At 44.8% G+C, this 57671-nt stretch carries 38 protein-coding genes and 1 tRNA gene (1 of these 39 running past the window's edge); 14 read left to right on the forward strand and 25 right to left on the reverse strand.

The genetic code is table 11. From position 1 onward, the window contains the following. Nucleotides 1–128: 128 nt before the first annotated feature. The 3 genes from yedF to fdhD form a co-directional block, all read right to left on the reverse strand. Complete coding sequence (gene yedF / locus ACVBIK_RS12970; protein ID WP_447160815.1) at nt 129–365, reverse strand: sulfurtransferase-like selenium metabolism protein YedF; 237 nt, start codon at nt 363–365, stop codon at nt 129–131. A 148-nt stretch (nt 366–513) separates the two neighbouring features. Next, nucleotides 514–1779: a selenium metabolism membrane protein YedE/FdhT gene (gene yedE, locus ACVBIK_RS12975; protein WP_447169847.1), complete on the reverse strand. Its 1266-nt coding sequence runs from the start codon at nt 1777–1779 to the stop codon at nt 514–516. Nucleotides 1780–2007: 228 nt separating this feature from the next. Then, entirely contained in the window at nt 2008–2871 is an 864-nt protein-coding gene (gene fdhD / locus ACVBIK_RS12980; RefSeq protein ID WP_447163865.1) for a formate dehydrogenase accessory sulfurtransferase FdhD, read from the reverse strand. A gap of 286 nt (nt 2872–3157) precedes the next feature. Here fdhD and ACVBIK_RS12985 point away from each other — a divergent pair. Then, a tRNA-Sec gene (locus tag ACVBIK_RS12985) sits at nt 3158–3252 on the forward strand. Here the strand turns inward: ACVBIK_RS12985 and selB are convergent. From selB to zntR, 10 genes are all read right to left on the reverse strand, one after another. Continuing rightward, nucleotides 3230–5146 (reverse strand): selenocysteine-specific translation elongation factor, encoded by a 1917-nt coding sequence (selB, locus tag ACVBIK_RS12990; RefSeq protein ID WP_447169848.1) that lies wholly within the window; start codon nt 5144–5146, stop codon nt 3230–3232. The genes ACVBIK_RS12985 and selB overlap by 23 nt on opposite strands. Next, entirely contained in the window at nt 5143–6669 is a 1527-nt protein-coding gene (gene selA / locus ACVBIK_RS12995; RefSeq protein ID WP_447169849.1) for an L-seryl-tRNA(Sec) selenium transferase, read from the reverse strand. The genes selB and selA overlap by 4 nt, the downstream gene beginning before the upstream one ends. A 99-nt stretch (nt 6670–6768) precedes the next feature. Continuing rightward, a complete protein-coding gene (gene fdhE / locus ACVBIK_RS13000) occupies nt 6769–7782 on the reverse strand; it encodes a formate dehydrogenase accessory protein FdhE (RefSeq protein ID WP_447169850.1) in 1014 nt (337 codons plus the stop codon). Between the two features lie 2 nt (nt 7783–7784). Beyond that, nucleotides 7785–8429 carry a formate dehydrogenase subunit gamma gene (locus ACVBIK_RS13005; RefSeq protein WP_447160809.1) on the reverse strand — a complete coding sequence of 215 codons (645 nt, stop codon included), beginning with the start codon at nt 8427–8429 and terminating at the stop codon, nt 7785–7787. Between the two features lie 5 nt (nt 8430–8434). Continuing rightward, entirely contained in the window at nt 8435–9337 is a 903-nt protein-coding gene (gene fdxH, locus ACVBIK_RS13010; protein WP_447169851.1) for a formate dehydrogenase subunit beta, read from the reverse strand. A 2-nt stretch (nt 9338–9339) separates the two neighbouring features. Further along, nucleotides 9340–12357, reverse strand: coding sequence for a formate dehydrogenase-N subunit alpha (gene fdnG, locus ACVBIK_RS13015; RefSeq protein WP_447169852.1), 3018 nt, complete (start codon nt 12355–12357; stop codon nt 9340–9342). A 754-nt stretch (nt 12358–13111) separates the two neighbouring features. Next, nucleotides 13112–13486: a thiol-disulfide oxidoreductase DCC family protein gene (locus tag ACVBIK_RS13020; protein ID WP_447160806.1), complete on the reverse strand. Its 375-nt coding sequence runs from the start codon at nt 13484–13486 to the stop codon at nt 13112–13114. Between the two features lie 90 nt (nt 13487–13576). Beyond that, entirely contained in the window at nt 13577–14233 is a 657-nt protein-coding gene (locus ACVBIK_RS13025) for a thiol:disulfide interchange protein DsbA/DsbL (protein ID WP_447160805.1), read from the reverse strand. Nucleotides 14234–14388: 155 nt separating this feature from the next. Beyond that, nucleotides 14389–15693 (reverse strand): SO_0444 family Cu/Zn efflux transporter, encoded by a 1305-nt coding sequence (locus ACVBIK_RS13030; protein WP_447169853.1) that lies wholly within the window; start codon nt 15691–15693, stop codon nt 14389–14391. Nucleotides 15694–15722: 29 nt separating this feature from the next. After that, nucleotides 15723–16199, reverse strand: coding sequence for a Zn(2+)-responsive transcriptional regulator (zntR, locus tag ACVBIK_RS13035; RefSeq protein ID WP_447160803.1), 477 nt, complete (start codon nt 16197–16199; stop codon nt 15723–15725). A gap of 347 nt (nt 16200–16546) precedes the next feature. Between zntR and purH the strand changes: the two genes are divergently transcribed. From purH to ACVBIK_RS13055, 4 genes are all read left to right on the forward strand, one after another. Then, entirely contained in the window at nt 16547–18136 is a 1590-nt protein-coding gene (gene purH, locus ACVBIK_RS13040) for a bifunctional phosphoribosylaminoimidazolecarboxamide formyltransferase/IMP cyclohydrolase (protein ID WP_447169854.1), read from the forward strand. A gap of 169 nt (nt 18137–18305) precedes the next feature. Then, on the forward strand, nt 18306–19607 hold the full coding sequence (purD, locus tag ACVBIK_RS13045; RefSeq protein WP_447169855.1) for a phosphoribosylamine--glycine ligase: 1302 nt from the start codon (nt 18306–18308) through the stop codon (nt 19605–19607). A 575-nt stretch (nt 19608–20182) separates the two neighbouring features. Next, nucleotides 20183–23182 carry a hypothetical protein gene (locus ACVBIK_RS13050; protein ID WP_447169856.1) on the forward strand — a complete coding sequence of 1000 codons (3000 nt, stop codon included), beginning with the start codon at nt 20183–20185 and terminating at the stop codon, nt 23180–23182. Between the two features lie 337 nt (nt 23183–23519). Next, complete coding sequence (locus tag ACVBIK_RS13055; protein ID WP_447160799.1) at nt 23520–23738, forward strand: hypothetical protein; 219 nt, start codon at nt 23520–23522, stop codon at nt 23736–23738. Nucleotides 23739–23761: 23 nt separating this feature from the next. Here ACVBIK_RS13055 and ACVBIK_RS13060 read toward each other — a convergent pair whose 3' ends face one another. Both ACVBIK_RS13060 and ACVBIK_RS13065 read right to left on the reverse strand, forming a co-directional pair. Beyond that, complete coding sequence (locus ACVBIK_RS13060; protein WP_447169857.1) at nt 23762–24565, reverse strand: SDR family oxidoreductase; 804 nt, start codon at nt 24563–24565, stop codon at nt 23762–23764. Between the two features lie 109 nt (nt 24566–24674). Beyond that, nucleotides 24675–27212 carry a putative bifunctional diguanylate cyclase/phosphodiesterase gene (locus tag ACVBIK_RS13065; RefSeq protein WP_447169858.1) on the reverse strand — a complete coding sequence of 846 codons (2538 nt, stop codon included), beginning with the start codon at nt 27210–27212 and terminating at the stop codon, nt 24675–24677. Between the two features lie 332 nt (nt 27213–27544). On the opposite strand from ACVBIK_RS13065, the gene ACVBIK_RS13070 reads away from it, so the two are divergent. From ACVBIK_RS13070 to ACVBIK_RS13085, 4 genes are all read left to right on the forward strand, one after another. Further along, on the forward strand, nt 27545–28246 hold the full coding sequence (locus ACVBIK_RS13070) for a spondin domain-containing protein (protein ID WP_447163852.1): 702 nt from the start codon (nt 27545–27547) through the stop codon (nt 28244–28246). A gap of 11 nt (nt 28247–28257) precedes the next feature. Then, a complete protein-coding gene (locus ACVBIK_RS13075) occupies nt 28258–28989 on the forward strand; it encodes a spondin domain-containing protein (RefSeq protein WP_447160795.1) in 732 nt (243 codons plus the stop codon). An 89-nt stretch (nt 28990–29078) separates the two neighbouring features. Next, entirely contained in the window at nt 29079–29816 is a 738-nt protein-coding gene (locus ACVBIK_RS13080; RefSeq protein WP_447169859.1) for a response regulator transcription factor, read from the forward strand. 41 nt (nt 29817–29857) lie between these two features. Further along, nucleotides 29858–31402: a sensor histidine kinase gene (locus ACVBIK_RS13085; RefSeq protein ID WP_447169860.1), complete on the forward strand. Its 1545-nt coding sequence runs from the start codon at nt 29858–29860 to the stop codon at nt 31400–31402. A gap of 57 nt (nt 31403–31459) precedes the next feature. Here the strand turns inward: ACVBIK_RS13085 and hemE are convergent, their stop codons facing one another. Beyond that, nucleotides 31460–32524: a uroporphyrinogen decarboxylase gene (gene hemE, locus ACVBIK_RS13090; protein WP_447160792.1), complete on the reverse strand. Its 1065-nt coding sequence runs from the start codon at nt 32522–32524 to the stop codon at nt 31460–31462. 520 nt (nt 32525–33044) lie between these two features. On the opposite strand from hemE, the gene rsd reads away from it, so the two are divergent. Further along, the gene (gene rsd / locus ACVBIK_RS13095; RefSeq protein ID WP_447169861.1) at nt 33045–33512 is read left to right on the forward strand and encodes a sigma D regulator; all 468 of its coding nucleotides are present in this window, start codon (nt 33045–33047) and stop codon (nt 33510–33512) included. Between the two features lie 141 nt (nt 33513–33653). Here the strand turns inward: rsd and acnB are convergent, their stop codons facing one another. Next, the gene (acnB, locus tag ACVBIK_RS13100) at nt 33654–36251 is read right to left on the reverse strand and encodes a bifunctional aconitate hydratase 2/2-methylisocitrate dehydratase (protein WP_447160790.1); all 2598 of its coding nucleotides are present in this window, start codon (nt 36249–36251) and stop codon (nt 33654–33656) included. A 403-nt stretch (nt 36252–36654) separates the two neighbouring features. On the opposite strand from acnB, the gene hxpB reads away from it, so the two are divergent. After that, complete coding sequence (gene hxpB / locus ACVBIK_RS13105; protein WP_447169862.1) at nt 36655–37317, forward strand: hexitol phosphatase HxpB; 663 nt, start codon at nt 36655–36657, stop codon at nt 37315–37317. Between the two features lie 200 nt (nt 37318–37517). On the opposite strand, the gene ACVBIK_RS13110 is transcribed toward hxpB, so the two are convergent. The 8 genes from ACVBIK_RS13110 to ampD form a co-directional block, all read right to left on the reverse strand. Continuing rightward, nucleotides 37518–39734 carry a patatin-like phospholipase family protein gene (locus ACVBIK_RS13110; protein ID WP_447169863.1) on the reverse strand — a complete coding sequence of 739 codons (2217 nt, stop codon included), beginning with the start codon at nt 39732–39734 and terminating at the stop codon, nt 37518–37520. A gap of 93 nt (nt 39735–39827) precedes the next feature. Next, complete coding sequence (locus ACVBIK_RS13115) at nt 39828–44291, reverse strand: EAL domain-containing protein (RefSeq protein ID WP_447169864.1); 4464 nt, start codon at nt 44289–44291, stop codon at nt 39828–39830. A gap of 199 nt (nt 44292–44490) precedes the next feature. Beyond that, complete coding sequence (gene lpdA, locus ACVBIK_RS13120) at nt 44491–45918, reverse strand: dihydrolipoyl dehydrogenase (RefSeq protein WP_447160786.1); 1428 nt, start codon at nt 45916–45918, stop codon at nt 44491–44493. A gap of 231 nt (nt 45919–46149) precedes the next feature. After that, nucleotides 46150–48030, reverse strand: coding sequence for a pyruvate dehydrogenase complex dihydrolipoyllysine-residue acetyltransferase (gene aceF / locus ACVBIK_RS13125; RefSeq protein WP_447169865.1), 1881 nt, complete (start codon nt 48028–48030; stop codon nt 46150–46152). Between the two features lie 13 nt (nt 48031–48043). Then, nucleotides 48044–50704, reverse strand: a complete 2661-nt coding sequence (aceE, locus tag ACVBIK_RS13130; protein ID WP_447169866.1) for a pyruvate dehydrogenase (acetyl-transferring), homodimeric type — start codon at nt 50702–50704, stop codon at nt 48044–48046. Nucleotides 50705–50814: 110 nt separating this feature from the next. Then, a complete protein-coding gene (pdhR, locus tag ACVBIK_RS13135; protein ID WP_447160783.1) occupies nt 50815–51567 on the reverse strand; it encodes a pyruvate dehydrogenase complex transcriptional repressor PdhR in 753 nt (250 codons plus the stop codon). A gap of 362 nt (nt 51568–51929) precedes the next feature. Further along, on the reverse strand, nt 51930–52781 hold the full coding sequence (gene ampE, locus ACVBIK_RS13140; protein WP_447169867.1) for a beta-lactamase regulator AmpE: 852 nt from the start codon (nt 52779–52781) through the stop codon (nt 51930–51932). A gap of 96 nt (nt 52782–52877) precedes the next feature. After that, entirely contained in the window at nt 52878–53420 is a 543-nt protein-coding gene (gene ampD / locus ACVBIK_RS13145) for a 1,6-anhydro-N-acetylmuramyl-L-alanine amidase AmpD (RefSeq protein WP_447160781.1), read from the reverse strand. Nucleotides 53421–53684: 264 nt separating this feature from the next. Here ampD and nadC point away from each other — a divergent pair, with 264 nt between their 5' ends. The 3 genes from nadC to pilB form a co-directional block, all read left to right on the forward strand. Then, nucleotides 53685–54569, forward strand: coding sequence for a carboxylating nicotinate-nucleotide diphosphorylase (nadC, locus tag ACVBIK_RS13150; RefSeq protein ID WP_447163843.1), 885 nt, complete (start codon nt 53685–53687; stop codon nt 54567–54569). A gap of 1360 nt (nt 54570–55929) precedes the next feature. Next, nucleotides 55930–56358: a prepilin-type N-terminal cleavage/methylation domain-containing protein gene (locus ACVBIK_RS13155; protein WP_447169868.1), complete on the forward strand. Its 429-nt coding sequence runs from the start codon at nt 55930–55932 to the stop codon at nt 56356–56358. A gap of 69 nt (nt 56359–56427) precedes the next feature. Next, nucleotides 56428–57671, forward strand: the 5' portion of a protein-coding gene (gene pilB / locus ACVBIK_RS13160) for a type IV-A pilus assembly ATPase PilB (RefSeq protein ID WP_447169869.1). 466 nt of this gene lie beyond the right edge of the window; 1244 of the gene's 1710 nt are visible here — the first part of the coding sequence; its start codon is at nt 56428–56430; its stop codon lies beyond the right edge, outside the window.

Here is a 57671-nt window from a genome sequence, read left to right on the forward strand (position 1 = left end):
TGTTTAAAAACACTCGGATTTTGCCATCTTATAAAGATCGGTCAACCGATCAATAAACTGCTAAATGATCGGCATTAACTCTATGAGTGCCTTTTTTATTGCCAGAATCAACGCTGACTGCTTACTTCTTACTTCTTAAGCAAAAAGCGTAACATCACGCCTTGCTGGCTGATATCTAACACTTCATAGCCGTGGTTCTTGGCGTCGTTAGGAATATTGTTGATTGACTGCGAGCAGTCGGTAATCACTTCTAACACTTCACCCGACTTGAGTGACGCCATAGCTTCAAGAGTAGCAACGGCAGGGTAAGGACAAGGCTCACCATAAATTTCTAAATTGTAATCAGGTACGATAGATGCTGGCATAATATGCTCCTCAGCAAAGGGGCGGCTCAAGTCAGCTTGCGCCGCATATAAAGTAAATCAATTCATTCCTTGAGAGTTGATAGCTAATAGTTACTCGCTCTCAATAACGACAGGTAACTGCTGCCCTACCAACTCCTATCAAGGCTTGTTAGCTTTGAATCGTTGGTGCTACTGGCACTGCTGCTAATGGCGCAGAGGCTAGCTCTGCAAGCTTTGCTGCAACGGCTTGTTGCTGACGCTTTTGCTTTTTAAAGAAGTGTTGTTCCCACATTAAAATCAGCACAAACGACAAGCCCAAAAGCAAGTAAGTCACACCTAAGCCACCTAATGGACCAAATACATCGAGCAGGTTCACTTTATCCCAACTCGTTGCTAACGGAGCCGCTAAGCTATCCCAGTAATAAGCCAGAATCGTTGCGCCAATAATATTACCAATACCGACCCACCAAAAGTGCACTTGGCCTTCAAGTGCTCGGTACATCCAACCGGTTTCACAACCGCCCGCGATCACAATACCAATACCAAACAGCAAGCCACCAATGACCGCATTCGGGCCGGCCCATAATGTTTTAGGTGTCATGCCTAGCTGCACGTAGCTATAGATGCCAATAACACTCACCGCCATGCCTAAAATAATCGCCTTAGCCATATGAGTACGACCGGTGATCCACATGTCTCTAAATGCTGAGGTAAAGCAGATCTGCGCACGCTCAATCAATAGACCAAACATCATGCCCATAAACATGGCAATACCAAGCTTAGTCGAGCTTTGCATCACATAAAGCGACAAGCCAATCATGGCCGCAAATACCAGCCAACCTAGGCGAAAACGGTTTTGTACTTGATTCGGATTTGGCTTAGCAATTTTCTTCAGGCCACCCGCTTTTAGCGTGGCAGTAGAGCGGAAAAACGGTAACAAGGTGATCTTAGCGCCGATATAAGTACCTGCAGCGGCAGCAAAAGCAAAGATCCAGGCATGCAAGGTAAACTGCGGAATACCGGTAAAGAAAGCCGCCAAGTTACAGCCCATCGCCAAACGCGCACCAAAGCCTGCGATCATGCCGCCCACTAATGCCTGCGCAATACGCTTTTTAGAGCTAGGCATACGCAGCTTTAGGTTATTTGCCCACAGCACCGCAGCCATACAACCGCCAAACATACCAATAATCATCACACCGCCAACGCGATCAAGTGGTGTGCCTTGTAAGCCGATGATTTGAAAGTATTGCCATGACTCTGGCTCAGCACCAAACCACTGCAATATATGCCCACCCCAGCGAGTAAACTCACCGGTAACCGCCCAAAGTGAGCCTGTTAGGCCAAAAAAGTAAGTCGACAATATACCCGCTGCAATAACGGCGGCAAAAGGCGACCAGAATTTAATAAAAAACTGATTTTTAAACGTTAACCACATATTTAAAATTTACCAACTAACATGAAGATGAAATAAAACACTTAATTTAAGCACTTGATCCAAAAGCTTAAATTAAGCACTTAAAATCAGCCTTAAATCCTTTGCATAACTAATAAAACCAAGTTATTAATTAAACAACTAAATTTAAGGCTAAAATTTGAAACACGCACTGAACACTGAACACTGAACACTGAACACTAAACACTAAACGCTGAGTAAAAAGCTTAACTAGATCACAGCTAAGTTATTATTTTCAACATTACTTAGTGTTTTATCACATAAATACAACCTTTCAGGGTGGGTATATATTGTCACTCTATTTTCACGACAAAACCCAACCAAAGTAATATTCGATCTGTTTGCGATATCAATCGCTAACGAAGTTGCTGAAGAAATTGCAAATATAATACTAATATTTGCAATAGCTGCTTTTTGCACCATTTCAAAACTGGCTCGACTGGTTAATAACAACGCCGAATGACGAGTCAGAGGATCACAGCTGATATGACCGATTAATTTATCTAGCGCGACATGACGCCCCACATCTTCGAAGCAGCACATAATATCACCTTCTGCCGACAAGGTGGCAGCAGCATGTGTGGCACCGGTCAAATTAAATGCATTTTGATGCTTATGCAGATTAGATAATGCCAATTTTAAGCTGTTTAGGTTGAATTTTTCAGTGCCTGTGACTTTTACGGTCGGTTTCACCGTTTGTTCTATCTGCTCGACACCGCAAAGGCCGCACCCTGTGCGGCCGGCAAGACTGCGGCGATGCTGTTTTAACTGCATAAAGCAGCGCTGAGAAACCTCAATATGCACCAACACCCCAGTGGCAATGGCTTCAATCTCAATCGAACGGATATCACGTACGCTTTCAATAATTGATTCTGACAAGCTAAAGCCAATGGCGAACTCTTTTAATGCCGTTGGACAGGCCATCATTACGACATGAGAAATACCATTATAAATCAGCGCGACTCTGACCTCTTTCGCTACCGTTTCGATTAATGACTGCTCTCTATCATTACGAAAACATGTTACTGCTGTCTGCTCGGTAATATTATTTAAGCCACACACAAGTTCCGTCATATATCTGTTCCATTTCTTCTGCTAAATAATGTCCCATCTAGCGATCTGAATATCGATAAATGGATAGAGGTAAATAGGACTCACACTTAGTCAATATATAAGTCGATTAATATCGTTTAAAATTTAAAGCCCCACCGTCACAGCACTCTATGTGCCTGGTAAATAATGTCCCACTCATCATGTTAAATATCGATAAATGCAATGTAGACTCACAATTAATAAAGTTAGCCTGCCACTGATATTGTCTAGCTAAAAACAATTACTTATTATTCTCCGCAAGTGATACGGAAGAACGTCGTTTCCGGTGAAACGTCTGGATTTCAAATCCAGGTGGGGCTGCCAGCAGTCCCGGGTAGGTTCAACTCCTATGTTCTTCCGCCAAATCACTTGCGATAAAAATACTGCTATCGCGTATCACTCTCGAATTATCTTTCTTCTTGCGCCACGTTAATCCACTACGGTCATAAAACTCTAAAAGCTGAATACTGGCTTTGCGGCCTAATTTGATAATCGAATTGAAATCGGCAGTTTTTAGCTCACCAGCCATATCGATCTGTTTGCGGATCACATCGGCATAGAAATACAGACTTTCGGTGAGCATAAAGCGGTCTTTAATAATCGCCGACAGATACCCTAACTGGATGAGCTTACGGCACAGCGTGCGAACGACAGTCAGCTCAAGATTTAACGCTTGAGCTAAGTCTGATGACCATAACGGGCTGTTGGCACTAAGCAGTTGCTGCTTTATCTGCGACCACAGCTGCTGATCAGCATCCGACAGTGCTAGGTTATGCCGTGGCAGATGCAATAAGCCGCGGGTACTTTGCAGCTGCTTTTGTTCTCTGAGGCTATCGGTTAGTTTCAACAATACAGGCAGTGGATATTGGTTATGAGTCATGCGCTGTAGGCGATTAATACTCAAACCTAATAGCTCAGGCGATTGCTGATGATAATTAGCGATAAGTGCCAGTAGTTGCGCTTCAATCTGCTGAAGCAATCCGCTCGATAACAGATAACCACCGAGACTAATCACCTGCTCATCAGCCAAACAAGGTGTTTGTTCAGTCAACTGATTCGCCCACATAAAAGCGGACTTTGCTACGCAGTGGTGGTTTATTTGCACCTGCAAACTCGCCGTTAGCGAGCCGCACAGCTTAAGGCTTTCTAAATAAGCTAAACGCTCAACGCTACGCTTGGCACGGGTTGGCGGGTTAATATCTAACACCCGCAGCGCACCTAAGGTGGTTTTAGCGGCGCTGTCGCGCACTATAATGCGATCTTGCTCGACACAACCTAGTGGCTGCTCACATTGCAGCTCAACCAAGGCACTGCCGTCTGCCAGGTTTTGCAGTAAGCCTAAGCGCGCGGTAGTGTGGCGATTACCAAGATGCACTTGCACGCTTTGCCAGTGCTTAAATGGCAAGCAAGACTCAAATACGCCACAAATCACTTTTGGCGCTTCATTAGCAGCAACACTAGGTGCTAACGCGGTAAGCCAGTCGCCGCGCTCTGCGCCGCGGTGTTGATCTACGCCGGTAAGGTTCAGTGCTACTCGCTGACAATGCTGCGCGCTATCGCTCACCAGCCCTTGGCTATGTAAGGTTCTCACTTTTACCGGCTTTCGCTGGCCAGATAAATACAGGCTTTGCCCCTGGCTAACTTGGCCACTAATCACAGTACCGGTGACCACAAGACCTGCACCTTTTACGCTAAAGGCTCTGTCGATTGCCATACGAAAACAGGCTTGCTCTCGAGTCTGTTTTAGCTTTGCCATTTGTATTTCAGCAAGCTGGGTAATCGCATCGCTTAAATCACTAATACCAAAGCCAGTTTGCGCCGATACTACATAGATATCACTTTGTCTTTGATGTGTTGCCAGTAGCTCACTGACCTCAAGCTTGACCATCTCGGCCCGCTCACTATCAACTTTATCCTGCTTGGTGAGTACCACGATTAAGTGTTCAAGATTAAGCAGTTGTAAAATGGCTAAATGCTCGTGAGTTTGTGGCATCACCCCATCATCACAAGCGATGATCAGCAGCGCATGCTTAGCGCAGCTCACTCCGGCGAGCATGGTATTGATAAACTTGCTGTGGCCCGGCACATCAACAAACGCCAGGCGCTCACCACCTGCGAGATCCATAAAGGCATAACCCAGTTCGATAGTCATGCCGCGCTGTTTTTCTTCTGGTAAGCGGTCGGCATCAGTGCCAGTTAGCGCTTGAATGAGGCTAGTTTTGCCGTGATCCACATGACCTGCAGTAACAATAATCATGACGCTGTCTCCACGCTAGCTGCAGACGTTTGACTAGGCTCTTGCGCTGCGGCGAGCTCTCGCTCACCGACGATCTTTTGCTCAAAGCTGAGTAGGCTTGTTGTCAGGACGTCAATAAGCTGGCTGTCACTATCAGTGCCACGCAAATCTAGCCACAATTGATTGGCCGTAATACGACCGATAATAGGGGTACTTGTGGCTTTAAATAGCTTATCCAGTTGCAACACACTTAGTGTGCTGTATTTTTTTGCTGTCGCAGGATTAACAGAGAAACACAGTGCGATGGACTCCAGTAGAACGTCTGGCTGCGAACCGCTGCCCACTTGGGTTTGGCAAGATTTGATTGTCACATCAAACAAGCTGATATTGACGTTACCAGCTAACTGCTGCTGAAGCTTTTGTGCAAGCCGTTCAAGTTCAACCAAAGGACGAGACAGTTTTCTAAAGATAGGTAACTGGGTATCTAGCGCTTCGGGATTGCGGTACTGCATCAAGGTCGCCTCGAGTGCAGCCAAGGTCATTTTATCGCAGCGCAGTGCACGCTTTAATGGATGCGCTTGCAGCTTAGCGATTAGCTCTACGTCGCCAACGACTAAGCCAGCTTGCGGGCCACCCAGCAGCTTATCGCCAGAAAAACTCACTAGATTGACGCCATCTTTTAGCATCTGCTGCGGCATTGGCTCTTTTGATAAACCAAAGCGCGATAGATCTGTCAGTGCGCCGCCGCCAAGATCGGAAATTAATGCGATGCCGCGTTCTTTACACAGTGCAGCTAATTCAGCTTCTTCGGTAACTTTAGTAAAACCACTAATATGATAATTACTGGTGTGCACCTTCATAATTGCCGCGGTGTTTTCAGTAATCGCGGCGGCGTAATCTTTAAGATGAGTGCGGTTCGTGCAGCCCACTTCCACCAGCTTACAACCCGCCTGGGCCATAATATCGGGAATACGAAACGCGCCGCCAATCTCCACCAGCTCACCGCGCGATACAATCACCTCTTTACCGGCGGCGGTCGCGGCCAACATCAATAAAACCGCGGCAGCGTTGTTATTAACGATACAGCAACTGTCTGCGCCCGTTAGCTCATGGATAAGTGCTGATATTGCGCTGTCACGATGGCCGCGCTTACCTTGGCCCATATCAAATTCAAGTGGCACCGGGCTGCGCATCACTTGGGTGACCGCGTTAATCGCTGCTTCACACATCTGCGAGCGGCCAAGGTTAGTGTGCAATATGGTGCCAGTTAGGTTAATCACAGGGGTCATGCTTTGGCGCTGCGCGCGAGTAATACGACAAACGAGCTCTTCGGCAATCAGGCTTACGTCCAAACACCAGCTTGGCAAGCTTTGCTGCAGTGCAATTTGCTGCCGCGCATCTTTAAGCATTTGTGCCAGCAAGGACTTAATCCAGGGTTTGCCCTGCTGCTCGATAAAACCTATCACTTGAGGTATCAGTAGCAAGCTGTCCATTGCGGGCAAACAACGGTAGAGGGCTTTGGTTGAGTTGATAGCTTGAGTCATAGGTCTTCGTCTGATTGTCTGTTTATAGAAATGAGTTAATTGAACTAGCCAAATAAAAGAGCCGCACCGAAATGCGGCTCTTGATTGGCTTATGTGGTACTAGTGGATGTCGCCAACCTTTTGCTGTTGATGTGGCTGAGGCTCTTCATCAAGCAGAGGCTTTTCACTTGGCTGAAGCTCTTTATCAAGCTGAGGCTCTTGCTCATGAGCCAGCAGTAACGGATTTACCGTGGTTACACTGTATCCTTGCTCAACCAAGTGGCTATCCATCACTAAGGTCGCCAAGTCGTCGGCTGCTACTTCTAATCTTGGGTTGATGTCAGTAAAGAACATCTTGGTATAACCCTTACAGGTGTCGCAGCTTTCTACCCGAATAGCGGCATTAGTTTCGGTTTCAGCCCACAAGAACACGCCCTTGCTTTCGCCGCATGATGTGCACTCGGCGCGCACTTCATGCCACTGTGTTTCACACAAGCTGCAATGTAAGTAGCGTAGGCCAACACGTGGTTCTTCCTTGATCACGCTACCCACAGGGTGGCTGCCACAGACTGGGCATAAACGCTTATGCGCCTCTGCCTCATCAGCCAAAGCCTGTGCAACATCCACCGCCCAATGTGACCAGTACACTGATAGCGCTGCCCAGATAAACAGGCTGTACTGCGCAGGGACTTGTGCAAAGTGTCCGCCAAGCATCGACTCGGCGTAACCTTGCAATACCTCCCCTTCAGCCTTAGCGAGTTCCTTTAGCACCCCATGTAACTCAGTACTGACTTTGGGCATTAGCTCACTAATTAGCTCCAGCAATACCGACTGCCAATAATTTCCCCACTCAAAGTGCTGCTGCGCCATAGGTTGGCTTTGGCTGAGATCTAGCGTTGGCTTAGGACCAAAGCAGCTACTTGCCGCATCACCGTAAAGTGCCGCTACCTTTTGCTGTGCCTCAACTAACTGCTCGAGTAAGCCAAAGTATTCTGTTAATCCAGATCCTTCGGCAAGCTCTGCAAGTCGCTTGGCTCTAAATTGATAAACGGCCTGTGGATCTGCTGCGATCACGGTTTTAATGTCCAATGACTGTCCAGGGATCTTGTCAGCGTCGAGTATTGCTGTGCTCATAATTAGTGTTTTTCCTGCTTATTAGTCTTTAATTCAGGATCGTTTAGCATGTTAGGGTGATGCTTCTTGCACCAAGCCCGCGACACATAGCCGTACAACATGCCAGCAACTGATCCTTCCACCCACGTCGCCATCCAAAAATGCACAATCACAAAGATCAACATGATCAGTGCAGATACTGCATGAATCAAAATGGCCCACTCAATGGCGCTTGATTCAAAATAAGGGGCAAAGTAAGGCTGCCACATCATGATGCCGGTAATCGTCAATGCGATTGAGGTCACCACAAAGGTACGAAACAGCACTTTTTGACCCGGGTTGTAATGGCCGATAGCGGGGATCTTGTCCTCGTTTTCGAACATCACATCCTTAATGGCTAACATCCATTTCAGGTCATTCTTTTCCCACTTGTTATGATGGTAATAGCGAACTAGCATCACCATTAACGGCAGACACATCATCAAGCCGGCAATGGGGTGAACAAAGCGCGCCATTTGCGGCGAGCCAGCAATCGACCCCAACCATTGAAATGATGGGAAGAAGAAAGCAAAGCCGGTTAGGAATGTCACCAAACCTGTTGCAACCACAAACCAGTGACAGATGCGGTCGAACAACTTATGACGCAAAATCATATTCTGCTTATGCATGAGCGTTACTCCTTATCTGACTTATCTGAGTGAGTGTGGTCAAACTGTGCGGGCTCGTCCTCTTCAACGAGGTTACGGCCCACAGTGATACGGTGAAGGCAGGCCACTGCCACGGTCGCGATGATACCCGCCGCACCCAATGGCTTAACCACGTCTTGCCATAACTTAACTGGCACACTCGTTTTAGGATCGGCTGGTAGGCCATAATTCTGCGGTTGATTGATATCATGCAGAATCATCATCATGCCTGTACCGCCCACACCTTCTGGGTTATATAAGCCGGCATTAACGAAACCACGCTTATGCAGCTCTTTGATTCTAAGATCTGCAATAAACAACATGTCTTCACGCGTACCGAACTTCAAAGCGCCAGTGATACAAGACTTCACACACGCGGGCTCTTGGCCCACTTGTAGACGGTCTGAACACATGGTGCACTTGTAGGCTTTTTGATCCACAGGGTCGAGTCTTGGTACATCGAACGGACAAGCCACTACGCAGTAACCACAACCGATACACTTATCAGAATCAAAATCGACAATGCCGTTAGCATGCTGAACAATGGCACCTTTAGTTGAACAAGCCGTTAAACATGCGGGGTCATCACAGTGCATACAGGCGCTATGAGTGAAGTTCCAACGTAGCTTATTGTCCTGTTCAATTTCGTTATACTTCATCAGTGTCCAACACTCTGAAGACAAGTCCATTGGGTTCTGGTAAGAACCTTGGAAGCTACCCACAGGTGCTCTAAGGTCGTTCCATTCAGAACACGAAACCTGACACGCTTTACAACCGTTACACTTAGTGGCGTCAAATAACTTTGCCACTTTGCTTAACTTACGTCGTACCTGCGCTGCAGGGGTGAGCTCTGATGTACCAGAGCTTAAAATAATATCTTGAGCAGACATGATTAAACTCCCTCAGCCTTAGCGATATCCACAAGGAATGCTTTAAATTCAGGCACCTGTGTATTCGCATCGCCCACTTCAGTGGTCAGTACATTACAGCTATAACTTCGGCGCGTAAGACCGTTATGACCGCCATGACGCGGTAAGCCAACCGTATGTACCATCTGGCCGTGAACCTTAAGTGGTTGTAGACGCTTAGTGACTAACGCTTTAGTTAACAAACTGCCACGCTTAGAGCTCACCTTGACCCAATCACCATTAGCAATGCCTTTCTTCTCTGCAAGAATTTCATCGAGTTCAACGAAAGTTTCAGGCATAGAGATAGCCGCTAAACGACAGTGGATCGTCCAAAAGTTAAAGTGTTCTGTTAATGAGTACGTGGTGCACACATAAGGGAACTCCGTATGCGAACCTAAAGTCTCGGCCACGCCCGGCAGCATCCGCACCGCAGGGTTGCTGATCACATTCGGGTGCAATGGGTTAGTACCGATAGGCGACTCCATTGGCTCGTAATGCTCAGGGAATGGTCCTTCGGCTAATAATTTTAACGCGAAGAAACGCCCCACCCCTTCTGGCTGCATAATAAATGGATGCGCCGACTCTTTTGGCGGTAACTTCATGTTGAAGTCGCCTTGGTCGATGCCATGCCACTTACCATTTGTCCATTCAACAATGACGCGCTTTGGATCCCAAGGCTTACCATCAACGTCACACGATGCGCGGTTATAAAGCACACGACGGTTTGACGGCCACGAGAACGCCCAGCCCGGCGTAATCCCTTTACCAGAGGTATCTGAGTTGTCACGGCGCGCCATCATGTTGCCGGCTTCAGTCCAGCAACCTGAGTAGATCCAGCAGCCACAAGCCGTACTACCGTCATCTTTTAACTGGCTAAAGCTATCAAGCTGCTTACCGGTTTTAAGGTCGATACCATTTAGCTCTTTGGCCACTTCTTCGCCATGTGGGAAGTGTGGATTATGGTAACCCCAGTTAACGGCTTCAATCGGCTCAGGCAGTACACCGCCTTCGTCTTTATAAAGCTCACGTAGCTTCATTAAAATGCCCGATAAAATCTCAGCATCTGGCTTAGATTCACCTGGTGGATTAGCGCCCTTCCAGTGCCACTGCATCCAGCGACCTGAGTTAACGATACAACCTTCTTCTTCAGCAAATAGTGTTGTCGGTAGACGGAACACTTCAGTTTGAATGTCGCTTGGCTGCACGTCGTTGAACTCACCTGCTTTTTGCCAGAATACCGAAGTCTCAGTCGCTAACGGATCCATCACCACCATGTACTTAAGCTTGCATAATGCCGCTAAGGTCTTGTTACGGTTCGGCATAGAGTTAATCGCGTTAACCCCTTGAATGAAGTAACCGTTAACTTGGCCGTGGTACATCATGTCGATGTGTTTAGTAAAGTCGTACTGAATATCCCACTTAGGTAACCAGTCATAGCCAAAGCTATTGGCCGCCGTGGCGTTCTCACCCCAGAAACTCTTCATTTGCGAGATAAAGAACTTAGGATAGTTAGACCAGTAGTTAGTTTGGCCAGGACGCAACGCCTTAGGCGTATAGTTATCTAGGTATGTCGCTAAATCTGTATCGTTATCATTTGGCAGTTTCAAGTAACCAGGCAGGTTCTGGCATAGCAGCCCCATGTCGGTTGCGCCCTGCACGTTTGAGTGACCACGCAGTGCGTTAACACCACCACCCAATACGCCGATATTACCCAGTAGCAACTGCACTAATGCCATAGAACGGATGTTCTGCGCGCCTTTAGTGTGATGGGTCCAGCCCAACGCATACATAAAGGTCGCCGCCTTGTCATGAACGTGCGTGCTACCAATTAAGGCACACACTTTTTCATAATCTTCAACTGGCGTGCCGGTAATATTGCTTACGGTTTCAAAGTCGTAACGGTCAATGTGATGCTTTAATAAGTTCCACACGCAACGTGGGTGCTCATATGTTTCATCGACTTTGGCATAACCATCTTCATCTAATTCGTAGTACCAAGAATCCTTGTCGTAAGTGCGACTCTTGTCATCAAAACCACTAAATAGGCCTTCATTGAATTCGAAATCTTCGCGAATAATGTAGCTAGCGTTGGTGTACGCTTTGACATACTCGTAGTTAACTTGTTTAGTCTCAATGAGGTATCGACTTAGACCTAAAAGGAATGCGATATCAGTACCACTACGAAGTGGTGCATAGCAGTCAGCTAATGCTGCACTGCGATTAAAACGTGGATCCACAACCACCAATTTGGCGTTATTGTGTTCCATAGCTTCTGTAACCCAACCGAAACCGACAGGATGTGCTTCAGCGGCATTACCGCCCATGATCACCACGACATTAGCGTTCTTAATATCGATCCAGTGGTTGGTCATGGCACCGCGCCCAAATGTTGGAGCAAGACTTGCTACCGTTGGGGAGTGTCAGTTACGCGCAATAGTATCGATGGCCACTAGGCCAAGAGAACGAGCAAACTTGTGAGTAATAAAACCACCTTCATTTGGCTGTGCAGATGAAGTCATCATGCCGGTACTCAACCAACGGTTTACTGTGGTGCCATCGCTATTTTTTTCAATAAAGTTTTCATCGCGGTCGTCTTTCATCAAGCGCGCGATACGGCTAAATGCCTCATTCCAACTAATGCGTTTCCACTCGTTAGAGCCTGGCTCACGCACTTCAGGAAAATGGTTACGGTTAGGGCTATTTACATAGTCGACTAGACCGGCACCTTTAGGACACAATGCGCCGCGGTTAACCGGATGGTCAGCGTCGCCTTCAATGTGGAAAATCGCTTTTTCAGCGTTTTTACCGTTGCTACCATGGCTGTACATCAACAAGCCACAACCCACTGAGCAATAACAACAGTTATTGCGGGTTTCTTTTGCTTTCATCAACTTATACTCACGAGGCGCAGCCATCGCAGTGCCGGGCATTAATCCCAGCGCTGATATTGCCGATGTGGTCGCTCCGCAGGCACACAGTTTAAAAAACTGTCGTCTGTCCATATCACCCTCACACAATTAGTATTTTCTACTCAGGCCAATAATCTCATCTGGCGCTGTAGTTTGTTTTTTGTCATTTATCTGTCCTGCTAAGCTGCGCTTGCTTTAGCTAGCGGTAACCTAAACAGAGACTCTTTAATGCAAATTGATTATCCCCAAAGTCAGCTATACGGACAATTAATAACATACGACAAAGATCACAATAAAAAGCCAACAGAATAAAACTGATAAAAATAGAAAGAAAAAAGAATTAAATTCCGCCCAAACAAAAACAAGCAGGCAAATGCGGAGCAAAACACCAAACAGTTAGCAATATGAAGAAAGGGACAGCTTGACGCACCAAGCAGGGACACTATGTCTCACCCGTAAGTAATGGTAATGATTAAATTAGGTACTTGAAAAATACATGCTTTCACACGCAATCAACCCTACAGCAAGCTTAGCGTCAAGAAATGAGGCTTTTTGGAAACATAAAGTTTAAAAATTGTTTATTTGGCCATTAATGACCACACGGGAGAACGAGACAATATGGCGCAAGAGTCATGCCCCTTTCATGAATACAGGCAAGCAAATATCTTAAAAATAGGCTGATTTGCCGTTGCAGTGTTTGAGACCCTAGATAAATAATATGAGCGAAGCACGCCTAATCGCACTTAAATTGAGTGGGTTGGCGCCCTTGCCATCGCGGTCATCGCTCAAAATGGAAGCGATTTAGCCTTGCTGTCCGCCATTGTCAGGTAATAACCAAGAGGTGAAATTAACGCAAGTTACAGGAGTTTTTTTTACCAAAGAGTCGATATCGATATTTAGCCAGCAGATTGTAACTGCCTTCGCGAATGGGTTTAGGAAAAAAGCGAAGATACCTCAGTAATACAGCCATGCCAGTGAGCGAGTTAGCGATTTCAATCACCGCGTCACTGCGTAAATAATAGCGCCCCTGCTTAATAAGAATCACGCTGTCTAGTGCAAGGTGACTAAGTTGATACTGAGCTAACAGTGCTTGACCTTGTATTGATTGTAAAGCCACAAAATTAAAGTGTTCCTCAGGATCATGGCGCCGAACAAACTGTACTGCGCCATCACATAAATTACAGACCCCATCAAAGATAATTGTCGCCTTTACTTCAGCCATAATGTGCCTAGCCACTAAAATAAGCTGTGGCTAGGCACAACGCAGCACTGACTAAGCATCTCTCCACCCCTCCATCATAGTGATACCTTATTAACGATTAGCTAAGCTTGCCTTTTCGAGTCCAACTAAATAACTGGCTATATCCATCACCTGCTCGGCCGAATTTGCCGACTCATTGAGAATGATATAACGGCCATTAACCAAGATAGTGGGTGTGCCTTGAATTTCTGCCGATGACATCAGCTGCATAGCATGCTTAAGCTTTGACACGATATCAGCCGAATAGAGCTTGCCGATAAACTCTTGCTCCGATAATCCATAACCATTTAAAAAATCAGCTAACTTAGCTTGCTGCTCAGCAAGGCTTTTCACTTCACGCAGTCCAATGATTTGATTAAACAGTGCAGCATGCACCTGCTGCTTATTTTGCATCTGCTCGGCAATAAAGAAGACTTTTGCATGTAGCTTCATCGCTTCATTCCACACCGCTGGCGATTGCACTAAAGTGACACCATCGGCCATACTTTCTTCCCAATCATGCAGGGGTTTTTCGAACAATTCACAGTGAGGGCAGCCATACCAAAAAAATTCGGTTACCGAGATATTATCGCTGCTTGCAGGAATAGGGGTCGCCAATTCGCGGTAGTGCACACCTTCAACATAGTGACCGTCACTATCTAGGCTTGATGGCTCTGAGCAAGCAACAAGGGTCATACTGAGCAGCAGTATGGTGAGGATTTTGTTCATGGCAGTTCCTTTTATTCATGTGGCTCATTGTCTCGAAAACTGTAACCAAACTTTAGCTTATTACAACAGCTTAGTACGACCTAAAAACAAAAAGGCACTCTAATGAGTGCCTTTACCTTATCAAACAATTCCCTGCAAAGATTGTTTATAGCAATTTATGAGCAGCAGTCTCGACGCCACCAGTTTTTAGGTAGCTTATCTAAAAATACCTTAGCCATCAGTATCGCGAGTACCACACCCGAGGTATAGACGATACCAGCCGGCAATAGCTCATGCTGCTCACCAATTTGTGGCATTACCACAAAACCGAACGTCTCAACTAAATAGTTAACTAAAATACCCGATACTAAGGCGACGCCTAGGACTCCGCCCAAATAGCCATAAAGCGCACGCTTTCCTAACTCTTTTGTGACCACGCCTAAAGTAGCAATATTGGTTGCAGGGCCTGCCAACATAAACACCAACACAGCACCAGGTGAAACCCCCGCTAAGAGCAGTCCTGCCGCGATAGGGGTTGAGGCCGTGGCGCAGATATACATAGGCACAGAAATAAGCACCATCACTAGCATGGCAAGAATGCCGTCGCCCCACTTTGCCATAAAGTCAGCAGGCACGTAGGTTTGCACCAGTGCCGCAAAGAACAAACCAATCAACAACCAAACCGTGGTGTCTCGAACTAGATCTGTCGCGGCGTAATGCAGACCTTTACCAATACGGCCAATAACAGAGGTGCCCTTTAATTCTGTCGCCACATCTCTGGTCGATTCACAGCAGCTCTCGACTTCAGCACTAGCCTGTTCATGGCTAGAAGTGTCCGTTTTTTTACTGCTACAACATGATGATGTAGCTTCCACTACTGGGGCTTTTTTACTTGAGCAGCACGAGCCTTTCTCAGCTTTCGCTTCAATTTTTGGCTCAGCTTTTTTGCTACTACAGCATGAAGCTACTGGCGCAACTTGCTCCTCAGCTTTTTTACTGCTGCAGCATGAGCTTACTTGCTCTGCTTTGGCACCAGTTTGTTTAGCTTCGCCACTAATATTAGCATTAGCAACAGGTTTACCATCATCGTCATCACGGCCCACCAATAAGCCTGCAACGATAGCACTAATCACCGCCGCAATAGGTCTGACTATCGCCATAAATGGACCCAGTAATACATAAGACACGGTGACTGAATCCACGCCAGTTTCAGGCGTTGATACTAAGAATGAAGTGGTTGCGGCTTTCGATGCACCGCTACGACGTAGACCAACGGCTGCGGGAATAACACCACAAGAACACAAGGGTAGAGGCGCGCCCAATACCGCTGCTTTTACCACAGTTTTAAAACCGTGGCCGCCAAGCTGCTTTTGCATCCAGGCCATAGGAACGAACATTTTCAACATGCCCGCTAGCAGTAAGCCTAATAATAGCCATGGCGCAGATTCTAGAAACAACTCAATAAAGTTTTCAAATAACATAACGACTTCTCACGTGTATTCTGAGTATTTTATTTATTAGTACAGTGCTTAGTGAACCCACGTTCACCATGACTATGCTGATTATTTTCACAGCGAATGCTGTCGGTATTCGATTCTAATGCTTCGAGTATTGAGCAATGTTCAGCGCTTTCAGGGCCACCACAACAGGCTTGGGACAATCGTTGTAGCGACAATTGAAAATGGTTTAACTCGGCAATTTTCGCTTCAACATTAGCCAGTTTGTCATCCACTAATCCCTTCACATCGGCGCAAGCCCAATTGGACTTATCTAACTCAATCGAGAGCAGTTCGGTGATCTCGGCTAACGTAAACCCCACCGCTTTGGCGCGTAAAATAAAGCGTAATCGCTCAGCATCGGCTTCGGTATAGATCCGGTAACCAGAGTCGGTGCGCGATGATGGCGACAAAAGACCATGTTTTTCATAAAAACGTAAGGTATCTGTTTTGACTTCGCACAATTGTGCAAGCTCACCAATTCGATACATGCCTAGCTCCAGTTCCGTTTTAAATTTAATCTCAACATCAAAAGATAAAAAGCAAAAATAGCCCGCTTAAACCTTTTGATTTTGTCGAGTATAAACCTTGGAGTTGTATCCAAGGTCAAGACTTATTCTGCGCTTTAAAAAACACTAAAGCTTGTTCTGCTGAACGTATTGTGAAATCGCGCAGAAAAAAACACCGTCGAGTGTAAATTTACGTTAAAATATGCGCGCCGTGACGAGGGGTAAAAAATATTGAGGGACTTTTGGAAAGCAGTGTAGGCCACAAAGGCGCGAGACTGTTCTGTTTTCCGAAAGATCCTTAAAAATAACTACTGGACCCTGTACCTACAATGAATAATGCCAGACCTATTCGTCGCGCGCTGTTAAGCGTTTCAGATAAAACCGGAATCTTAGAGTTTGCACAAGCGCTGCATGCTCAAGGTGTTGAGCTACTTTCTACAGGTGGCACCGCACGCCTGTTGGCTGATAATGGTGTGCCAGTCATTGAAGTATCTGACTATACTGGTCACCCAGAGATCATGGATGGCCGCGTTAAAACCCTGCACCCTAAAGTGCATGGCGGCATTTTAGCGCGTCGCGGTATCGACGAAATCGTAATGGAACAAAACAACATCAAGCCAATCGATTTGGTTGCGGTTAACTTGTACCCATTTGCAGCGACTGTTGCGGCAGAAGGCTGCACCTTAGCTGACGCTATCGAGAACATCGATATTGGCGGCCCAACCATGGTTCGCTCTACAGCTAAAAACCACAAAGACACTACCATTATCGTTAACGCTAACGACTACGGCCGCGTGATTGCCGAGATGCAAGCGAACGAAGGTAGCACCACAATTGAAACTCGTTTTGACCTAGCGATTGCCGCGTTTGAGCATACTGCCGCGTACGATGGCATGATAGCTAACTACTTCGGTACTAAAGTGCCTGCGCACAGCAAAGATGAGTGTCACGAAGATTCTAAGTTCCCACGCACTTACAACACTCAGCTAGTTAAAAAGCAGGACTTGCGCTATGGCGAAAACAGCCATCAAACAGCCGCTTTCTACGTTGATACTAATCTCGATGAAGCCTCTGTTGCCACTGCAGTTCAACTGCAAGGTAAAGCACTTTCATACAACAACATCGCCGATACAGACTCCGCACTTGAGTGCGTAAAAGAGTTCGATGAGCCAGCATGTGTGATTGTTAAGCACGCTAACCCTTGTGGCGTTGCTATTGGTGAAAATCTACTAGAAGCCTACAACCGTGCATTCCAAACTGACCCAACCTCAGCCTTTGGTGGCATCATCGCCTTTAACGGCGAGCTAGATGCAGCAACAGCAAGTGCGATTGTTGAGCGTCAATTTGTCGAAGTCATCATTGCGCCTAAAGTCAGCCAGGCTGCACGTGACGTTATTGCAGCTAAAGCTAATGTGCGTTTACTTGAGTGTGGACAGTGGACAAGCAAAACCACCAGTCTAGACTATAAGCGCGTTAATGGCGGCTTACTGCTGCAAGACCGTGACCAAGGCATGGTAGATTTGGATGACGTTAAAGTCGTTTCTAAACGTCAGCCAACCGCTAGCGAAATGAAAGACTTAATGTTCTGCTGGAAAGTGGCTAAGTTTGTAAAATCAAACGCGATTGTCTACGCAAAAAACAGCATGACTATCGGTGTCGGAGCTGGCCAAATGAGCCGCGTATACAGTGCTAAAGTTGCTGGTATCAAAGCCGCTGACGAAGGCCTAGAAGTGCAAAACTCAGTAATGGCATCAGATGCATTTTTCCCATTCCGTGATGGTATTGATGCTGCAGCAGAAGCTGGCATCAGCTGTATCATCCAGCCAGGTGGGTCTATCCGCGATGAAGAGATCATTGCAGCAGCTGACGAGCACGGCATGGCAATGGTATTTACCGGTATGCGTCACTTCCGTCATTAATTGGTTTGCGCGAATAAAGGGCTTTATTCGCGCATTAACAAAATTAATATTTAACGTTTAGAGCAAGCCATTTTTTCTAGGTCAAAGAAAGCACGCGCAGCGTATGCCAATACGTGAGCATGCTTGATGCAGAGATAGGAAGAATGGCGCAGCTATAAAAGGTAAAGATATGAAAGTATTGATTATAGGTGGCGGCGGTCGCGAACATGCATTGGCATGGAAGGCTGCACAATCGACGCAAGTTGAAACGGTATTTGTAGCGCCGGGTAATGCAGGTACTGCATTAGAGCCAAAGCTTGAAAACGTAGCGATTAATGTTGAAGAGATCTCGGCATTAGTTGCCTTCGCCACAGAGCAAAAAGTAGCTATCACAATAGTGGGCCCAGAAGTGCCATTAGCACTTGGTGTGGTTGATGCCTTCAATGAAGCAGGCTTGCCAATCTTCGGCCCAACCAAAGGGGCTGCGCAGCTTGAATCTTCTAAAGCCTTCACTAAAGACTTCTTGGCTCGCCACAATATTCCTACAGCGGCCTACTCAAACTTTACTGAGATAAAACCAGCTAAAGCCTATGTTAAGCAAGTAACAGCCCTGACTGGTTTCCCGATTGTCATTAAGGCTGATGGCCTAGCGGCGGGTAAAGGCGTTATCATTGCGGCAGATCAAAGCGAAGCTGATGCAGCAATCGAAGATATGCTAGCGGGTAACAAGTTTGGCGAAGCGGGCTCACGGGTTGTGGTTGAAGAGTTCTTAAAAGGCGAAGAAGCCAGCTTCATCGTGATGGTGGATGGTAAGAACATTCTTGCTATGGCCAGCAGCCAAGACCATAAAGCACGTGACAATGGTGACCATGGGCCAAACACTGGCGGCATGGGGGCATATTCACCAGCCCCCGTTGTGACTCAAGCGGTTCACGATTGGACTATCGAGAATGTAATTCGCCCAACCGTTGATGGCATGGCGGATGAAGGTAATGTTTACACTGGTTTCTTATACGCAGGCCTGATGATTTCTCCAGATGGCAGCGCAAAAGTACTTGAGTACAACTGCCGCTTTGGCGATCCAGAAACCCAACCGATTATGATGCGTTTGAAATCTGACTTAGTTGAGCTTTGTTTAGCATCAACTCGCGGCGAGCTTGATCAAGTCACTGCCGAGTTTGATTCACGCGCAGCTGTGGGTGTGGTGATGGCGGCAGGTGGCTATCCAGACGCTTACCGCAAGCATGACGTGATTGAAGGGCTAACCTTAGGCAACAATAATGCAAAAGTTTTCCATGCAGGAACGAGTATGGAAAATGGTCACGTAGTCACTAACGGCGGCCGCGTATTGTGTGCTACCGCACTGGGCAACACGGTTACCGAAGCACAGCAAGATGCTTACAACTTAGTTGACTCTATCCATTGGGACGACGTTTACTTCCGCACAGATATTGCTTACCGCGCAATAGCTCGTGAAAATAGCGAAAGCTAAGTAACTCTATTCTCTTGTAGAACAGATATTGCTTACCGAGTAATTCTATTCTCTTGTAGAACAGACATTGCTTACCGAGTAATGGCCCGTAAAAATGGCGAAGGCTAATTAGCCATCTCGTTTACAGCTATTCAAAGCCCTGTTAATACAGGGCTTTTTTCATGGACTACCAAAATGGAGATGACGGTTATTCTCGCCTACTAAGCTAACGCTAGAGTCAATATCTAAGGCTAAACAGATATCAAGCCTCAGTCACTTGCCCTGCCACTCTGAATTTGTATGTCACTCATCGGCCTAAAATATAAGAAAGTGAAAAGTGGGATCTAGGCCCGCTTACATTAAAATGCACACCAACTGCATAAACAAACCTTTCGACTACAAATGTATCGACAACTTTTTCATATTGTTCATAACCTAAGCTAAAACATTGTTTTTATATGCAACTTTTACCCCGCATAAAAAAACTTACAACCATCAAAAAGCAAACTGACAGCACAAAATAACAGTTAACCAACCAATTGCAGCATATTACTCACATATGTATACTCGCGCTTCAATTTTAAGCTGGAAGCACTATGAAGTACCTAAATCTGTTGTTACTTTTCTTACTTACTGCCTGTGGAGGTGGTGAGTCAGATTCAACAGAACCGCTACCACAGAAAGAAACTCATCCACCTATTACAGCCATTGATATTACAAGAACATTTTCACATCATGGCGCTATCACTCCTGATATCGTAGGAGCATTCGGAAATATCAGTTATCAACTCGTTGATAGCGCCCCAGATGATGTGTTACAGATCTCAGCAGATAAGCGTAGTCTGATAATCCTCAATGCAGGCAGTACTGAAGTCATTGCCAATGATCCTGGTAACGCGCAATACTTACCAGCAAGCACTCGCTTCAATGTCACTATCGGCAAAGCCCCTCGACCACCTCTAGTGACTAACAATCTAAGCTTTCCTTACCAAGCAGCTGCAAGTCATCAAGTCAACCTAAATGGTGCTCTTGGCGAACTCGAGTATGCGCTAAGCGCTGATCAAAGCGATCAAGTTATACTGATTGAACCTGCTGGTGAATTGCTGATTTGGGGCAGTGGCAGCGTGTTGGTCGATGTCACTGACAGCGGTGGACGTAACTATCAAGCGGATACCCAACAATTTAAAGTGACCATTGAATCCGCGGCTACTGAATTTGCGCAATTTTCAGATGTCATTGATAAACCTTTCCTATTGGGAGCAAAACTACTTCCGGTATACCGCGGCTCTCCAACTGAAAACATTCATTACTCTCTAGTAGATGCTACAAATAACCATGTGGTGCAAATAGATGAAGCAAGTGGTGAAATGAGTATTATTGGCGCTGGTGCAGCTGAGATCAAAGTCATCCAACATGCTCCACAATATCACCAAACCGTTGCAACTCAGCGTTTTAAAGTGCAAATCAATCCAGCGAAGAACCTTGAACTACAAGTTGCAGATATCTCTGCGGCCTATAATGCAGATGCTCAAAAAACCATTAAAGTGACAGGCGCTAAGGGTAAACAATCTTTTTCCCTCTCAGAAAATGCAAATCCCGATATCATCAATATTATTGATGCTGAAAAAGGGACTTTTAGTTTTATTGGGGTAGGTAAAACACAGGTGACGATTAACGACGCTGGCAACCAAAACTACCTAGCTGAAAGTCGCGAAATTAATGTTGAAGTCACACGTATCAATAGCAACTCTCTAAACAGTTTAGATATCCAGAGCCGTTACCAACAGAATCAAACTATTCAACCTCAAGTCATAGGCGGTCATGGTCAGTTAGCTTATGCCTTAAGCGATAGTAGCCCACAAGATGTTATCTCTATCGATGTAAATACGGGATCAATGACAGTATTTAAGCCTGGAACTGTTGAAGTTATCATCACAGATGATGGCGGAGAGTTCTGGGCTAACCAGCAGCAGAATTTTACAGTTACTGTCGACAAGCAAACTAATAGCGATCTTATTCTAGCGAATACCCGAGTCGACTATGCAGCCAATGCGACTTTTACTCCACAGGTGATCAATCACAAAGGCAGTGTGAGCTTTAGCATAGATAATGGAAGCGATGGAGTCTTTAAGCAAAATGCCGATACTGGAGCCATTACCATAGTGGGAGCTGGTCGCGGGTGGATAACAGCTATCGATTCGGGCGATGAGTATTTTGCTCCCGCCACAGAACGTTTTTATGTAGATGTCTCGCCACTCAATGGCACATTATCAATTTCATCCGTGCGAGTTCCATATTCAACAGGAAATACATTTGATATACCAATTTCTGGTGGTATTGGCCAACTAGAGTGGCAACTTAAGTATGGAGAAAGTGATGTCATCACGATAAACGAACTAGCACGAACCTTCACAATTAATAATGCAGGCTCTGCAACTTTCATTGTGACCGACAAAGGAGATGCTGGGCATGTCTCACAAAAAGCAGAGTTCAATGTCATCATCGATAAAGCTGATGAAAATACTGACCTAGCACTTGCAACTGCGTTTATGAGTAAACCCTTTGCTATCGATGCCACCATCCCAGCTCCTGTTATATCAGGTCGAGCTCTAAATAGTCATATCAGCTATTACACCGCCTCTCAAAACAGTCATATTGTCAGCGTAGATCCGACAACTGGTGTGCTCGCAGTAAATGGAGCCGGTCTTGCTCAAATTAGCGTAATAGAGCAAAGCCGAAACTTTGAACGCACTATTCGTCAGTTCAATGTCAATATTGAAAAAGCCAAGCATCCAGGCCTAGAGCTTGAGAACAATATTATAAATGTAGTGTTCTACCCTGATCGCCGAGTTAAAGCACCCGCTGTCGCAAGCCAATTTGGTAAATTAAGCTATGCTTTTGCCACACCAGTATCGCCAGAGCTTGTAGAGCTCGCACCCAACGGTGAAATCACGATACACAGCTACCCAAAATCGCTAGAAAATGACTATTTTGATGTCAATGTAACTGACGATGGCGGCCAAAATTACCAGCCTACTTCCGCTACCTATAAAGTTTTTATTTCTCCAATAGAAGCAGGCTTAGGTGAAGAAGCAAGTATCAGCTTTGATGGAAGTGATAAACAAATTATCTCTCCTATTGATATCGCGGCCAATGAGGTTTCTTACTTCACCGTTTTTGGTGGCAGAGGCGAGTTAACAAACCATACTCTCGGAGATCAAGGTGGTGGCTACTCAACGATGATAGCTCAAGTCTGCAAAGATCCGGTTAACTACAAAGGTTGCACCTTGATCACTTTAAGGCTGCAAAAGACCAGCCATTGTAGTGACGGAAGCCAAATTGCTTACCCTATTAATTCTAAGGCGATTTATACCTGCCCAGGGCTAACACAACCCACCAGCTCAGAAGTCACGATAAGCCTCAATAAAGATGATGCTTTCAATGCTTGGTTTACCCAATCTGGACGTTATCAGATGGGCTCTCCAATCGTGCTCGTACATTTTGCTAAGCCCTACCGAAGCGGTGGTGTTATTGAAGCTGGTGATATTCAATCTAGGGCTTGGTGGTTAATCAATCTTGATCTCACTAATAACTAATAACTAATAACTAATAACTAATAACCTACTACTAAGCCCAGTTTCACTGGGCTCTTTTTTGCACAATATGGCTGCGATGGTTATAGAGCGGTATAGATGAGAAACCTAACTAATTCTGTAACGTCTTTTAGGCGTTATGCTGTAACTTAAGTAACATCCTAATCCGCGTAAACCAATCTAAGGTTTTGTGACATAGGTTACATAAAGTCAGTATCTGTTAGCGCACTCTATGGGAAATGACAGATCAAATCGTAAACAATAACATCAGTTCAAACCAACTCAATATAGATTGGTATCGATTTTACTAAAACTTAAACTTAAATATCAGGGGTTAACAATGGCATATTCAATTGGCGATCTTATCTATCAAGGCGAAACATCAGGTGTTCATAACTGGGACACGCTATCAGGCTCATCTTTTTACTGGCACCCAGACTGGCTGCATATTGCTGAAGAGATGACGGGGCACAGCGCCACGGCTCACATTGAGACCAGTAACGAGAAAGCGACTAAAGCTGAAGCGGCGGCTGCAATTGTAAAACACCTCAATAAATAACCTTTCGTATACTGCGCCGCACACTAGCGACCAGACTCTATCGCCCTTCGTGCAATTTTATCAATTAGCTCTGGGGCGATAATTTTAAAGAAACGACCTATTTTTCCTCTAAACGAGGTGATTAGCTGACGCTTTCTGTTTGCTATCGCCGGTATCATCAGCTGCGCGCACTTCTGTGCAGTCATGATTTTAGCCTCCTGCATCGGTGTTTTACCTAAAGGCTGCCCTTTGGCATCGAGTGCACGCTTATGGGTTTGGCTTACCACAAAATCTGGGCAAATCACGGTTACTGCAACATCATTATCACTTAGCTCAATTCTTAGCGAATCAAAAAAACCAATAACAGCGTGCTTTGAAGCCGCATACCCCGAACGCGCAGGCACACCTGTCATCCCCGTTAACGAGGCAACGGCCACTATCTGTCCTTGGGTTTGCTTTAAATAGGGAATTGCTGCGTGGGTGAGATAAACCGGACCCAGATAGTTTACCTGCATGATCTGCGATATAACGCTCAAGTCTTGCAGCTCATCAAAACGTGACCACATGGTCATTCCCGCGTTGTTGACTAAGATATCTAGCTTGCCAAAATGAGCGATACAGGCTTGGATTAAACCTGAGCATTGGCTTTGTTCTGAAAGGTCTGCCACATGCACCAATGGGGGTTGGCCGAGTTCTGCCACTTCCTCGGCTAACGAGTTCAGTCGCTCAAGATTACGGGCACAGAGCACCAGTTTACAGCCATAAGGAGCAAGTTCTATGGCTAATGCTCGCCCTATACCTTCCGATGCCCCGGTGATGATAATAACTTTGTCATTAAAGATTTGCATATATCACCTAACACTCGAGAGTTTATATTTAAGTGTTAAAGCTCACACATAATTACCCCAATCGCAAATAACTCTTTTAAACCATCACTCTTTTAAAGTGATCGCGATTTTAAACCATCAGTTTTTCTGGGGCGGGTTCTGTTTGATAGGACTCTAATGCTTGAGGTCGGCCAATACCGTAACCTTGGGCATAGTTAATCCCAATGATTTCGAGTTGATCGATAATCTCTTGGTTTTCCACAAATTCTGCGATCGTTTCGATTCCCATCACTCGGCAGACATCGTTAATCGATTTTACAATGGCGTAGTCTTTGGCATTGCTGACTAAGTTTTTTACAAAGCAGCCGTCTATCTTAACGTAGTCGACAGGCATCTCTTTGAGGTAACCATAGGATGCAAACCCGCTACCAAAATCATCCAGTGCAAAAGCAAAGCCACGCTTTCGCAGATCTAACAACATCTTCATCGCACGACTACGATTTTGGATGGCACTTGTTTCGGTGATCTCAAAGCAAATACAACTGCTCGGGATCCCAAAACGCTTTTGTTGCTTAAGGATAAAGTCGACCATGCCTTCAGCGCCAAGGCTATTACCTGACAAATTAATCGATAGACAGTGATCATCCCAAAGCGGTTCATTTAAAGATAACCACAGAAAAGTCTTTCTGATGACCTCTTTATCGACATCAACAATTAACTTAAAGCGCTCTGCAGCAGCAATAAATTGTGCAGGAGGCAAAACTCTCCCGCCCGGCTCTTGGATCCGCAGTAACACCTCAAGACGCTGTCTACGACTGTGAGAGGAAAGACATTTTATCTTTTGATAGTAAAGAACCAGTTCATTGTGCTCAATCGCCTGTACAATTCTAACCGCCCACTTAGATGCATTACGTTGATAGCTTAAGTCTTTGTCGCGGCTGTCATAAAAGTGCACTTGGTTACTGCCCTTGCATTTAGCAGCATGGCAGGCGATATCGGCATCTTTTAGTAGCTCTAAAAGATCCGTTTGTTGATCAAAGCGTGACAAGGCTACGCCAGCACTCACACCAACGCGGTAGTGCGTATCGTTATGTGTCACCTCTTGGCTACCCACGCTGACAATGATCTTCTTAATCAACTTAGCCACTTCAAGGGCCGAGCAGTCTTTAATCACTAAGCCAAATTCATCGCCACCTAAACGCCCTAATAATTCACCTTTGAATAAGCAAGAGCCAATAGCTTTAGCAACGTTATCAAGCATTTTATCGCCAACGCTATGACCGCATGACTCATTGATAAGCTTAAATTGTTCCAGATCCAGACATACCACTGCCAGTGTTTTGGACGATTGCACATAACGAATAAATTGCTGCTCAAATGCACCACGATTAAGCAGCCCTGTCATAGAGTCAAAATGAACTCTGCGCTGCAATCGCTGTTTGAGTAGCGCTTCTTCTGTGGTATCTCGTAGCACAATCACTGCGCCAATAATGCGGCCAGAGTAGTCTGATAAATTGCTGAATTTGCCACTCATTAGCTTAGGTGTATCAATGTCTAGTCTAAGCTGCGTGGACTCCACACGTAGACTGCCGCCTTGCATAAAAGCAACTAAGGTATCGCTCAAGCCTTTATGACCTGCTAACAATTCATCCAGGCTTTTGCCTCGCGCCTGCTCATTACTCACTTTTAGCAAGCGTTCGCCATAAGGGTTGAGATAACTCACTCTGGTATCAATATCGATCAAAATGACCGCTTCTGCAATTGACTCTAAGGTGATCTTAGATTGCCTTTCTTGTTGATATACCCGAGATAATAGTTGGTTAATGTCGCTTGATATCTGGCTAAACTCGCCATGGCCGTCACTGCTTATCAGTGCCCTCTCCCTTGAAGTAAAGTCGATAGCGTTAAGTTGTTTAGCAAAGCGCTCAAAGGGCTTAAATACCCCTAACCTAAGCCAAAAGAATACACCTAATAACAAGATGATAGATAAACCCAATAGGCTCAATGTGAACAAGCTATATTGCAATACCACGCGAGAGAAAAAGTGATTAGAGAAGGTAATTGTAAGATGCGCTGGCGGTTGAGCTAGTAGGCTTGGCATGCTCAATTCGGCGGTCACTGTATTGGCGGTCAGTGTATCATCTGTTAGTAGCAGCCCAGCTTGTGCGCTTCCCGGTGCCAATTTAATCTGGGTAACAAAATCGCTCAAGTCTAAATTTGCTAAATATGCATCTGTTAGCTTACGGCTCAAAAGTAAACGCTGAGAACCCGACGCCGCCTGCAAGCTTATAAAATAACCCTGTCTATGTTGTGCGTCATAGTAGAGTCCTGTGTTTTCCTGCGGGTTCGCAAGTAGTTCAGCAGGTAGATTTAATCTGGCTTTGTTAGCGCCATCATCCAAGTCAACATACCCGTCTACTACCGGGGATAACTGCAGTTCGCTAAATTGTGCCAGCTTTGGCCATGCAGAAGCTGCCGAATTAACGGCTGAGGCTGACAGCATCGGCTGAGCCTCTAGTGCTCGCTGCTGCACCTTAAGGTCACTTTTTATTTGCGACTCAATACTCTTAAGCTCTGCTTCAATAACATCACGGCGAATCGAATCGACTTCGCTATGTAGCCATGTCACTCCAGCTAAGCTGGCAGCAACGAGGAGCGGGATACTCATCCCAAAAATGATTAAAACAACTTTCTTGCTAATTTGCATTTAAAGACAACTTCTCTAATTCAAAACCCACCAGCAACTCTGGCCACGACTTGGTTTGCGCTAGCAAAGTACCCGATTTATATTATAGATAATACCTACCTTAGATGCAGTCGTTGATAAAAACACCAACCAAGGACAACTCTTAAACAAATCCATGAATAAGCCTGTAAATTCATGGCAAATTCCCCCTGATTATCGCATAAAACCAATTGTTATACTTTTGTGATAATTGAGAGATATTCAGGTGACATCCCTTTGCCACACTGAACCATACATTGCAAAGGAGAGTTATCATGAAGCTTAACCAGATCACTAAAATGCTTATTCTAAGTACCGCTATTAGCCTACCCGTGTCAGCGGCTGAGTTAGAGATTAGCATCACTAATTTAACCCACGGCAATCATTTCACCCCGCTGCTCATCGCAGCCCATGATATGGACAGCCACCTTTTCCAAGCCGGAGAAATGGCAACTCCTGCCTTACAAAAAATGGCTGAGGGCGGTGATATTGCCGACTTAGATGCCGCCGTAAAAGGTGCAGGCGGTATTACGCTGACAAATCCGGCTGGCGGACTATTAGCCCCTAGCACTAAAGTCGACAGCATTATGCTCGATTCAGGTGATATGACTCACCTATCGATTACCGCTATGGTCCTGCCAACAAACGACGCTTTCGTCGGCTTAGATGCCTGGAAAATCCCAACCGAAGCCGGCAGCTATACCTTTACCCTTAATGCCTATGACGCTGGCACAGAAGCCAACGACGAAGTCGTTAATGGTGGTGGCATGTCTGGTACTCCAGGGATCCCCGCGGCACCTGGTGGTGATGGCGGCATGAACGCAACCGGTGTAATGGGTATGAGCAGTAACGATAAGGTACATATTCACCCAGGCGTGCTTGGCGATACCGACCTACAGGGCGGCATGAGTGACCTTGATAGCCGCGTACACCGCTGGTTAAATCCGGTAGCTCGAGTGACTGTTGTGGTTAAATAGGAGAATACCTGATGAATAATCCTAACAAGAACCTTAAATACAACGGGCTTATACTGTTGAGCGCTGGTGCATTATTACTAGGCGGCTGCTCTGACAATAATAATGACAGCCCTGAACCCATTACTCCCCCCGTAGTTACACCGACAATGCAGAGCTACAGCATTGCAGTGACCAACTTAACCGCAAACCAGCCCATGTCGCCAATTGCGGTCGTTAGCCATCAAGTTGACACAGTGCTATGGAGTAGCGGACAAAGCGCTAGCGTTGCTTTAGAAACATTAGCAGAATCCGGAGACCCCAGTGGCTTAACCAATGAAGCTGTGGTCACTGAGCTGACAAGTGGTGCTGGCATATTATTACCTGGGGCCAGTGAGAAGATCTCTATTAGTCTTAATGCCGATATGATTGCGGACCTGTCAGTAGTGACCATGCTCGTTAACACTAACGATGCCTTTGCAGGTTTTACCGGTTATGACTTAACAGCCTTAGCTGTTAATGAGTCTATCAGCTTTAGAGTGATTGCCTACGATGCTGGTACTGAAGCGAATACTGAAGCTAAAGGCACTATCCCAGGCCCTGCTGATGGTGGCGAAGGTTTTAATGCCACACGTGATGACTCCAACAAAGTTCACGCTCATCCTGGAGTCATTAGCAGTGATGACGGCCTTGCAGACTCCGTCCTTTCAGCCTCACATCGCTTTGATAATCCAGTAATGCTAATCCGCGTGAATCGCACAGAGTAAACGACTTATAAAAGTGACCAATAATAGTGCGAAATAAAAGCTTCCATCGGCGGGTCTTGTTGTTAAGCAACTGCCTTTGGGAGCGAAGCATGAATGGATCAATCAACAACAATGAGCATCAAACATCGAAGCGAATACTACTCCTCGAAGATGAGCAAGACTTAGCAAAACTCGTCATGCTCAACCTTAAAAGCATGAATCATGATGTGATCCATTGCACCACGCTGCAACAAGCACAACGTCATATAGAGCACACTAACGTTGACCTTATTGTCATGGATAGAATGCTACCCGATGGCGATGCAATCACCCTATGCCAACAGTTCCGAGAGGCCGGAAACGACCTACCTTGCATGATGTTAACCGCTAAAGACTCTGAAGCCGATATCGTGCTCGGGCTCGAGTCAGGTGCAGATGATTATTTGATAAAACCTTTTAGTGTGCTCGAGCTCAGAGCCCGAGTTAAAGCCCTGCTAAGGCGCTCAAGACAACTGGAACAACAGCAAAACTCAGTTGAATTTGATGGCATCACCATTAACTGTAATACCCGAGAAGTGATTGCTTTTAATGAAGTGCTGGAGCTGACTGCTCGAGAGTTCGACCTCTTGCTGTACCTTGCTCAGCATCCCAAGCAGGTGTTCAGCAGAATGCAATTATTAGAAGCCGTATGGGGTTACTCATATTCAGGTTATGAGCACACGGTGAATAGTCATGTGAATCGCTTACGCTCTAAGCTTGCGCGCAATAGCCACACCTCTAAATTGGTTAAAACGGTCTGGGGGGTTGGCTACAAATTTACTCCACCCACAATACAAGCAGCATCTTAACCTTACCTTAGTCCTAAATAACTCACCTTAGAGGGCAAGCAATGAAAAGCTTATTTAGCCGAATCTTACTCGCGGCTACTTTAGTCATACTCATATTACTTGTCGCACTGTGGCAATGGCAGCAGTTTAGCCAAGAATTTAGCCGCAACCAAATTCAACAATCGCTGCACCGCGAGCTTGCTGAGCATATGGCGCATATCAACCCCCTACTTTCTAAAGGAGTGACCTCCGACGCTGCATTAAAAGAGGCCTTTCATGACTTTATGCTGCTAGGCCCTAGCTTTGAAATATACACCTTAGACAATCAAGGTCAGGTCATCGCTTATGATGCGAGTGAAGAAAAGATTAAGCAGCAGCGAGTTGATACAAAACTCATAAACACCTTCATTGACGGTAATAAACTGCCTTTACTCGGTACCGACCCGCGCTCAATCAACAAAGATAAAATCTTTTCCGCAGCTAAACTCATTGACCCTCAAGGCAAACAAACTGGCTATCTATACGTGATTATTGGGGGGGAGGACTTTGATAGCTGGCAATCAATTGTTGGCGAGCATCAATCGACACAGTTTTGGGCGGCCGCCATTGTGATCACCTTCGCTTTTGCCATCTTACTCTTTATATTGTTATTAAAGATTTTTACCCAACCATTAAGCCGTTTAGAACATGATCTGAACTTGCTGGCCAAGCACAAGCTCAATGATGGCCTCACTTTACCAGGCCAATACTCAGGCAGCAGTGAAATCAATCGCCTCAGTCAGCATATCAATACGTTATTGTCAGCATTAAGTGAGCAGCACCAAGCGATTCATCGCCAACAAGAAGAGCGTCATGCTTTTATGTTGCATCTGTCTCATGACTTAAAAACACCGCTAACCTCACTACAGGGTTATATCGACACCTGGTTATTACTGCCTGAACATGAGCGCAGTAGCGACCTAATTGAGATCGCAGCTCGCTCAGGCCAGCACCTGCAGCAATTACTGGGGCAATTACTTGAGCTAACCGCGCTTGAAAATGGTCAGGTAACACCAAAGTTTCAAGCTTGCTTGCTAAGCAATCTATTGCAGGAGTTACAGCAAACCTTTGCCCCTAGAGCAAAATCGAAATCGATTGAGCTAGACTTTGTCGATAAACAGCAGCTAACGATAAGTACCGATCCACAGCTGCTACAAAGGGTGCTTAATAATCTAATAGATAATGCTATTCGTTATACTCCAGAGCGAGGAAAAATAAGCATTGCGACCATGACTGCCGATAACGATAAAGTGTGGCTACAAGTCAGTGATAACGGCTCAGGAATGCATAAGCATGAGCTGCAAGCCCTGAAGCAATTAAACCAAAGGACGCTCGATATAACAGGTAAGCAAAGTGCTCTACCGCAATTAGGCATAGGCCTTGCGATAGTCAGGCAGCTATTAACCTTGCTCGGCTGTGGTATAGAGATTGACAGTACACCGGGTAAAGGTAGCCAATTTAGATTGGAGTTAAAGCCTGTTAAGACGGTGAGTGGGGCACCAAGTAATGATAAAGCTGAGAGTTCATCTCAAAATCCGCTAACAACAGAAACAATAAAGGCCCAGTAAACTGAGCCCTTATTTATACCAACCAATGGTTAATTAATTCGCGTGTGGGCGAGCTAATTACTTGTGGTATTTACCTGATAACTCATGCACTGAGTTAATGAACGAACCTGCACGCTCTGGATCAACATGCTGGTGAATACCGTGGCCCAAGTTAAATACATGGCCAGTGCCTTCACCGTAAGAAGAAAGGATTTGATCCACTTCTTGATGGATGCGCTCAGGTGTTCCGTAAAGTACTGATGGGTCCATGTTACCTTGTAGCGCAACTTTATGACCAACACGGCGACGTGCATCACCGATATCAACAGTCCAATCTAGACCTAGTGCGTCACAGCCAGTTTCAGCCATTGACTCAAGCCATAGTCCGCCACCTTTAGTAAATAGCGTAACTGGTACTTGGCGACCGTCTGCATGGCGAGTTAAGCCATCAACGATTTTTTGCATGTAGCGTAGTGAGAATTCACGGTATGCATGGTGAGAAAGTGCACCACCCCATGAATCGAAAATCATAAGAGACTGCGCGCCGTTTGCAACTTGAGCGTTCAAGTACAAAGTAACAGAGTCTGCTAGCTTATCTAAAAGCATATGCAAAGTTGCTGGCTCTTCGTAAGCCATCTTCTTAATCTTTTCAAACGCCTTGCTAGAACCGCCTTCAACCATGTAAGTCGCTAGCGTCCAAGGTGAGCCAGAGAAACCGATTAATGGCACTTCACCTTTAAGCTCACGACGAATGGTGCTAACAGCACGCATTACATAACCAAGCTCATCTTCTGGGTCTGGAATGCAAAGCTTTTTGATTGAATCGATAGTATCTGTAGGGCGTTCGAAACGTGGACCTTCGCCTGTTTCGAAGTAAAGACCTAAGCCCATAGCATCGGGTACAGTCAAAATGTCAGAGAACAGGATTGCAGCATCTAAATCGTAGCGACGTAATGGCTGAAGAGTGACTTCACAAGCCAGGTCTTGGTTCTTACAAAGAGACATGAAGTCGCCAGCTTCTGCGCGGGTGGCTTTATATTCTGGAAGATAACGACCTGCTTGACGCATCATCCAGACAGGAGTTCTGTCGACAGGCTGTTTTAATAACGCACGTAAATAACGATCATTCTTTAATTCTGCCATTTGGCTTGATTCCTAAACTTATAGTGATATCCGCTTGGGGCAGTAGTTTAGCATTTACGTTAATAAAGTAACCTGAATCCGTAAAATAATGTGACAAGCAACGCGACATTTTCCGTCAATTCTGAGGTAGTTAACATTATTGCCTTCTTTATCGGTAAAATATTAAGGCTATAAATCACAGTTCACAGCTTTGACTAGAAACGTGAAATAGATTCACAACTCAGCTTAACCTAAGCTGTATGACTCCCAATGTGACAGAAAAAAGTTGCACCAAGGTGCTAGCTTTGGTATAAAAAGTCTGCGCTAGCAAGAACAATCAAGAAGCTCGTCGCATCGAGCCCGCAAAAACTTTACTCGCCCAGCGATAGATTTCTATCGCTGGGCATTTTATTTTATAACGCCCCATTCACAATTCATACGCTGGTATGTCCATTTCATAAATCCTTCAAAAATGGTTGATCAAAACCACATTTGTCCCCTACATTAGAGATACAGAGATGGATTTTTAACGGGGAAGATCATGCTAAGAAAGCTAGAGAAAGCCGAACAAAAATGGGGAGGCTCAAATACTCTTATAGATCAATGGTTAAATAATCGGCGCAACCTGCTTATTAACTATTGTCAGATTGCTGGGATCCCGCCGTATGAGGAAACTGAAAAATCACTCCCTGCCTTTGCGTCTGTAAAGCTGTTTTGTGACCAATTAATGGATTATGTGTCTGAAGGGCACTTTGAGATCTATAACCAAGTTGTGACCGCCTGTGAGAAAAATGGCAGCTCAAGCCTAGCGCTTGCTCAACAACTGGTACCCAAGATTAGTGAAACCACTGACACAGCTTTAGACTTCAATGACAAATATACCGAAGCCGATGATGAGCAAGTGCTATTTCATTTAGATAAAGACCTGTCATCTTTAGGTCACGCAATGGAAACACGTTTTGAGCTTGAAGATAAGCTGCTCGAAGTGCTGCACGCTAAGCATTCTTAAGACTCAAAGAAGGTTCTAGGTTCTAGGTTCTAGGTTCTAGGTTCTAGGTTCTAGGTTCTAGGTTCTAGGTTCTAGCATAATAAAAATGAATCAACAAAAAGGCCAGCTGATTAGCTGGCCTTTTTAGTGCTTCAATCTAGCTTAAACTGCTGATTGGAAAATCACTTCATCAGCTTTTGCTGTGTACGACGCAATTTGATCAAAGTTCAGGTAACGATAAGTGTCAGCTGCAGTTGCATCTAACTCTTTAGCGTATGTCTGATACTCATCTGGTGATGGTAAACGACCAAGTAGTGCAGCAACTGCCGCTAGTTCTGCAGATGCTAAGTAAACATTAGCACCTGTACCTAGACGGTTCGGGAAGTTACGTGTAGAAGTTGAAACTACCGTAGCACCTTCAGCAACACGTGCTTGGTTACCCATACACAGTGAACAACCTGGGATCTCAATACGTGCACCAACACGGCCGAAGATTGCGTAGTAGCCCTCTTCTGTTAGCTGGTCGCGGTCCATCTTAGTTGGCGGCGCAATCCACAAACGTGTTGGCAAAGTGGTAGCAAACTTATCAAGCATCTTACCCGTTGCACGGAAATGACCGATGTTCGTCATACAAGAACCAACGAACACTTCGTCAATCTTAGTATCAACCACTGAAGATAATAGCACTGCATCATCTGGATCGTTTGGCGCACAAAGAATCGGTTCTTTGATTTCGTTCAAATCGATTTCGATAATTTCGGCGTATTGTGCATCGCTGTCTGCCTGCATGAGCTCCGGGTTAGCCAACCACTCTTGCATCGCTGTGATCCGGCGCTCGATAGTACGACGATCACCGTAACCCTCGCTAATCATCCACTTTAACATCACGATGTTTGAGTTAAGGTATTCAATGATTGGCTCTTTATCAAGCTTAATGGTACAGCCTGCAGCACTACGCTCTGCAGATGCATCTGAAAGCTCAAATGCTTGCTCAACTTTAAGCTGCTCAAGACCTTCAATCTCAAGGACGCGACCAGAGAAAGCATTGATCTTGCCTTTCTTCTCAACAGTCAACAGACCCATTTCAATCGCTTTATGCGGGATAGCATGTACCAAATCACGTAGCGTGATACCAGGCTGCATCTCACCTTTAAAGCGAACCAAGATTGATTCTGGCATATCAAGCGGCATCACACCGGTTGCAGCAGCGAATGCCACAAGACCTGAACCGGCAGGGAATGAAATACCAATAGGGAAACGAGTATGTGAGTCACCACCTGTACCTACGGTATCAGGTAGTAGCATACGGTTTAACCAAGAGTGAATAACACCGTCACCAGGACGCAGCGCAACACCGCCGCGATTCATAATAAAATCTGGCAGTGTGTGGTGAGTGTTCACATCAATAGGCTTAGGATAAGCCGCTGTGTGACAGAAAGACTGCATAGTCAAATCAGCGCTAAAACCAAGACATGCAAGATCTTTAAGCTCATCACGTGTCATAGGGCCAGTAGTATCTTGCGAGCCTACAGAGCTCATCTTTGGCTCACAGTATTGGCCTGGACGAATACCGCTAACACCACACGCTTTACCAACCATCTTCTGTGCAAGGGTATAACCCTTACCAGTGTCTGCCACATCTTGTGGACGTACAAACTCAGCAGATGCTTCAAGGTTTAATGTTTCACGAGCACGGTCTGTTAGACCACGACCGATGATAAGTGGGATACGACCACCTGCACGAACCTCATCCAACAACACGTCAGTCTTTAGCGAGAACTCAGAGATAACTTCATCAGTGCCATGACGCTTAACGATGCCTTCATATGGGTAGATATCGATAACATCGCCCATTTCCATCTTGCTCACATCTAGCTCAATAGGTAGTGCACCAGCATCTTCCATGGTGTTGAAGAAGATTGGCGCAATCTTGCCACCTAAACAGAAACCACCAGCGCGCTTATTAGGCACATTAGGGATATCATCACCCATAAACCACAATACAGAGTTAGTCGCTGACTTACGTGAAGAGCCTGTACCCACTACGTCACCAACGTATACAAGTGGGAAACCTTTAGTTTTTAATGATTCAATCTCTTTGATTGGACCAACAGCGCCAGCTTCATCTGGCACAATGCCGTCACGCGCATTCTTAAGCATCGCAAGTGCGTGCAATGGAATATCAGGACGTGACCATGCATCGGGTGCCGGAGAAAGATCGTCTGTGTTGGTCTCACCTGACACTTTAAATACGGTCAGAGAGATTTTTTCAGCAAGCTTTGGACGAGACAGGAACCATTTAGCATCGGCCCAAGCATGAACAACTTGCTTAGCGTAGTCATTACCAGCTTGCATTTTTTCCACTACATCGTGGAAAGAATCAAACATTAATAGTGTGTGTGATAGCGCTTCAACGGCTAATGGCGCTTGCGCTTCATTATCAAGTTGCGCAATCAGTGGTTCGATGTTGTAACCACCTTGCATTGTGCCTAGCAGTTCAACTGCTCGCTCAGACGATAAGATAGAAGATGAGACTTCGCCTTTAGCGACCGCATCGAGAAAGCCCGCTTTAACATATGCGGCTTCATCAACACCAGGTGGGATACGATTTTCTAACAGATCAAGAATAACTGCTTCTTCACCTGCTGGTGGATTCTTTACCAATTCAACTAACTGTGCCACTTGTTGGGCATCTAATGGCTTAGGGACTACGCCCTCTGAAGCACGTTCTGCGACGTGTTTACGATATGCTTCTAGCACGGCAACCTTCCTCTTTGTTTGGCGTTCTAACAGCGAAACTGCTCGTCTTCAAATTGAAACTGACAGCTCGGCAGGCTCGACCCTTATTTCGAGCGCTATTATACTACAGCTTTACAAAAGTATGAATCGGATCACACTTCAGCAAAAGTAAAACAACACTCAATCGACATCTCGGCCTATACATTAAAGCCATTCGCTGCAAAAGAAAACTAGACCATAGTGTGAAACCTTGATCTAAATTATATAAATCAGATATTTATGATCATTAAAAACGGTTTTGAGAGGCAATAATTAAGCATAAAACTCTGTAATTATTATAGGGTTAGCAGTATGATTATTTGTTAAATAGGCCATTCGCACCGCTAATATTCACCAAAGTTATAATGAACATAATTGGATACTTATGAGCACACCAGAGCTAAAAGCCGTCATTTTTGACATGGATGGCGTATTAATCGACTCCGAACCTGTTTGGCAAATAGCCATTTTTGAGGTTATGACTAAACTGGGTTTAAACGTTTCAATGCAAGATATGGCGCTCACAACCGGCCTAAGAATCGATCAAGTCGTCGCTTTTTGGTATGCCCGTTTTCCGTGGAAAAATTACAGTAACCAAAGTACTGCCGACGCGATTGTAGAACAAGTGGTCCGCCACATTACCAGTAATGGTGAACCCATGGCTGGCGTTGTCAATGCATTGCGTTCTTGCAAGCAACATCAGCTAAAAATCGGCCTCGCAACCTCCTCTTCTAGCGATATCATTCACGCCGTTTTAAACAGGTTACAGATAGGATCATACTTTGAAGCTGTTTACTCTGCCGAGCACTTAGCCCATGGCAAACCTCATCCAGAAGTCTATTTAAAGTGTGCAGAGGCGCTCAATATTGATCCCATCAATTGCTTAGCGATAGAAGATTCATTTAATGGATTAATCTCTGCTCGCGCGGCGAATATGCAGACCATTGCCATTCCTGAAGCGCAACTCGCGGCGCAGAGCAAATGGGTCATTGCCCACCAACAACTAAATAGCCTAGAAGAATTACCCGACTTTTTAGCAACGCGTTAAGCAATGCACTCTCAAACAGATAACAGTCAGCGATACAAAAGTAAAAAGCCCATCTGTCGATGGGCTTAAAATCAATATCACTGTGTTTAAAGCGCAGTATTTAAAGCTGTGTGTTTCAAGCGTTGTGTTAACGCCTAATACCAATCAGCGTAAGGTTATAGCCTCTTTATTTACTGACTCTCAGTTTGTTTTAGCCTCGACTACCAATTTTTACCAATAAACAGGAATACCGTTTTCTCTCCATCATCAGACGCGCCGAAACCCAGTGCCGCCGGGCCCACACTGGTATCAATGCCTAAGTACAAACTGCCTGCATAAATCAGATCATCTAACGACACGCTATCTTTTTGGTTCCACACATTACCCGCCTCGATACTTGTGCCTAGATAAAGCGGATATTCAGTCATGCCCAATATGTCACGACCTAAATCATACTGGTAAACAAAGGCACCAAAAACCTTATGCGCCCCATAGAGTGCGTTCTTGTGATAGCCCGAAAGATTTAAGAAACCACCTAGCTCAGATACGTTGACGGTAAACTCACCATCTTTGTCGACAGTCGCCAAAGAGGCGATACCCACAAACGCATGATTCCCCACACCTACCGCACCACGCCAATCGGCTTCGTACTGCATAGAAAAATCAGAAGAATCACTAACACCATCAAGCTCATAACTTTCTTTTCGCATATACACATTGAAGGTAAAACGATTACCTGATGTCGGGAAATTAATACTGTTTAAATCATCATAGGCAAATTTGAAATAGCCACCGTAGCCGTCGTAATCGACTTTACCAAAACCCCAAGCATCATTTTCTAAATCACCCATTTCGCCTAGCAGACCCACCTCTACCATGCCGTTTTGAGTGTAATTCATACCTATGCCTATCTCGGTTCGATATGCCGTTTGCCTTAGCTCTAAAACACGATTGTTGTTTTCAAAAAAGCCCCAATCTTTAAGCTCATACTCAACCCGCGCCCGACTAAAGAAACTCTGATCTTTTTCAAGCGGTTGATAAAACTCAGAGGCGATTAATTTATCAAAACCGAAAGAGACCTCATTGCGCCATTCCCCGCCATTTTCAGTGAGATCTGTCATGGTATAGGCCATATCCAGAGAGATAACGGAATCTAAGCTAAAATCATCTTCCCAACTGAAACCCAGCTGAAAGTAATTAGGCCCCCAAGATTTTGCCTTGGTGCTAACAGTTAACACTCGCCCATCTTCGGTATCGGTAAATTCGGCATCTACACGTTCAAACTTATCCAGCGCATAAACTCTATCTAAGCCAGCTTCTAATGCTTTAACGCTAACAGGTTCGCCCACATTCAATTCTAGGTTATCAGCCAGTAGCTTCTCGCTGACCTTGGAGTCATTGTTATAAATGATTTTGATTAGCGGTCTGTCGATATCAGCTAGCCATTGTTGTCTCTTGGTTTTTTTAGTTGCGATATGCTGCTGGTAATCTTGCTTCCCGACACTGTAAAGCTCAAGCTTATCGCTCTGTTGTCGCGCAGCTATTTCGCCTAATGGTAGCGCAATAGGCATAATGCTGAAGTCAGTTGTACTGAGTTCGCCGATATTAGGACGGATCAAAATATCGTGCTCGGTTAACAGCGCTTTTTGTCTATCAGAACTGGCATTGGTCAAAATAGTGGAAAGCTGATTAAGGACTGCAACTGTGCTGCTAAGCTCAGTTTGCCCCATTAATGGCGAACCAATATCAACCGCAATAACAATATCAGCCCCCATCGCTTTAACAACATCTACAGGCATATTATTAGCAATACCGCCATCGACTAATAGTTTCCCGTCAATCACTGCAGGTTGCAGCGCACCAGGTACCGATGCAGAGGCTTGCATTGCCGCAACGATACTACCCGAGGTTAGCACTACAGGCTCGCTAGTGGCTAAATTGGTCGCCACGGCTCGATAGGGGATCGATAGATCATTAAAGTCACCAAACTGCTGCACCAGGTTAGTCGAACTGCGTAATAATTGTGACATAGACTGGCCGCGAAGCAGGCCAGCAGGCATTTTCACCTGCTCATCGCTATAGCCGACATTAATGGGTATATTGAACTGATCACGCGTCTCTTTATCACGATAACTTAATGCTTCACGTGGAATGGTATCGGAGTAGCCTTTATCCCAATTGGTATTCATCATGATGGCTTCGATTTCAGCAGCGCTATACCCCAACGCATACATCCCCCCCACATAAGCCCCAATACTGGTGCCCGTTATATAATCGATGGGGATCTGCTTCTCTTCGAGGACTTTAAGCACCCCAATATGGGCAGCGCCCTTTGCACCACCGCCGCTCAAGACTAAACCGATTTTTGGGCGCTCTTCAGCTACGGAGAAATAGGGGCAACCGATGGCTAAACAAAGAATAATAATTCTATGTATCATAATGACTTATTCGACTCTTCTAATAATGTATTAACGTATTTTATTTAGTAGCTATACGCAAGTAATGGTGGGGATAGATAAATAGACGTGTATTTAAACTTCTACACTTAACGCTTGATTTAATCCCATGTATGACTCTATTTCGGCAAGCGGCATAGGCTTAGCAAAGTAATAGCCTTGAATGACATAACAACCACGACTAAAGACCTGTTCCAACTGCTCATGAGTTTCAACTCCTTCAGCAACGACATCTAGCTTAAGGTTTCTAGCGAGCTCTATAATACTACTGGCGATCGCTTGATCCGCCTTATTAGTGGCGATATCAATAAGAAAAGAACGATCTATTTTTAGGGTGTTAACCTCAAAGTGGCGCAGGTAAGCCAATGATGAATAACCAGTACCAAAATCATCAATCGCAACATCAATCCCTAATGTCTTAAGCTGTTTAAGATGCTGCTTGGCCACCTTAAGCTCTTTCATCAACACGCCTTCGGTGATCTCTAATGATAGCGCCGCCGCAGGCATATTAGTTTCAGCGACGATCTGCTCTACTCCTTTAATAAAATCGGGCTGACGAAAATGCAGTGCAGAAACATTCACCGATACATTAATAGGCTCGACTAATTGCTTGGCCCAGCGCGCGCCATGAATGCAGGCTTCACGCATCACCCAGCGATCTATGTCTACAATAAGACCACAGGCCTCTGCAACTTTGATAAAGATATCGGGGCGAACAAAGCCTTCTTTTGGGTGGTTCCAGCGCAGTAACGCCTCAACTCCAACCAATTTATCATTTTGTAGGATATCTATCTGAGGCTGAAAGTGTAACTCTAACTCATTGCGTTCTATGGCCTTGCGTAGATCCGCTTCAAGGCGAAGGTGATACAGCGCTTCGGCATTACGCTCCACAGAATAGTACTTAAACTTACCCTTACCCTCTTCCTTAGCATGATACATAGCCAAGTCGGCATTCTTGATTAACGCTTCAGGTTGCTTGGCATCCTCTGGCCACAAACTGACACCGATACTGGTTGAGATATAAAACTCTCGACCATAAAGCTCAAAAGGCAACTCTATACTTGCCAAAAGCTGCTCGCAAAGGTGATTGATCATATCCACATCAGGACTATTACGCAGCAAGATAACAAACTCATCACCACCAAAGCGGCACAATACATGCTCGTCTGCAATTAATGCCTGCAAGCGGTTCGACGCCTCAACTAATAGAGCGTCCCCCATGCTGTGCCCATAGGAGTCATTAACATGTTTGAACCTATCAAGATCCAAAAATAGTAGAGCTAAATTACTACCGTCTTTTTCAGACTGATATACAGATTGAGCCAGTTTACTTGAGAGCAATGATCGGTTGGGTAATCCGGTTAACACATCATAATTAGCTAATCGACGTAAGTCGGCTTCAGTACGCTTTCGCTCAGTAATATCAGAAAATACCACCACATAGTGAGTCGCATCGCCGTTGGCATTAAGGATTGATGAAACGTTAAGCCAAACTGCACAACATTGATTATCCTCTGCATTTACATGGCATTCACCAGCCCAGGTTAGCCCCTGTTGCAACAGAAGGCTAATACTCGAATTGATTTCATCTGCTTGCAACACTTGCGAAAACGGCAGCCCGATCAAGCTATCAGAATCTAGCCCCATCATGTTTTTGGCAGCTTTGTTAGTCACCTGAACTCGCTCTTCGCTATCAAAAATTAGCACTGCTTCAGAGGTATTCTCAAACGCTTGAGCCAATAAATATACATCATCTTTTAGCTTTCTCTGTTCGGTGATATCGCTATATATACCGGCAACACGTTCAATGACTCCCGTAAGATCATTACGCTTTACAGGACGCCCCATCACTCTCACCCATCCCCAGGTGGCATCGGTTCTCCAATAGCGATATTCAACCTCAAACCTATCGGTACGTTCTTGCAGCATATCTTGCCAAGCAGCCATCACTTCGCTAGCGTCTTCTCTATGGATAGGAAATTGCTCTAACTTAAGGTAGACCTGCGCCTCTTTGTTACTCAATAATCCAGCAATATTTTCCAGACAGAATAGATCGCTATCGAGTTGCCACTCCCAGAGCTCTGAGTTACTGCCTTTTAATGCTTGTTTTAAGCGGTTATCACTGTCGGTAAGCGCTAAGTTTATGCTTTTAAATGCCTTAACTTGGCGCTGACGGATAAAGATAATCCCTAAACCAATAAGCAATAAAACCACAAACAGAACGGCTTTAAACCAAGAGGTCTGCCACCAATATTTTTCAACATAAAAGTGATAAGAATATGGCGTTTTTGACCAAATATCGTTATTTAAACTTAGAATATCAAGTATGTAGGATCCAGACTCTAATCCTGAAATGTTGAGGTGAGACTTACCATCAAGAAAAATATAACTGGCCTCGTCATCTAAAGCCCCCTGCCTTAAGCGGTATTTTAGCTGCAAAGGTTTAGTGTCGAGATAATTGCTACTCGCTAGCTGAAAGCTGACCAACTGTGCCCCAGGAAAAATATGGTAATTATTCTCCGGCAACAACTTCAACTCGGTGCGATCTTCAAAGTAGATCTCTATCGACTCTAGCAATACCGACTCTTCACTGACTCGATTTTTCAGTAAATCAATGTCTAACAACATAGCGCCATCAGGTGTACCGATATACAGCCCATCTTCAGAGGCGAAGTAAGAGCCTTCGTTCAACTCATCACTTATCAAGCCATCTCGCGATGAAATCGTCATCAATGACCCATCAATGACATTTTGGCGGATCAGCGACCGCGGGCAACCGATTAAACGGTAGTTACGCACCTCTTCGATAAAAAAGATCCCAGGGCAGGTCACATTCCAGCTATCGGTTAGCTTGTTAATCTCACTCGTATGCATATTAAAAGACACTAGACCATGAGATTCCAACCCTAGCCACAGTTCATCTTCACCAATCTCTTTAATAAAACGAATGTTAGCTGCGCCACCTAGGCTTGATAAGGGCGCCATCTTTGGATGAAAAGTCAGCTGCGAGTCTAGATAGCCTAATATATGCTTACCACCAAGCCATAAACGATTACTGCTATCTCGAGTCACCGCCACAATTTCAATCGCTAGAGCACTATTCAGTGCGCTGCCAATACGCACAGGTTTGGGTTGCTTAAAGCCTTGCTCCCAATAGAAAAGCCCGCTACTGGTTGCAAACCAAATTCGGCCTTTGATTGCGCTATCAAAGTAAGTGTTAAACACCACTTTATATTCGAGCGAGCTCTGGCCACCTGACCAACTGGCAAAGCTTTGGCTGTGAAAGGTCTTTTTGTTAACCACCGACAATCCATTGGTGGTCGATAACAATAAAAAGTCTTCATCTAAGGAGTCGATTTTATAAATACTGTCGTTTAGCGCAACGCCATGGGGATTAATTAAGTAAGATTGCTGAGTAAGCTTGTCGACTAACATCAGTCCACTATCAGTGCCAAACCACACATGATTGTCTTCGGCATAAATAGACCAAATCACTTCATCTTTTATTCGATAGGGCGCCGCTTTAGTGTATTTGTCTGTTAAAAAATCTGCCTCAACGGTTAAAATGGCCACGCCATCGCCAGAGCCACCAACCCAAATCAACCCCGTATCATCTACCGCAATGTCGTAGGTATAATCGATATTAGATTTAAGTTTTAATTCATTACCATAGAGGGAGCCCGTTTCAGCATCAGGAAACCATCGCAGCAAACCCGCTCGAGTAGAAAGCCATAGATAGCCACGCTTATCTTCGGCAACATTTGTAATATAATATTCGAGTTGCTCAACCTTGGTTATCGACAAAGTTTTTTGGTCGATTTCAAATAAGCCTTTACTTGAGCTTATCCAGGCCCGCCCTGTAGAGTGTTTAAACACATTCTTAATATCTCCCCACTCATCGCGCCATGGCAGCACTTCCAATCTCACACCATTGATATCGCGCACTTCTAGGTGGCTTTCTTTACCGACCAGTAGACGGTTTTCAGACAGAGGCAGCATAATCCGCCATGGGTGATCGGGGTTACTAGGGAGAAAGTTGATCCGCGTAAGAGACATGCTTTGATAGTTAAATCTCAGCAATTCACCATCATAAGTTAAAAAAATACGATCGCCACCACTCTCCTCTACTTGAGAGACAATGCCACCGCCGCGATATTGAGGAAATAATTGTGGGCTACCAAACTCAATAAACTCGTTGGTATAAATATCATAAAGGTAAATTTGATAAGCACCACTAACCAGGATATGACGCTGACTAAGTGGCTCTGCAAGATAGAGAATACTATCACTGAGTTTTGACTTCTCGCCGACCTTATCGATACGGCGGACTTTATGACTACTTACGCGATATAACCCCTCCTCTGTCGCCAGCCAAGTATAGCCGTGTTCATCGAAGCTTATATCCCACACCGTCGCATTAACCAATCCATCATCAGCGTTAAACACCCGCTGCACATCACCGCTGGCCAATGCTGGAGCAACGCATGTCGTAATGAATAACAGAAAACTAAGCCAAACCTTTTTGATTATTATCCCCATCTACTTTATGGCTTTACCAAACAAACCTGAATGTATCATTTAGATAACATAGATTCATCATTTGATTACCTAAAAAGTGCTCTTCCGATCAGTTGATCTTTAAAACTCGCTTTCTTATGGAGTAGATGATGAATTTCTGGCAATAAAAAAGCGCTCAAAAGAGCGCTTTATTGGGTTCAAAGCAATGTTGATTAATTGCTTACTTTTTCTTCTTTGCCTTTGGGTTTGGCAGATCAGTAATTGAACCTTCGTAAATCTCAGCAGCTAAACCCACTGACTCATGCAATGTTGGGTGCGCATGGATAGTCAGTGCTAAATCTTCAGCATCACAACCCATTTCAATGGCTAGGCCGATTTCACCTAGAAGCTCACCACCATTAACACCAACAATAGCACCACCGATAACACGGTGAGTCTCTTTGTCGAAAATAAGCTTAGTCATGCCGTCAGCACAATCAGACGCGATAGCACGGCCACTTGCAGCCCATGGGAAAGTCGCAGTTTCATAAGCAACACCTTGCTCTTTTGCTTCTTTCTCAGTTAAACCAACCCACGCAACTTCTGGGTCTGTGTAGGCAATTGATGGAATAACTTTAGGGTCGAAGAAGTGCTTAAGACCAGAAATCACTTCTGCAGCAACGTGACCTTCATGCACACCTTTGTGTGCAAGCATTGGTTGACCAACGATGTCACCGATTGCAAAGATGTTTGGTACGTTAGTACGCATCTGCTTATCAACGTTGATAAAGCCACGCTCATCAACATTAACGCCCGCTTTTTCTGCGTCTAGACCTTTACCGTTTGGTACACGGCCGATTGCAACCAATACTGCATCATAACGAACTGGCTCAGCAGGGGCTTTCTTGCCTTCCATTGTTACGTAGATACCGTCTTCTTTCGCTTCAACCGCAGTGACTTTGGTTTCAAGCATCAAGTTGAACTTCTTCTTGATTTTCTTGGTATATACGCGAACAACGTCTTTATCAGCTGCTGGAATAACTTGGTCGAACATCTCAACCACGTCAATCTCGCTACCTAGTGAAGAGTAAACTGTACCCATTTCTAGGCCAATGATGCCGCCACCCATAACAAGTAGCTTGCCAGGAACTTCTTTAAGCTCTAGTGCATCAGTTGAATCCCATACACGTGGGTCTTCATGAGGAATAAATGGCAATTGAATTGGGCGAGAACCCGCAGCAATAATCGCTTGCTCAAAATGAACAACTTTAACGCCATCTTCGCCTTGAACTTCTAGCGTGTTAGGACCTGTGAACTTACCAAGACCGTTAACCACGTTAACTTTACGCATCTTAGACATGCCGCCTAATCCGCTAGTCAACTGACCGATTACTGATTGCTTGTATTCACGAAGCTTATCAAGATCAATTTGAGGCTCACCAAAAACAACACCGTGGCTTGAAACCGCTTTTGCTTCTTCAATGACTTTAGAAACATGAAGCAAAGCTTTAGAAGGGATACAACCTACGTTTAGACATACTCCGCCTAACGTGCTGAAACGTTCAACAATAACAGTATCTAGACCTAAATCTGCAGCACGGAATGCAGCTGAATAGCCAGCAGGGCCAGCGCCTAGTACAACTACCTGAGTTTTGATTTCGTTACTCATGTTTTCCTCTATTCTTTTTATGTCGTTGGTGGCACCGACTTAACGATAAATACCGACTCAACGATAAACTGTGGCCAAATCTTGTAAGGTGGCCGCATTTTAACCTTTGTTTGATGCTGATCACAATCCTAGAAACGCTTAATCTTGCTGATGTTTACTAATAGTGCCAATTCAGCGAATTAGATAAGCTATCTAGAAAATAGGCTGCTTGAATCAAGCAGCCTATTTGGATTAAAGCACTAAGGTACGAATGTCTGACAAGCAGTTATTCAAGTACGTGATAAAGCGAGCACCATCAGCGCCATCAATCACTCGGTGATCGTAAGATAGTGATAGCGGTAGCATCAAGCGTGGCTCGAACTCTTTACCATTCCATACTGGCTTCATATCTGATTTAGACACACCTAAAATAGCTACTTCAGGTGCGTTAACGATAGGCGTAAATGCCGTACCGCCAATGCCGCCAAGGCTTGAGATAGTGAAACAACCACCTTGCATATCCGCAGCAGTTAACTTACCACCACGGGCTTTCTTAGAGATTTCTTTCAGCTCATCAGAAAGCTCGTGAATGCCCTTCTTGTTCACATCTTTAAATACTGGAACAACTAGACCGTTTGGCGTATCAACCGCAATACCTACGTTAACGTACTTCTTCAAAATTAAGCTTTCGCCGTCTTCTGACAATGAAGAGTTAAAGGTTGGGAACGCTTCTAGCGCTTTAGCAACAGCCTTCATGATAAATACTAACGGCGTAATCTTCATGCCAGAGTCTTTCTTCGCTTCGGCAGCATTTTGCGCCTTACGGAAAGCTTCTAGTTCAGTGATATCAGCATCATCCCACTGGGTAACATGCGGGATCTTCACCCAGTTACGGTGTAGATTAGCACCAGAAATCTTCTGAATACGTGATAGTGGCTTAACTTCTGTTTCACCAAACTTGCTGAAGTCCACTTTTGGCCATGCAAGTAGGTTTAGCTCGCCGCCACCAGCTGCAGTTTTAACTGCGCCAGACTCAACTTGTTTGATCACCGCTTTGATGTAGTTTTGAACATCTTCTTTAACGATACGATTCTTACGACCAGTCCCTTTAACGTTAGCTAGGTTAACACCCAGTTCACGTGCCATACGGCGGATAACTGGAGAGGCGTGAGCGTATGCATGGTTCTCTACAAAGTCTTCTTTTGCAGCAGGTGCAGAAGCCTGACTAGCAGGAGCTTGGCTAGCAACCGGCGCTACAGCTGGTGCCGGAGCAGCAGCTTGTACAGGTGCAGCAACAGGTGCGCTACCTGCGACTTCAAACGTCATAATCAAAGTACCGGTAGACACTTTGTCGCCTTGAGCGATTTTAATCTCTAATACTTTACCAGCAAAAGGTGCAGGAACTTCCATCGCAGCTTTATCGCCTTCAACACTGATAAGAGATTGCTCTTCAGTAACAGTGTCGCCTACTTTAACCATGATTTCAGTCACTTCAACTTCATCACCGCCAATATCAGGTACATTAATATCTTGTACTGATGGTGCTGATGCCACTGCAGCAGGTGCTGCTACTGGCGCTGCCGCTGCTGGAGCTGCAGAACCTGCAACTTCAAAAACCATCACTAAGCTGCCAGTAGAAACCTTGTCACCAACAGCAACTTTGATCTCTTTAAGTACACCTGCAAATGGTGCAGGAACTTCCATAGAAGCCTTATCACCTTCAACGCTCATCAGTGATTGTTCTTCTGTGATGCTGTCACCAACAGTCACTAAGATTTCAGTCACTTCAACTTCGTCGTCGCCAATATCTGGTACGTGAACTTCTTTTAGCTCAGCCGCTGCTGGAGCCGCAACTGGTGCAGCCTCAACAACTGGCGCAGCTTCTGTTGTAGCTACTGCAGAGTCAGATTCAAAAATCATAATTAATGAATCAGTAGACACTTTGTCGCCTACTACAACTTTAATTTCTTTAACAATACCCGCTTGCGATGCTGGAACTTCCATCGCTGCTTTATCGCCTTCAACAGAGATAAGCGATTGCTCTTCTTCAACCTTGTCGCCTACGCTAACAAGGATCTCTGTTACTTCAACCTCATCGGCACCAATGTCAGGTACATTAATTTCGATTGTCATTTTGTATTGCCTCTTACGCGTATAGCGGGTTTGTCTTGTCAGCGTCGATGTTGAATTTAGCAATTGCAGCTGCAACTACTGACTTTTCAATATCGCCACGTTTAGCGAGTTCATTCAGTGCAGCTACAACAACGTAGCCAGCGTTCACTTCAAAGTGACGACGTAGGTTTTCACGGCTGTCTGAACGACCAAAACCGTCTGTACCTAGTACTTTGAATGATTCAGAAGGCATAAATGCACGAACTTGTTCTGCATAGTTCTTCATGTAATCGGTTGCCGCAATTGCAGGTTCGCTGCCCATTACTTGAGTAATGTACGCGGTCTTTTGCTCAGCTTCTGGGTGCAGCATGTTGAAACGCTCAACATCTTGACCTTCACGAGTTAGCTCGTTGAAAGAAGTCACAGAGTAAACATCAGATGCTACATCGTACTCTTCACTCAAGATTTGAGCCGCTTTACGTACTTCGTTCATGATAGTACCAGAGCTCATTAGCTGAACCTTGTTGCTACCTTTATAAGACTCAAGCTTATAGATACCTTTACGAATACCTTCCTCGCTGCCTTCTGGCATTGCAGGCATCGCATAGTTTTCATTCATCAGTGTCAAGTAGTAGAACACGTTTTCTTGGTCGCCATACATACGGCGGATACCGTCTTGCATGATTACTGCTAACTCGTACGCGAATGTTGGGTCGTAAGAGATACAGTTTGGAATCGTGTTCGCTTGAACATGGCTGTGACCATCTTCGTGCTGTAGACCTTCACCGTTCAATGTTGTACGGCCTGCTGTAGCGCCTAATAGGAAGCCACGAGCTTGCTGATCACCCGCCATCCATGCCATGTCGCCAACACGTTGGAAACCAAACATTGAGTAGTAGATGTAGAATGGGATCATAGGTAGATCGTTAGTGCTGTATGACGTTGCCGCAGCAACCCATGAAGACATAGCACCTAACTCGTTGATACCTTCTTGCAATACTTGACCAGAAGTCGCTTCTTTATAGTAAGACACAACACTGCGATCTTCAGGTGTGTATTCCTGACCGTGCGGGTTGTAAATACCGATTTGACGGAACAGACCTTCCATACCAAAAGTACGAGCTTCATCAGCAATAATAGGAACGATGTTCTTACCAATGCCTTTATTCTTTAGCAAGATGTTCAAAGTACGAACAAATGCCATAGTGGTAGAGATTTCACGCTTTTGCTCAACAAGCAAAGGAGCAAACTCTTCAACTGCAGGTAAGTCTAACGGCTTAGTGAAGTTAGGCAGACGCTGCGGAGTATAACCGTGCAACGCGTCACGACGAGCGTGTAGGTATTTATACTCTTCAGAACCTTCTTCTAATTGTAGATAAGGTAGTTCAGATACTTTCTCATCGCTTAGTAAGTCTTCAAGGCCAAGACGGTTACGTAACTGTAGTACGTGAGTCATGTCCATCTTCTTCACGCCGTGAGCAATGTTCTTGCCTTCAGCCGCTTCACCCATACCGTAACCTTTAACTGTTTTAGCTAAGATGACTGTAGGCTTGCCTTTAGTTTCTTGCGCATTCTTAAATGCCGCATAAAGCTTAGATGAGTCATGACCACCACGCTTAAGCGCGAAGATCTCTGCATCTGTCATGTCAGATACAAGGGCCGCTGTTTCTGGGTACTTACCGAAGAAATGCTCACGTACATAAGCACCATCTTTAGATTTGAATGTCTGGTAATCTCCATCGATTGTTTCATTCATAAGCTGTAACAGCTTACCCGTGGTGTCTTTAGCAATCAGTGAATCCCAGTTGTTGCCCCAGATCACTTTAACTACGTTCCAGCCTGCGCCTCTAAATAGGCCTTCAAGCTCTTGAATAATCTTACCGTTACCCATAACAGGACCATCGAGGCGCTGTAGGTTACAGTTAATTAGGAAGCAAAGGTTATCTAACTTTTCACGTGACGCGAAAGAGATAGCACCACGAGATTCTGGCTCGTCCATCTCGCCATCACCTAGGAAGGCATATACGCGCTGCGCTGAAGTATCTTTTAAGCCACGGCCATCTAGGTACTTAAGGAAACGAGCCTGGTAAATTGCCGACATTGGGCCAAGACCCATAGATACTGTCGGGAACTGCCAGAATTCAGGCATAAGCTTAGGGTGCGGGTATGATGGAATACCTTTGCCATCAACTTCTTGACGGAAGTTATCTAACTGATCTGCAGTCAAACGGCCTTCAACAAATGCGCGCGAGTAGATACCAGGAGAGATATGACCTTGGTAATAAACTAAATCACCACCGTCAACTTCGTTCGGAGCTCTGAAGAAATGGTTAAAACACATTTCATAGAATGAAGCCGCCGATTGGTAAGACGCCATGTGGCCGCCGAGGTCTAAATCTTTTTTAGACGCACGCAGCACGATCATGATCGCGTTCCAACGGATAATTGAACGCAAACGGCGCTCAATTGTTGTATTACCAGGATATGCAGGCTCTTGGCTCGTAGGAATAGTGTTGACGTAGTTGGTAGTAATACCCGTCGCCATATCGACACCGTCGAGACGTGCCTTATCAAGTACTTGCTCAAGTAGATACTGAGCACGCTCAACACCTTCTTCGCGTACAACTGATTCTAAAGCAGACAACCACTCATTAGTTTCTAGTGGATCAACGTCATTTAGCATATGTTCAGACATTTGCAGTCCTTTCCTATACGTAATACCTAAGGCACCATTGTCAGTGCTTAGTGTATTTAAATAATAAAAATATGGTTTGGTGACAAGCTTTTGCTCAAAACTGAGTTAGCTTAAACACCACTCTTTAAGCGACGCAGGCTACGCTGCAATCGACTGTCTTCTTCCCGTACAGCCAACATCACTTCTTCAATGTAACTTAAGTGTTCATTGGAAGCTTCGCGTGCTGCTTCTGGATCTCGGCGAATGATGGCTGCGAGTAGTGCTCGCCTGTGGTCATTTGCCGTAGTAGAGGCTTCTTCGCGTCGGCTTAAAAGCTCTAAGTTCTGTGCCACGTTTTTGTGCAGCACAGGGGATAAACTTAATACAAGATGCAGCATAGCCACATTATGTGATGCTTCGGCTACTGCGCGGTAAAAACGCACAATGGCATTAGCTTGCTCTTCAATCTCTTTCGCTGCTTCTACTTCTAAAATGGTGCGCTTGATATTTTGCATATCAGCGTCGTTACCACGAAGTGCAGCAAAATACGCCATCATGCCTTCAGTGGCATGACGAAACTCCAGCAAGTCATACTGACTTTCTGAATCTGAGTGCATAAGTTCAACGATTGGATCGGCAAGACTTTGCCAAAGCTGTTCTTTTACATAGGTTCCGCCGCCTTGGCGACGCATTAACAAGCCTTTTGCTTCTAGCTTTTGAATCGCTTCACGCAAAGAAGGTCGAGAGACTTCAAACTGCAACGCCAGTTCACGTTCTGGGGGGAGCTTCTGTCCTGGTTGGATACTACCTTCCAAGATCATCTGCTCTAACTGTCCCATAATGACGTCAGAAATTTTTGGCTGGTTTATTTTGCTATAAGCCATACTGGGCCTCAGCTCCTATTGTAAATTGGTCTTACCAATTTAATTGACTGAGCGCACTCTATCAAATCACACTTTGGAAGTCCAGTTAGTGATCTCCATCAAATCTATGCGCGATGTGTGAGCATAGCTGATTTTTTTCACTATGGGGTCAGACCAATGTGCCAAAATTGACAATTAGCGCATTGATAATAATTATTATAAGCAATTAAACATGGAGAGATTTTTGGTAAATGGATAAGGATTAAAAGAGAATGCGCGATCAGTTAAATGTCGATAAATCGCGCAACTTTCGGTTTAGGTAATTCGGTAAAACTAAATTTAACACCTGCTAATTTTTCATTAAAAACACAACCAAACGCTCATTAATTAACCACGCCAAATATCGTCATTAGTGAAAGTACGGTAATCAGCAAAATAAAATTACGCTTACTTAACTGCAGTAATGAGATAGTCGATTGCAAACAGATGGGGGCAGACGATGACTCAGGTAATGTTTCTGCTGCTATAGCAACATGCATAATCGTGTCACGCGCTGATGATTTGGGATTTAATGCGTGTGACAACCAGGCCGAAATAGCCTGTCTGAAATGGCCGCTTAATACGTAGCCAAATGAGAACACTCGGCTCGGGATCCAATCAAGTACAAACAACAGGTTATCGACTAACGGTAGTGGAGTTTCATATTGACGACTCTGCTCACTATAAAAGCGCACGGTGCAATACAGTACTGCGCCAACGGGCCCTAATATAATAAGATAAAGTGCAATGGCGCCATAATAACGGTAATTAATCCACGCCACACTTTGGCCGACCTTCTCACCCAGTTCTTTTTCATTCACTGAATCTAAGCTTTGACTCGGATCCAACTCGTTCGCGTAAATGAAACAAGCTTGCGAGTCTGCTCGGCAAGCAGCTTGAATGTAGCGTTTAAATGCCTGCCTCTGGGCATTATGGCTAAAACACAATACGGCTATCGCCACCCATAAGGCAACGCTCACTGCGCCCCACAACATGCCCGATGCAAGCCATGACAACAGATAAACGATGATTGCCGGTAACAAAATAGCCAGAGCCATCATTGGCAATGACTGATCCTGTTGCTCATTAACCAATGATTTATGGTACCTAGACAATAAAGCATCGAACTGCCAGCGATCAGGCAATAATCGTAATCGTTCAACTAAAATTGCAACTAATAACGCAAACAAAGCCATAGCATATACCTTAAATGTTAACGCGCTAACCACTGACCTCTTTACTGCTTGGTCAAATAGTAGCGCCTAATTCCAGCACCTAATTCCTGCACCTAGTTACAGCGCTGCTTTAAAACGCTGCCAATCAAAACTTGTTCCCGGGTCGGTTTTCCGCCCCGGCGCAATATCACTGTGGCCTGTAATACGCGTAGGCGTAATGTCAGGATAATTGAGCATCAAGCTGTGAGTCAGCTCAATTAACTTTTGGTACTGCCTATCCGAATAAGCCGCAGTATCCGTCCCCTCAAGTTCGATACCAATTGCAAAATCATTACAATTACTACGACCGGCAAACTCAGACACACCAGCATGCCAGGCTCTATCATCACACGATACATACTGCACTAGCTCGCCATCACGCCGAATTAAAAAGTGCGCCGATACGGCCAAGCCTTGCAAATCTTTAAAACTCGCATCAGCTTCAATATCAAGCGTCCCCTGAAATAACTGGTCAATATAAGGCTCCCCAAAACAGCCTGCTGGCAGACTAATATTGTGGATCACCAGTAAACTAACTTCATTATCAGGTCGTTGATTACAATGCGGTGAAAGGCAGAATCGTGCCTGAGTCACCCAGCCATCGAGTAAATTCAGTGACAAAACAGAGATCCTAAAGCAAAAATAATAGATTCACTTTAGCAGTTTTAACCCTATGAATATAGTCGCGCTTTTGAGATATATCATCCCAAAAAAAGCAACAATTCCAGAGCATAAGCCGCAATAATGCTAACTCTCCCCCTAAAACTTTATGTTAAGATTAAAGGCACTATTAAAGCGTGCCCATGTATACAACAGTTATAACCGCAGTTAGAAGCCAGTTATATCAGTTATATGCCAGTTATAAGTCAGTAAGGACAGCCCACCATGCTTGAAAATGATATTCGACTCTCAGTCAAAGCAGCTTTGGATGAAGATTTAGGCCACCAAGGTGCCAATTCAAATCTCACTTCAACACAGAGATCCGATGCAGACATCACTGCACTGCTTATTCCAGCCGACAAAATTGCACAGGCAAGCTTAATCACCCGAGAAGAAGGGGTGTTTTGTGGCAAGGCCTGGGCTGAACAGGTTTTTAATCAGTTAGGTAGCGAAGTAGCACTGCATTGGCATGTGGATGACGGCGATTTAGTCCTGCCTAATCAACTTTTATGTGAGCTTGAAGGTCCAGCCAGAGCCATCCTAACCGGAGAGCGCACGGCGATGAACTTTATCCAAACATTATCTGGTGTAGCCACGCTCACAAAGCATTATGTTGATAAGCTTGCAGGCACCCATACTCGCCTATTAGATACTCGTAAAACGATTCCCGGCCTGCGCACAGCACAAAAATATGCCGTTAGCTGTGGTGGCGGCCAAAATCATCGCATCGGTTTATTCGATGCATTTCTGATTAAAGAGAATCACATCATGGCCTGTGGCAGCATAGCCAAGGCAATTGCAGCGGCCAGAGCGTTACGCGCCGATAAACCTGTAGAAGTTGAAGTTGAAAGTATTGATGAGCTAAAGCAGGCTCTCGACGCCCAATCCGACATAGTGATGCTAGATAATTTTGATATCACCATGATGATAGAAGCAGTTGAGCTTAATAACAGCTATAAAGCCAGAGGCCTAGGCGTAAAACTAGAAGTCTCAGGTGACGTCACTATCGACACTATTGCTAACTTTGCCAAAACCGGTGTCGACTTTATTTCCGTCGGCGCGTTAACAAAGCACGTTCGCGCACTGGATCTGTCATTAAGACTTAAATAAATCATTATCTGGCACTTCAACACTAAGCTAGTAGCAAGAGCCTTGTAGGAACTGCCCTGTTGCTATTATCCAGTAGCAACAGCGCCAAAAGTAATTCCATCACAAAAAGCCTAATTATATTTGGGCTTTTTTTTGAGCAACCAACTACCTTTTGCTGAAATTAATTAATCTTTAATTGCTATCACTAGCAAGTTGAGCAGCTATTGAAAGTGACATTAAGGTTTTTAAAGTAACATCAGCGACTATCAAACGGCATAAACAAGGGTAATAACAAGAGCAGTAACAAAAAAAAAGAATAAAAATGCGTTTTAAACGCAAAGGTCAAGTATCTTCTTCAGTAACGTCTACATAATCAATCAAATAACAGCTATCTAGCTGTTGTCACTATAGCCATCGCAATAACCTCAGTAATGGCAATAATACTAAACTCTAACTCGCTCATATTTATTTACCCAACCACTTAATTAACAAAGCCTAAGTTAACAACTTATGAATCAACAAAACTCAAATTAACCAAGCTTAAGTTGACAAAAAATAGCCACATACAAGAAATTAGCACTTTCTCAACAAGTGACCAATTATTAATATACTAAGCAAATTAAACACTCAAAAACGCTAACAACACGAGTAAAGTAAAACACCAGAAAAATGACACCGCCCGCATAAACGTCAATAAATTAACCACCACCAGGCAGCAACTATAACTTTTTCACCAAAAACTCATCACTTTTAGAAAAAATCATAATTAGAAGACCACTTTATCGCAAACAGCTATTCCATTATCGTTAACTTTGTACTAACTTGCACATAGGCGAGATGGCCAGCTTGGTTAACTCGTTATTGATATAACGACTGTTTTGATGTTGCTAAGATTAAATAGAATATTTATTAATCAATACAGAGTTAACCAACACTTGGGTTTGATAGTCAGTATTATGATAGCCGGCGTTTTGGGTGGCTAAAAGGTTAAATATCCTGATTACTAAATAACTTCTGCATGAGTAAATAGCTAAATTTAACTTGTAGCCTTGAACTCAGTTAATAATAACGGCGAGTAACCTTAAAATTTAACTTTTTATATTTAAGATAGACACGGATACCTAAGGCCGCGCTAACGCCACGAAGGCAGTTATCGTACTCGCACTTGTTTACAAGCTTGCATGTACTATTGCTACTGCAAGAGTGACCCATTAGCATAGGAAGTTGCGGCACGCTAGCGCAGGAGCATCAAGCAAGGTTGAAGTACTACTTACTCATAATAAGCACTGATATAAACAGTGATATAACTGTATGAATAGCGAATTGAATGCCAGTACGCAGCATTCAAACGTGATTTCAACGTTTTCTAATGGAGATAGACATGAACAGCATGATGAACCGATCTATGATGAACAAATCAAAAATGAATAACGCTAAGGGCTTCACCCTAATTGAATTGATGATCGTGGTAGCGATTATCGGTATTTTGGCAGCGATTGCATTGCCTGCTTATAAAGATTATGTAGTAACTGCAGAAGGTGGCGCTGCAATGAAAGGCTTAAGCGCTTTCACACAAAAAGTTCAAACTTGTGTTCAAACAGATATTGGCTGCGGGACAATTTCAGGTGAAATTAATAACAATGCGAAGCTAACTGTGGACGCTGTTGCATCGCTAGCTCAAGATGGTGAGCCAGTATTAACGTGGGCTGATAATACATGTACATTAACTGCAACGTTTGATCCTACAGGTGCAGTTGCATTTGCGGTCACTGCTGGTGGCGCTTTGTGCACTAGCGGAGCAGGGTTATAACGTCCAAACATAGTAAGCACCTAAACTTTATTTAGGTGCTTACTTTATATTAAAGATTATGGGGCTAGTATGCCAACTACCGGTCTTCACCTCGGATTATCCACTCTCTTCATTCGTAAAAATTTGTTGTCAGAACAACAAATGGCGACTGCAATTAGTCAATCCCGTAAAAATAAAGCCTCGCTTGTCTCCACTGTTATCTCTGAAAACCTAATCGATGCCCGTAAAATAGCCGAACTCTGTTACGAAGAGTACGGTACACCTCTGCTGGATCTCAATGAATTCGATATCGGCTCTATCCCCGAAGACTTTCTCAATAAAAAGCTGATCGAAAAACATAAATGCTTGCCGCTGTTTAAGCGCGGCAACCGCCTGTATATCGCCACCTCAGACCCTACTAATATTGCGGCATTAGAAGATTTTCAATTTAGCGCGGGTCTGCACGCTGAAGCGATTTTGGTTGAAGATGATAAGCTCACCAAAGCGCTAGAGAAAGTGTTAGAAGATGATATTAGCGGCCTAGATCTTGATAATATCGATGCCGACGCCTTAGCTGGCATTGAGGTAACCGATACAAATAAACGTGATGACGAGCAAGATAATGACGGCAAAGATGACGCGCCAATTGTCATCTATATCAACAAAATTTTAACTGACGCCATCCGTAAAGGTGCTTCAGACTTACACTTTGAGCCTTACGAGAAGCGTTATCGCATTCGCTTTCGTATCGATGGCATCTTGCATGAAGTCTCCGAGCCGCCGGTTAACTTATCAGGCCGTATATCTGCCCGCTTAAAAGTGATGTCAAAGCTTGATATCGCCGAGCGCCGCGTACCGCAAGATGGCCGTATTAAGATGAAACTATCGCGCACAAAATCTATTGATTTCCGTGTTAGTACCTTGCCCACCATCTGGGGCGAGAAGATTGTAATGCGTATCTTAGACTCCTCATCTGCCCAGCTCGGTATTGAGAAACTCGGTTATGAAGATGACCAAAGATTATTGTATGAAGATATGCTGCAAAAGCCTCAAGGGATGATCTTGGTGACTGGCCCTACGGGCTCAGGTAAAACCGTCTCGCTTTATACTGGCCTTAACATTCTTAACACCGAAGAGCGCAATATCTCGACCGCCGAAGATCCAGTCGAAATTAACTTAGAAGGCGTAAACCAGGTCCATATTAACCTTAAAGCAGGGTTAACTTTCGCATCGGCACTGCGCTCATTCCTGCGTCAAGATCCTGATGTGGTGATGGTAGGTGAGATCCGAGACCTGGAAACCGCTGAAATAGCCATTAAAGCAGCGCAAACCGG

The sequence above is a fragment of the Shewanella sp. 125m-1 genome (genome assembly GCF_052977065.1).

Excerpts from the sequence above, each read along its gene's own strand:
- yedF (WP_447160815.1), bottom strand. The coding sequence starts at position 365 with ATGCCAGCATCTATCGTACCTGATTACAATTTAGAAATTTATGGTGAG.
- yedE (WP_447169847.1), bottom strand. The coding sequence starts at position 1,779 with ATGTGGTTAACGTTTAAAAATCAGTTTTTTATTAAATTCTGGTCGCCT.
- fdhD (WP_447163865.1), bottom strand. The coding sequence starts at position 2,871 with ATGACGGAACTTGTGTGTGGCTTAAATAATATTACCGAGCAGACAGCA.
- selB (WP_447169848.1), bottom strand. The coding sequence starts at position 5,146 with ATGATTATTGTTACTGCAGGTCATGTGGATCACGGCAAAACTAGCCTC.
- selA (WP_447169849.1), bottom strand. The coding sequence starts at position 6,669 with ATGACTCAAGCTATCAACTCAACCAAAGCCCTCTACCGTTGTTTGCCC.
- fdhE (WP_447169850.1), bottom strand. The coding sequence starts at position 7,782 with ATGAGCACAGCAATACTCGACGCTGACAAGATCCCTGGACAGTCATTG.
- ACVBIK_RS13005 (WP_447160809.1), bottom strand. The coding sequence starts at position 8,429 with ATGCATAAGCAGAATATGATTTTGCGTCATAAGTTGTTCGACCGCATC.
- fdxH (WP_447169851.1), bottom strand. The coding sequence starts at position 9,337 with ATGTCTGCTCAAGATATTATTTTAAGCTCTGGTACATCAGAGCTCACC.
- ACVBIK_RS13020 (WP_447160806.1), bottom strand. The coding sequence starts at position 13,486 with ATGGCTGAAGTAAAGGCGACAATTATCTTTGATGGGGTCTGTAATTTA.
- ACVBIK_RS13025 (WP_447160805.1), bottom strand. The coding sequence starts at position 14,233 with ATGAACAAAATCCTCACCATACTGCTGCTCAGTATGACCCTTGTTGCT.
- ACVBIK_RS13030 (WP_447169853.1), bottom strand. The coding sequence starts at position 15,693 with ATGTTATTTGAAAACTTTATTGAGTTGTTTCTAGAATCTGCGCCATGG.
- zntR (WP_447160803.1), bottom strand. The coding sequence starts at position 16,199 with ATGTATCGAATTGGTGAGCTTGCACAATTGTGCGAAGTCAAAACAGAT.
- purH (WP_447169854.1), top strand. The coding sequence starts at position 16,547 with ATGAATAATGCCAGACCTATTCGTCGCGCGCTGTTAAGCGTTTCAGAT.
- purD (WP_447169855.1), top strand. The coding sequence starts at position 18,306 with ATGAAAGTATTGATTATAGGTGGCGGCGGTCGCGAACATGCATTGGCA.
- ACVBIK_RS13050 (WP_447169856.1), top strand. The coding sequence starts at position 20,183 with ATGAAGTACCTAAATCTGTTGTTACTTTTCTTACTTACTGCCTGTGGA.
- ACVBIK_RS13055 (WP_447160799.1), top strand. The coding sequence starts at position 23,520 with ATGGCATATTCAATTGGCGATCTTATCTATCAAGGCGAAACATCAGGT.
- ACVBIK_RS13060 (WP_447169857.1), bottom strand. The coding sequence starts at position 24,565 with ATGCAAATCTTTAATGACAAAGTTATTATCATCACCGGGGCATCGGAA.
- ACVBIK_RS13065 (WP_447169858.1), bottom strand. The coding sequence starts at position 27,212 with ATGAGTATCCCGCTCCTCGTTGCTGCCAGCTTAGCTGGAGTGACATGG.
- ACVBIK_RS13070 (WP_447163852.1), top strand. The coding sequence starts at position 27,545 with ATGAAGCTTAACCAGATCACTAAAATGCTTATTCTAAGTACCGCTATT.
- ACVBIK_RS13075 (WP_447160795.1), top strand. The coding sequence starts at position 28,258 with ATGAATAATCCTAACAAGAACCTTAAATACAACGGGCTTATACTGTTG.
- ACVBIK_RS13080 (WP_447169859.1), top strand. The coding sequence starts at position 29,079 with ATGAATGGATCAATCAACAACAATGAGCATCAAACATCGAAGCGAATA.
- ACVBIK_RS13085 (WP_447169860.1), top strand. The coding sequence starts at position 29,858 with ATGAAAAGCTTATTTAGCCGAATCTTACTCGCGGCTACTTTAGTCATA.
- hemE (WP_447160792.1), bottom strand. The coding sequence starts at position 32,524 with ATGGCAGAATTAAAGAATGATCGTTATTTACGTGCGTTATTAAAACAG.
- rsd (WP_447169861.1), top strand. The coding sequence starts at position 33,045 with ATGCTAAGAAAGCTAGAGAAAGCCGAACAAAAATGGGGAGGCTCAAAT.
- hxpB (WP_447169862.1), top strand. The coding sequence starts at position 36,655 with ATGAGCACACCAGAGCTAAAAGCCGTCATTTTTGACATGGATGGCGTA.
- ACVBIK_RS13110 (WP_447169863.1), bottom strand. The coding sequence starts at position 39,734 with ATGATACATAGAATTATTATTCTTTGTTTAGCCATCGGTTGCCCCTAT.
- ACVBIK_RS13115 (WP_447169864.1), bottom strand. The coding sequence starts at position 44,291 with ATGGGGATAATAATCAAAAAGGTTTGGCTTAGTTTTCTGTTATTCATT.
- lpdA (WP_447160786.1), bottom strand. The coding sequence starts at position 45,918 with ATGAGTAACGAAATCAAAACTCAGGTAGTTGTACTAGGCGCTGGCCCT.
- aceF (WP_447169865.1), bottom strand. The coding sequence starts at position 48,030 with ATGACAATCGAAATTAATGTACCTGACATTGGTGCCGATGAGGTTGAA.
- aceE (WP_447169866.1), bottom strand. The coding sequence starts at position 50,704 with ATGTCTGAACATATGCTAAATGACGTTGATCCACTAGAAACTAATGAG.
- pdhR (WP_447160783.1), bottom strand. The coding sequence starts at position 51,567 with ATGGCTTATAGCAAAATAAACCAGCCAAAAATTTCTGACGTCATTATG.
- ampE (WP_447169867.1), bottom strand. The coding sequence starts at position 52,781 with ATGGCTTTGTTTGCGTTATTAGTTGCAATTTTAGTTGAACGATTACGA.
- nadC (WP_447163843.1), top strand. The coding sequence starts at position 53,685 with ATGCTTGAAAATGATATTCGACTCTCAGTCAAAGCAGCTTTGGATGAA.
- ACVBIK_RS13155 (WP_447169868.1), top strand. The coding sequence starts at position 55,930 with ATGAACAGCATGATGAACCGATCTATGATGAACAAATCAAAAATGAAT.